Raw genomic sequence first — 57,671 nt, 5'->3', positions numbered from 1 at the left:
CGTCGGATGGCTCAACCCGGCAAGCCCAGCAATTCGCCGGTTCGACATACCGAATCGTTCATGCGCGTGCCGCCACACCTGGCCGCGCAGCGCTGATGTCGGGAACTGTGTCACACATTCGGCTGTGATTGCTTCATCAAGGGGGGTGTCATGGAGAACCGCTTTCCGCCGGCAGCCGTCCCAAAATCGCAGTATTACTGCCTGGCTGGCTCCTTCCCACAAGGCGGCGGTCAGCTCGATCGTCTCGTTGCTGACGCCGCCACCGCTGTTCGCTTGCTCGAGCAGGGCGCGTCGCTCCTCCTGATCCGGCAGCGGAAACTCAATGACACGATCGAAGCGTCGATCGATCGCCGCATCCAGCAGTTGCGGGTGGTTCGTCGCAGCAACCAGCAAACTCGTCTCCGGCCACCGATCGAGCTCGACGAGGATGACGTTGACGATGCGTTTCAACTCGCCGATGTCGCTGTCATCATCACGGCGTTTAGCGACGGCATCAAATTCATCGAGCAGGAGCACGCACGGCCCTGACTTGGCATAGTCGAGCACCGCTCGGATATTTCGGCCAGAGCTGCCAAGGTAGCTGGAGACCACGGAGGCGAGGTCCAGGCTTACTAAGGGCAAATTAAGCTGTTGCGCCAGCCAGCGACTCGCCAGCGTCTTCCCTACGCCAGGCGGACCGGAGAGTAGAACGGTACGGCTGAGCGGAATGGCCAGCCTGGCTAGCTCATCCGCGCGCTGCCGTTCGGCGACGAGCTCGTGCAATTCCGCAGTCACCCGCGTGTTGACGATAAGTCGATCTCCGTCGGGAAGCGCATCCACGTCGGCGAGCAGATGAAATCCCTCTGCGTCCGCGGGAATCGCTCCACTGTCGAACCGGAGACCGTGTGCGGGCTGTGCCGTCGACAACGCATCGTGCACTGCCGCCCGAAACGCTTCCGCATCGGACACGCCGGTGGGGACTGTGCGGACGAGTCGACCCGCAAGTTGCCGAACACCTGCGGCGTGCCCGCCGGCACCGACCCTGACTAAGTCGATCACCGACTGTTCGAGATCCTCTTGGTAAACCTGATCCCCACGGCGCCTCATATTTACCACCATAGCCTCACGGCAGTGAAACCAGCGCCACCTTGTAAGCTGAGAAAAGCTCCGATAATCAATATTATGTCAGTGTGTTTGTTAGCGGTCGATGGCGCGGAGGCTTGGCGTTGGACCGCCGCTTGCATGCAGGTTCCTGCTCGCAACACCGCCTCGTCCTCCGCTGTCGATGGAGCGCCCACTGAGCTGACCTTCGCGACCGGAGCAGCTTCGAAGGCGAGGTACTAGTTGCAGTACCTGGGGACAAGCTCTGCGATGGCGCTACCCAGTGCAACGTTGTTGGCTGTGCTGAAGTGGATGCCGTCGATTCCCTGTGTCGACATCGCTTCTCCTGCATCCATGAATCCGACTCCAGCGAAGGACGCGAGATCCTGGTATGCGTCGGCCAAGATTGCGGTCTTCTCATGCGCTCCGTCGAAGACGCGGGCGAACCATGCGTTCGGGATGGCTGCCAGTGGAGGCGGTGCGACCACGAGGGCGTTCGGCGCCGGGTAGCTGGCGCCGTTGGTGTCGGCTGCTGCAGCGATCTGCCCCAGGAGGACTGACATGCCTTCGGCTATGTCGAACACCGACCGGTTGAAGTGGGTCTTGGCGTCATTCGTGCCGAGCATGATGATGACCAGATCGAGCGGCTGATGGGATGCGAGAAGCCCGGGGAGCGCTCGCGCGCCGTTGAGGCGGTCATCGGTCGGGTCGTCGACGTTGGTGGTGCGGCCGCTCAGCCCTTCTTCAAGAACGCGGTAGTCGCTGCCGAGTGTGCGGGCCAGTACGCCGGTCCATCGTTCCTCAGGGGCGTATCGTGTGGTCGGCACGGCGTGCGGTTGCGGTACCCACCCCCAGGTGAGCGAGTCCCCAAAGCACAGGACATTGCGAACAGTCATGGGTTCTCCTCGAGCTAGTTCAAATGTGGGCTGGCCGGACGGCTGTCAGCCCGACATAAGACCCTCGAGGTCCCGAGGAGTCTTGCCCGCGAGGGTCGACCACAGCGTCCACTGGGGCGAGGTCGGCAATTCGAGGTCGTGCGGAACCCCGACGACCTTCGCTCCGGACGCGGCTCCGGCGGTGAGGCCGATAAGGGAGTCCTCGATGACTGCGCAGCGGATGATGTCGCAGCCCAGCAGAGCTGCGGCCAGAAGGTACGGCTCGGGGTCGGGCTTACCCCTGGTGACGTCGTCGCCAGTCACAGTGAGCCGGATCGTCGCGGCAGGGAGGGCGTCGACGACGACCCCTGTTACGGCTCGGGATGATGTCGTGACGATCGCCTGCGGTATCCCGACCGTGGCCAGGGCGCTCACGAGCTCGAAGGCACCTGGCCGCCATTCGAGAGATGTCGCCAGAGCATCGCGGACCGCGAGAGTCAATCTCGTCGCGATCTCGTCGCCCGTCAGGTCGGTGCCGGCGGCTTGCATTGCAGCCACGGTCTGCGGCATGTCCGATCCCACCAGCGCGAGAGCGTCCGCCCGGCTCCAGGTTCCACCGTGCTGACCGACGATCTGCGTCTGTGCTGCGAACCAGGCGGGCTCCGAGTCGATGAGAGTGCCGTCCATGTCCCAGAGGACGCTGTCGAGTCGCCCGCTCACGAGGTCGCTCCGAGGAGGTGCGCTGCGCCGATGGCCCCGCCCAGGTCGCCGAGGTCGCTGCTTCGGACGTCGGGGATTGTCGTGTCGGTGAGGGTGTGGAGGCGGACTTCGAGGCTCTTTCGGAACCAGCGCAGGTGAGTGCTGGCGGAGCCCCCCAGGACGACGAGGCCGGGTCGGTGCTGGGTGCACAGCTCGATCAGTCCGTCGCCCAGTCGCGTCCCGTAGTAGTTAAAGACTTCTTGCGCCGCCAGTTCGCCGAGTTCTGCGGAGCGGCTCAGTGCGGTGAGGTCTTCGCTGCCGATCGCCTTCTTTGCGGATGCTTGCAGTGCGGTCCGGGAACCTGCCTGTTCCAGGCAGGTCGCGCGACCGCAATAGCACACCGCCGGGGCTCCAGGGATGGTCAGGTGACCGCCCTCCGGATGGACTCCGTCCGCGCCCCGAAAGGGGCGCCCTTCACGGATGACTGCGACTCCGACCCCGGTGCCGAGTGTCACCATGAGCAGCCCCGACGAAACCACGGTCGGGGACGCCCGCCACTCCGCGAGTGCCGCGGTTACGGCGTCGTTGTCGATGACGCAGGTCGTGTCGAACGCATCGCTGAGTAGGGAAGCGAGGGGGATGTCCGAGAGCGCCGGGAGCGTCGCCGGATTGCGGATGATGCCCTCGGCGTCGACGGGACCGCTCGCTCCGATCCCGATCCCCCGCGCATCAGCCGTCTGCACTGCGGCGGTCCTGAGAGCTGCGCGGATGCCCTCGATGAGAGCGGTGACCCCGTCGGCGTGGTGGGGTGTGCTGATGGTGGTGGCGGCGAGGACGTGGTTGTCGCGCGTCACGACGATGCGGGTCGCCGTGCCTCCGATGTCGACGCCGATGATCGGTTCTGTGTTCACAGCGCCGTCGTGACCTTGCTGCCGAACGCGAACGCACCGGGGATGACGCCGTTCTCGCGAGCGAGACCGACGGCGAGGAGCTCGGCGACGACAGCTCCGGTGACGAGGCTTTCGAGCGCCGAGTTCGACGCGGCAGAGAGAGTGATTGCGCCGTCGATCTCGAGATCGCCGACGAGCACCACCTGCGAGCCGACGCCGACGAGGTCCTGAGCGAGCCGGGCGATCGACGGGTCGGAGTCCGTCGCTGTGGCGCCGTAGAGGAAGGCGGTGAGGCCCGGGCCGGCGAGTTCGAACGGGCCGTGGCGGAACTGACCGCCGATGTGACCTTCGATGGCGATCTTCGACGACTCCTTGGTGATCAGGCCGGCGAACAGGGCGGTCGCGGCGTCGTCGCGCCGGCCGACAGCGACGACCCGCGGGCGGTCCGCCGACAGGGTCGCGGAGGCGATCGAGCCGATGTTCGTGGAATCGATCAGCGCGGAGACGACGTCGGCGAGGCGCTCGGCTTCGGAGCGGATCGGGTCGGTCTCCTCGCCGGTGAGGATGGCGACGAGGAGGGCGTGTGCGACGAGGGTGTTGAGGTAGCTCTTGGTGCTGACGGTGGCCTCGTCGCCGCTGCGGAGCAGGAGCGTGGCATCGGCGGCGCGCGCGAGGGGGCTCTCGGGGTCGGCCGTGATGCCGATGACCGCACCGGGGGTGAAATTGGCGCCCCGGCGCTCAAGCAGCGCCGTGACCTCGCCGCTCGCTCCGGACTGCGAGGTGACGACGACGAGAGTGTCGGGGGTGACGAGATCCAGGGTGTCCAGGAGCTGTCCGGTGTCGACGGCCCAGGAGGCGCGGCCTGCGGCGGTGAGGGAGCGCCAGCTCGGGATCCCGGCGAAGTGGGAGCTGCCCATGCCGGTGTAGACGATGCGGGTCCAGCCGCGTCCGCTGAGCTCGAGGAGGGCGGGGTCGATATCGGCCGCAGCGATCGCGCGGAGTGCGGAGGGCTGATCGGCGATGTCGAGTTCGAACGGAGTGACGTCGGTGGTCGTGTTCATGTCGTGTTCCTTCAGCCCTGGCGGGCGGTTTCGGTGGCTGCCGCGTCGGGGGTGATCCCGAGCATCTGGGCGGCGATGTTGGCGCCGATCATGGCGGTGGGGAGGTTGATGTTGCCTCGGCTGATCGCCGGCATGATCGACGCGTCGGCGACGTAGAGGCCCTGGATACCGTGCACGGCGCCTGTCGAGTCGACGACCGAGGTGGAGTCGTCGGAGGGGCCCATCTTGCAGCTGCCGGAGGGGTGGCAGTAGTTGACGATGTCCTCCAGGGGAGCGTGGTGGCGTGGCACGGCCTCGCCGAGGACCTTCGCGAGTTCGGGTTGCGCGCTCATGGCGTTCAGGAGGTCGAGGGCCTCGGAGAGGACCTGGCGGTCGTGGCCTGCTTCGTCGGTGCCGTAGCGGTGATCGACGACGGGTCGTGTGACGTCGAGGTCTGCGTTGAGCGTGACGGTTCCCTCCGATACGGCGCGCATGGCTCCGCCGTAGAGGGAGATCGGGGGAAGTCCGGGGTGGCCGCTGTTGCTGCCGGCGACCATGAAGACGTGGATGTCGTAGGGCCCGTCGTCGCAGAGGGAGGACTTCGCGCGACCGAGGCTCTGCTCGTCCGGGAACCAGGACCGCTTCTCGAGATCCGCAACGAGACCCTCTCGGCCGGCGAAATCGAGGGCGATGCACGGGTGGTCCAGAAGGTGCTTGCCGACACCGGGTAGATCGGCGGCGACGGGGATGCCGAGTGCGTCGAGCTCGGAGGATTCGCCGACGCCGGAACGCAGAAGGATCGCCGGCGAGTGGTATGCGCCGGCAGCAACGACCACCCGGTCCGCGGTGACGTACTGCGTGCCGTCGGCGGTGGTGAGCCACGCTCCGACCGCTCGTCCGTCGCGGATGTCGATGCGTTCGACCGGGGTGAGTCCGGCGATCGTCAGATTCGGGCGGTCGCGGACGGCGTCGAGGAACGCGAACGCGGCGTTCCACCTGATTCCATCGACGATGTTGACGGGCATGGGGCCGATGCCGATACCGGCGGCGATGTCGTCGAGGTCGTCGGCGAAGGGAAGGCCCGTCGCGAGACCGGCGTTGACGAACGCCTGCTGGGGTTCGGTCAGTTCGGCGGTGGTGTAGCGCCGCACCTGGAACCGGTCGCGCGCCCATTCGAGCAGCGGCAGGACCGTGGCACCCTCCCAGCCGGGATTGCCGGCTGAAGCCCAGCCGTCGTAGTCCTCGATCGATCCGATGGAGGCGGTGCATCCGTTGTGGGACGAGCATCCGCCGAGGACGCGAGCGCGGGGTAAGTCGAGGACCGTGTCGCCGGCGGTGGAGGTGGTGGTGATGTCGTAGTCGTGGGAAAGCGGGATCGCCCGCGCATCGAGCACGTCCGCCGGCCAGTTCCCCTCAACCGCCGGCCCGTAGTCGGGGCCGGCTTCGACGAGGAGGATCTGCTCGTCGCTGTGCGCGGCGAGCACCGCGGCGAAGGCAGCGCCCCCGGTACCGCCGCCGACGACGAGGACGTCGACGTGAGAGGGCAGGTCCGGAACGGGCAGCGGAGTGGCCTCAGGGCTGGGGGTGAGGGCGGTCATGCGTCGTGTCCTTTCGAGGTGGTCGGCGCGTCGGAGAATGCGGGCGCGAGCGGTGCGTCGATGTCAGGCAGCTCGCCGGCGTGCGTCATCCACTCCCGTCGCCCGGGCCGGAGGTTGCGGCCGATGAGGACGGCGACGCCGCTGAGGATGTAGGCCGCTGCCACGAATGGGGCGAGGAGGACCGGGAAGGCGGGGAGGGGGACGATGCTGTTGTAGCCGATGACGATCAGCGCAATGGTGGAGATCGCGGGGGCGATGCCGTGGGCCCAGAGGCTGAACTCTGAGGGGACGCGGGTGCGGAAGAAGCGGAATGCCGCGATGTTCATCAGGATGAAGATCGGGATGTAAGCGAAGGTTCCGGTGGTTCCGAGCAGGTTGAAGAGGTTGATCGGGCCGAGCGCGAGACCCGCTCCCAGGCAGACGGTGATTGCCACGGTCGACTGCAGGAGGACCGCTCCGATCGGGGTGCGGTACTTCGCGGTGGTGGTGGTGAGGAACGCGGGGAGGGCGTCGGTGCGGGCGATGCCGTAGAGCGTCCGGGTGGCGCTGGTGGTGCAGGCGATGCAGACTCCGAGGCCCGAGTTGACGAGAGCGATCAGGACGATGATCGAGCCGCCGTTCCAGAGACGGTCGGCGAGGACGAACGCCGGTGCGGTGGGTGATGTCGCCATGGAGGCGACGTCGTCGGTACCCCAGCCGATCTGAAGCCCCCACGCGGTCACGACATAGAAGACGCCGATGAGCACGAGCGAGCCGATGATCGCCTTCGGGACGATCCGCTTGGGGTCTCGCGACTCCTCCCCCACCGCGGCTGCACTCTCGAAGCCGGTGAAGGCGAAGATCGACAGCACGACAGCGAGGAAGAATCCGCTGGAGTCGGGGATGTTCACCGGATTGAAGCCGGAGACGTTGACCCCGCCCGCGCCGGGGTTGAACAGTCCCGTGACGGCGAGGCCGAGCCCGACCGCGATCTCGAAGCAGGTCATCACGACCAGAAAGCGGATCGAGAGCGCGATCCCCCGGTAGGCGCAGGCGAAGCAGATGAGCAGGATGACCACCGCGTACACCCACCACGGGAGCGCGATGCCGTACTTCACGGTCAGCTCGTCCTCGAGGATCGAGCCGGTGAAAGCGGCCAGAGCCGCCGGGACCACTGACACCGTCACTGCGTACAGCCACCCGGTGAGGAAGCCCGACCTTGGGCCGAGGCCTGCGGAGACGTAGGTGTAAAGACCTCCCGCTGAGGGGAGGTGGCGGGCGAGGCCCAGCATCGGCGCCGCGAGGGTCAAGCAGATCGCGAATGCTGCCAGGTAGGTCAAGGGAGCCGTGATCCCCGCCTGCGAGGAGGTGAAGGCGATCGTGTAGAAGATGCCGAGCGTGGGGGAGATCTGTGCGATCGCCTGCATCAGGACGCCACCCAGTCCGAGGGTCCCCGTGCTCAGTTGGGTGCCCATCGTGACGGGCGGCTGTGATTCGGAAGCGGTTCTCGACGTCATGATGTTCGTCTCCAAGGATGGGCAACGGTGCCAGGTTGGAGCGAAAGTAGCACACAAAGCGTGTGCGAACGAACATCATTTGTGTCCGATGTGTTAACTCAACCTCGACCGACTTCGGTAAGAGAGGGAATCGCCTGACGCAGAGCGTCCTGTTCGGTGCCGTCCGCGAGGCCAGCGACCAGTACGGTGGTCGGCTCGTCGAGATCGCAGATCGTCGCGAACGCGGTGCGTCCCCACTTGCTTCTATCCACGGCAGCTGTCGTGCGCCTCGCGCCGGCGAGGGCGGCGCGCTTGACTGCAGCGTCGTCCGAGTTCCACTCGGTGAACCCTGCCTGCACCGAGAAGCCACTCGCGGTCATCACGAAGTGGTCGAAGTGGTGCCGCCCCAGGTAGTCGATGGTGTCGGGCCCGCTCAGGCTCAGTTCGCCGGCGCGCGCCACTCCGGGCGGCATCCGGAGGGTCACCGTGTTCGACTGTTCGAACTCCCATGCCACCCGAAGCGAGAGCGGGCACACCGTGAGACGTCGCCCCGCTAGAGCCCGCGCGATGGCGATTCCCGTCGTTCCGCCGTCGAGGACGAGCGCGTCGCCGTCGGCGATCACCTCAGAGATCGCGCGGGCGAGCGCTCGCTTCTCCTCCGCGTGAATGCGCTCCCTGAGCATCAGCGGAGGCTCGTAGCTGCTGCTAGCGAGTAGCCGGGCCCCGCCATGAAAGCGCTCGAGCACACCATCCCGCTCGAGCACCTCGAGATCTCGACGGATTGTCATCTCTGTCACTGCGAGCACTGAAGCGAGGTCGGACACGCTTGCCTGCTCATCACGTTGCAGAATCTCGACGAGCCCCTGCATTCGCTCTTCTTTACTCTGCGCCATACGTTTCAGAGTAGGCGGGAGCTTCGCCGATCGTCCGTCGTGCTCTATCGGGCGAGGTCGTGAGGGTGCGTGCCTCGTGTGATGCCGATGAAAGCGAGGGCATCGGCGTCGGGACTGCCGGCGGCGGCGGAGTACACGAGGATCTTGAGGTCAGAGCCGGGGACGGTCATCACATCGCAGTCAAGGGTGATCGTCCCGACGTCGGGGTGGGAGATGGTCTTCCGGTCAGTGGCGTGGTGCCCGATCGATGCGCGCTCCCAGTGACGGGCGAAGGTGCGGCTGGTGGTCCGCACGGTCTGGCTCTCCTCCTCCGCCTCCGGCTACGTCAACGGCCAGGTCGTCTTCATCGACGGCGGCATGAGCGTCGTCGTCTGATGCGCCCCGCGCCCTCCTCCTCCCCCTCGCCCTCAGGCCCCTCCGACGAAGGAATCGCGCCGTGACCACCACCGAGACGTCGATCACCGCGGTCCTCGCCCACGCCGCCGGCGACCTCCGAGTCGCGCGGCTGCCCGCCCCCGGACCGGCTGCGCACGAGGCCCTGGTCGAGATCGTCTACGGCGGGATCTGCGGCTCCGACCTCAGTTACTGGCGGCACGGCGCCGTCGGCGAGTCGATCCTCCGCGAGCCGATCGTGCTCGGACACGAGGTCTCCGGCGTCGTCCTCGCCGCCGACGGCACCGGCCCTGCGGTCGGCGCCGCCGTCGTCGTCCATCCGGCTCGGCGGGAGAGCGTCGCCGAGCGCTTCCCCGCGGACCGGCCCAACCTGTCCCCCGGGGTCCGCTACCTCGGTTCCGCCGCCCGCTTCCCGCATACCGCGGGAGCGTTTCAGCGACATCTTGCTGTGCCCGCGAACATGCTGCGGGTCGTGCCGCCGTCGGTCCCGCTGCAGACCGCGGCGCTGGCCGAGCCGGCAAGTCGCCTGGCACGCCGTGCAGCGGGCGGGAGACGTCCGAGGGCGCTCGATCCTCGTCGTGGGCTCGGGTCCCATCGGCTTGCTCGTCATCGGCGTGCTGCGCCGGGCGGGTGCCGCGCACATCATCGCCGTCGACGTGCTCGCGATCGCGCGGCTCGTCGGCGCCGACCGCACCGTCCTCGCCGGTGACAGCACCGCCATCGCCGGCACGGATGCCGACATCGCGATTGAGTCGTCCGGCAACCCGCGCGGACTGGCGAGTGCCCTGTCCGGGACGACCCGCGGCGGCCGAGTCGTCATGGTCGGGCTGCCCCGACGGGCGACCAGCCCGTGCCGCTCTCCCTCGCCATCTCCCGCGAGATCGACCTGATCGGATCATTCCGCTTCCTCGACCCGATGGAGGAGGTGCTCGCCGCCTTCGCGGACCAATCTCTGCGGGTCGAGCCCGTCATCACCCACGTCTTTCCCGCCGAGCAGAGCGAGGAAGCCTTCCGCATCGCTGGCGACGCCTCGGTCTCGGGCAAGGTCCTCCTCGACTTCGGCGCACCCAGCACGACTCCCCCGGGGGCAGCACGATGAAGATCCTCGTTCCCGACACCATCCCCCTCGAGCTCGACGCGACCCGGGACGAGCTCGTCCGCTACGACGTCACCGTCCCGATCCCGCCCGCACTGCGGGACGCGGAGGTCCTCGTCGTCTGGCGCAACACCGACAAGAACCTGCGCGACGCGGCAACGCTCCCCGGCCTGCGACTCGTGCAGACCCTCGCGACAGGGCCCGATCAGATCCTCGCGGCCGGGTTCTCGCCGGAGACCGTCCTGGCGTCCGGCCGCTCGCTGCACGACGGCCCCGTCGCGGAGTGCCTGAGCCGTCGCGTCCCCCGGTCGTCGTCATGGGCGTGTCCGGATGCGGCAAAAGCACCGTCGCCGCTCGTCTCACGGCAAGTACCGGCCGCTCGCACTTCGACGCGGACGATTTGCATCCCGCCATGAACGTGGCTCGGATGAGCGCAGGCATTCCTCTCACCGACGAAGACCGGTGGCCCTGGCTCGACCTTGTTGGACGCCGAGCGGCCGAGAGTGACGGCAGCGTCGTCGCCTGCTCCGCGCTCAAGAGGATCTACCGCGATCGTTTGCGCCTCGCAGCACCCGCCACCGTCTTCATCCACCTTTCGGGTGCGCCCGCACTCATCCGGCGCCGCATGACGACGCGTGAAGGGCATTTCATGCCGCAGTCGCTCCTCTCAAGCCAGTTGAACGCTCTCGAACCACTGGAGGAAGACGAACTAGGTTCCGCTGTCGACATCACCGATCCCGTCGACGCCATCGTCGCCCGTGCTCGGGTCGTCGTTCTGCAATTCAGTAGAGAAATCTCCCGACCACCCGCACGGCAAGGCCGAGATGCTCGATCGTGAACGCGGGCACTGTCTTGAGCATCACGGCCCGGTTGCCGGAGAAGAGCATGATCGCGCGGCCGCGGGGGAGGTCAGCGAGTTCCTGCACTTCCAGGATCTTCTCTCGCTTCAACGAGGAGTTGGTGGAGCGGACACCCTTGTTCATGCTGACGGACGTCGTTTTGCGGTCCAAGGTGCCGATGAGGTCGGAGAGCATGCCGAGGAATTCGGGGTCGGAGACGCCGCCTGCGTACAGTTGTGAGTTCGCGGCGGACCACAGATTCTTCATCCCCTCCTGCCCGTACAAGGCCACGCCCTGCGACCAGGACTGGTAGACGGACATGATTGGGATTCCTCGAGAACCGAAGTGGCTGTAGTGGTCGGGCAGGTCTGATAAGCGGCACACGTTCGCCGCCTCATCCACTATCCCCAGCATCGGCGTCTTCAATTGGCCGCTCGGTGACGCGGTTGCCAGCTCCTCCGCTGCCTCGATCGTTGCGGCCGTCAGCGCCGTCACGAGTGCGGACCACGCCGTCGCTGTTGATGGTCGGCGTCATCCGGCTGACGACGGCGCTGCCGCGACGATCAGGGCGACGCTGCCAGTTTTGTGGCGGAGGTGAGCGTGTTGCGCTCGGCGAGCACGCCGAAGGCGTGAGCGAGCTCGGGCGGTCCTACGACCTGGATGTCGGTGTCGAACTGGTTCAAGGATGCGGCGAGGCCGACCCAGGACCACGCGCCGGATTCGAGAGTGCAGCACCCATTGCCCAAGTCCTCGACCACGCCGCCACCCGCAAAGGCGCGGACGTACGATGCCGGTCGACTGAGAATCACCTTTCCCGTGCAGGGCCACTTGTCGCCATTCTTGGAGCCCTTGAATCGGCCGGCGACGTAGTCGGCGGGCTCACCGTTTCCGGGTAAGTGTCGGGGTGAGAATCGCGGGCCGGTGGGTGTCCGCGGGGTAATGCGGTCGGCGCGGAAGATACGCCAGTCGTCGTGCTCCAGATCCCACGCGACGAGGTACCACCGCCCGTTCGAGGTGACGAGGTGGTGTGGTTCGACCCGTCGCGGGGGCCGCGGATCCGCTCCCGCGTCCTGCCTACTGGTGGCGTAGTCGAAGCGGATGATCTCGGTGGCCCGGGCGGCTGCCGAGAGGGCGAGGAGCACGTCCGGCGAGACCGCATCGGCCGGCCTGCCCGGCAGCGCGGTGAACTGCAGTGCGCTGAGGCGGTGACGAAGACGTGAGGGCATGACCTGGCGCACAGTGGTCAGGGCGCGCATCGCCGCCTCTGCGATACCGACGCCGGTGACGCTGGCCGTTTGGAGCGCGACGGCGAGGGCGATGACCTGGTCATCATCGAACAGCAGGGGTGGCAGCTCGCTGCCTGCCTCGAGGCGGTAGCCGCCGTCGGGGCCCATCGTCGCTTGAATGCTGTAGCCCATCTCGCGCAAGCGGTCGACGTCGCGGCGGACGGTGCGAGGGCTGACGGAGAGGCGCTGGGCGAGGGTCGAGCCCGGCCAGTCGCGGCGGGTCTGCAACAGGGAGAGCAGGGTCAGCAGCCGCGATGTCGTGGTGGTCATAGTCCGAGGATATTTCCCGTATAGGACCGGAACTGACCTATACGGCCGGGAGAGTGGTGAAAGCCGGGACGAGCCCGGCGACGAGCCCATCAGGAGCAGCTTTGAGCCTCGCAGCCACCACCCACCTCAACTTCCGCGGCGACGCCCGAGCGGCGCTGGAGTTCTACCACTCGGTCTTCGGCGGGCAGACGATGATCCGCACCTACGGCGACTTCGGGATGCCCGCCGACGCCCCCGGAGCGTCGAACGTGGTGTTCGGCCAGGTGGTCGGCGCCGATGGCTTCCGAGTGCTCGCCTACGACATTCCCGGGCAGTCGGGCGGTTCGGCCGGCGCCGCGGGGTCAACGCGTCGCGAGAACGGCGTCACGCTCACTGATCAGCCATTCTTCGTCTCCGTCGAGGGCGGCACCCTCGCCGAGGTGCAGGGCTACTGGGAAAAGCTCTCGGTCGACGCGACGGTCGTCGAGCCGCTCGCGGCCTCCGCGTTCAGCGCTGGGTTCGGGATGCTCACCGACGCCTTCGGAGTGACCTGGATCCTCGGCGTCGCCGCCTCCCCCGCCGAGTAGCAGCTCCGGTGCGGCGCGAGTGACCTGCTCGCGCCGCACCGATCGCATCTCGCCATCACTTCGCCACCGTCAGGAGCGCCTCTTCATGTTCAACGTCCTTCCCGAGATCAACTGGCTCGCCGTCATCGTCTCGACCCTCGTGTTCGCCGTCCTCGGCTACGTCTACTTCGTCATCCTCGTCCCCAAGCCCTACAAGATCGCGCTCGGCAACGAGAACCGCGAGCTGCCCGCTCCGGGACTACTCCTCACCGCCGGCCCGCTCATCCCGAGTCTCGCGATCGTCATCACCACCGCCGTCCTCCTGCGCGCCCTGGCCGTGGAGACGTTCGGCGACGCCCTCGCGTTCGGCCTCATCATCGGAGTCGGCTACCTCGTCGCCCAGACGCTGACCATCGCCCTAAATCCGAACTTCCCCCGCCCACTGCTCTACACACTCCTCAACGCGCCCTACTTCGTGATTTGCACCGTCGCTGCGAGCATCATCCTCACCCTCTGGCGCTGACGAGCGGCAGATCAGCCGACCGCGTTCACCCAGTCGACAGGCCGGGCTCCCGAGACGGTGACGTTGTAGAAGGTCGGCCGAAGGAGGTCGTGTTGCTCGCCGATCTCTTTGACGCCGCGTCGGGACGGCGTGCGGAGAGCTAAATGCGGGCGTCACGCGCGCCAGGTGCAACGACAGCAACCCCCGATGCCCCGCTAGATGAGAAGTCCCCCGCGAAGCGCCGATCACTCGCGCTCGACGTTGTCTTCTAAGCTGACGAAGTCTCGGATAAGCGGAAGTGTGTCGGTCTCGTGACAGCTTTGCTTTGGTCGAGGCGGGAGTCGCGCTCGGCGGCTTGGACGCCCGCAGTTTCGTGCTTGAGGAAGCTGCCGACGGAGGAAGGCGTCCCTGCCTGTCACGCGTTCTGCTCAAACGACATTCGGGGTACTCGACCTGCTCGGTGCAAGGGCTGAGGAACGATCGCTTTGGGTGGCCGCTCGTTGCCACTTCGACGGTTGACCTGATCGGTCGAGCGAGGAGTCAGTGCCTGAAGTGGCGACACTCTTCCCGGCCTAAGCGGATTCGCCTCGAACTAGGGTGAAGTGCGTCCGGCTGCTGGGCATCTCGAGTTCGGTCTCACCGAGCAGGATGCGGAGCTCGACTGCAATTGCGTCCACCATGCCAACGAGGTCGGTGTCGATTGTGGTCAGCCTCGGCGACCACATCTGTCCTACGGGCGAGTTGTCAACGCCAGCGACAGCGATGGTTCCTGGTACGTCAATGCCGAGCTCTCGTGCGGCCGCCAGAAGGGTCAAGGCAACGTCGTCGTTGTAACAGGCAATTCCTGCCGTGGAGCTGGTCGCCAACACGGCCCGGAGAGCGGAGATGCCACTCTCCACAGTGAGATCAAGCGATAGGAGTTCTGTACGAGGCAATCCGGCATCTGCCGCTACGCGCTGCAGCGCCTCGTATCGACTTGGGATGTAGGGATCCCGATCAAGGTTCGCAGGTGCCGCGAACCACAGGCCCTTGGGCTGATGTTCGAGTAGGGCCGACGCTTGAAGACTGGAGATTCCGCCGTCTCGGCTGGTGCCGGTCTGGTCTCGCGCGATCGACGGCACGATGAGTGTTCCGCGATCTTCAAGCCAGGCACGTTCACCTGAACTGAGTACGCCGAAGTCGACGACAGCGAGCGGACGGAGGCCGGCGATAGCTTCCGATGTCGCACGGGGACTTTCTCCGGCGACGCGAATGACGACATTGCCGCCGATTTGTCGAGTGTTCCTCGTTACTCGTTCCACGGCGTTCTGAAAGTGCGCAGCGAACACCGCATTGGCGACGAGCACGACGATTGTGTCGCTTCGACCGCTGACGAGAGACCGACCGGCGAACGAGGGCTGGTAGTCCAGTGCCCGAGCGGAGTCGAGGACCTTCTGGCGCGTGCGTTCCGGAAATCGAGAGACGTTGCCGTTCAGGATGTTGCTCACTGTCGAGCGAGACACGCCTGCATGCCGCGCGACGTCCGCGCTGGTCGCGGGGCGCCCGGAGTGCTCGGTAGTGGTCACGGACCACATCCTCGCACGGGGTTTCTCCTCGACCGAGTGATCAGACCGTTACTACTCACGGAGTCGTAGCTCTAGACCAGGTAACACGTGTGCCCTAGCATCGGTCCAGCGCTGGGTCTCACGTGACACCAGCGCTCGACTTCACCGGGACGAGCCGGTGTGAGTTCACAGCACTGACAAGGGAGTCATGATGATGTCGAGTTCAAAGCGCCTGCGGGCCCTGGGTTTTGCGGTCGCGGCGGTGACAGCACTTGCGCTCTCCGCTTGCTCGGGCGGGGGCGGCGGTGATGACGCTTCCAGTGGGTCTGGGTCTACGGAGGAACGCACGTTGCGCCTCGCGCTGAACGCGCCGCCTTCGAACTTCTCGATCGGCGCGTGGTCGGGTGGAGACGCCACGCCCTTCCTCTCCGTCTACGACACGGTCCTCCACAGGATGGTCGACGGCACTCTCGAAGGCGGAATCGCCGAAGAGTGGGAGTACGACGAGAGCTTGACCGCTCTCACGCTCAGCATCCGCGAGGGCCTCGAGTTCACGAACGGCGAGGTCCTCGACGCCCAGGCGGTTGTCGATTCGCTGAATGCGGCGCGGGAAGGTTCTTCGACCTCGGCCAACCTGGCATCTGTCGAGTCGGTCGAAGCTCCCGATGAGTCCACCGTCGTGGTGAAACTTTCGCGGCCCGATGCGTCGATCGTGCCCCAGATGGCGAGTGTCTCTGGTGCAGTTGGAGCGCCGTCCGTGCTGGCGGAGGAGAGCTCGCAGCTGACGCCTGTCGGCTCTGGCCCGTACACCTTGAGTGACGAGACCACGCCCGGCTCCAAGTACGTCTACGAGAAGAACGACAGCTACTACGAAGCTGAGGCCTTCCCCTTCTCGAAGCTCGAGCTCCAGGTCATCGCCGATCCCACTGCGAGCCAGAACGCGCTGAAGGCTGGCCAGCTCGATGTGACCGGTCTGAGCAGCAAGGACCAGATTGCCCAGTTCCCCACCTCGCAGTTCACCACGGGAAACAACCCTCCCGGCACGATCGGCGCCCTCTGGCTCGTCGACAGGGAGGGCTCCGTCGTCCCGGCCCTCGCAGACCCGCGAGTTCGTCAGGCCATCAACCTCGCGTTCGACCGCGAGGCGATCACCAGCGGATTGGGGGACGGATTCCTGAACCCCACCGAGCAGGTCTTCAGTCCTTCAGGAGCCGCCTATGACGAGGATCTCAACGAGACCTACGAGCAGAACATCGAGGACGCCAAGGCCTTGCTCGCCGAGGCGGGTTACGCCGACGGATTCGCAGTCACCATGCCGAGCACGGTCGTGAGCACCCAGTTCGAGCCGGCCATCGGGCAGGCCCTCGCGGACATCGGAATCACGGTGACGTGGGAGTCCGTTCCGTTCCAGGACTTCTACGCCAAGGTCTTCGGCGGTAACTACGGCATGTTCTTCATGTTCAACGGGCTCTCCGGATCCGACGCTGTTGACAGCAACGCCGTCCTGTCCGGTGTCTTTAACCCGTTCAACTCGACCACTCCGGAGCTGGAGGCGATCCTCGCCGACGCGAACGCCTCTCAGGAGGAGGACGCGTTCCGCGCCGTCAACCAGTACCTCGTTGACGAGGCGTGGTTCGCGCCGATCTTCTACGTCACCTCGCTCTACGCGGTGTCGAACGACATCACCTACACCCCGCCCGTCGTCGGCAACCAGAACGTCCGGCCGTTCGCTCCCGCCGAATAAACCCGCTACACGGTGCGGGGGCCAGCGCCCCCGCACCGTTGAGGAGTCACTGTGCTTTCCTTCGTGCTCAGGCGGCTGGGGTCGGGACTTGTCCTGATCTTCATCGTGACCGCCATCACCTTCTTCCTTACCTTCGGCGCGGGCATCCCCGTCGCACTGAATCTGCTCGGACCCACCGCCTCGCCCGAAGCCGTCGCGGTGCTCAACGCTGACCTGGGTCTGGATCGCCCGATCTTCGAGCAGTACTTCGCGTGGCTGTCCGGAGTCTTCCGAGGCGACCTGGGCACGTCCTACTTCACTAGCGAGCCCGTCGCCGAAGCGCTCGTGAATCGCCTACCCGTGACTCTCTCCATCGTGGCCGTGGCCTGCATCATCACGGTCGCCGGAAGTGTGCTCTTAGGAGTCGCCTCGGCAGCGCGGGGTGGGTGGCTCGACGGGGTGCTGCAGAGCATCGCGACGTTCTCCTACGTCTTCCCGGCCATCGTCTTGGGCATCGTCCTCGTCTACTTCTTCGCTATCGTTCTCCAATGGGTCCCAGCCATCGGATTCGTCACCCTCGAGGAGTCCTTCGGCGGATGGTTCGCCTCGGTCATCTTGCCTGCAGTGGTGCTGTCGATCGGCGGCATCGCGTCGCTGGCCGCTCAGATTCGCGGTTCGATGATCGACGAGCTCAATCGTGAATACGTCCGTTCCCTTCGCAGCCGCGGCGTTTCTGAAGCGTCGATCCTCCTCAAGCACACCCTGCGTAACGCTGCTGGACCGGGCCTGACGACCTTCTCGCTCATGTTCATCTCGATGTTCGGAGCGTCGCTCTTCGTGGAAAAAATCTTCGCGCTACCTGGCTTCGGGACCTACGGGTACCTCGCCACTATTCAAGGGGATCTTCCGGCCATGCTCGGCGTCTCGCTGTTCAGCGTCGGCCTGGTCGTCGTCGTCAACCTCATCGTCGACCTGGCGAACGGCTGGCTCAACCCGAAGGTGAGAGTCTCATGACCGTCTACGACCCCTCTGATTCCCTGGTCGTCAACGAACTGGGCGACCTCACCGCGAAGAAGAGAGCGGGTGCGTTCCGGCGTTTACTGCGCAAGCCGCTCGGTCTTGCGAGTCTCCTCGTCCTACTTGGCATCCTGATGCTCGGCCTGCTTGAACCCGTCCTGAGCACTCACGACCCGCTGTTCGCCTCCCTCGATCACATCAACGCCCCGCTTGGGACACCCGGCTGGCCTCTGGGCGGCGACCAGTTCGGACGCGACATCTGGGCGCGGGTCTTGACCTCCATCAACGTCTCCCTCGTCTCGGCCCTCATCGGCGCAGGTGTGGGAATCGTGGTCGGCTCCGTTTTCGGCCTCATCGCCGGCTACGTCGGCAAGAAGACGGACGCTGTCGCCTCGTGGGTCTTCAACCTTCTGATGACATTCCCCGCGCTGATCCTTGTGATGGTGCTGTATCCGGTGATGGGAAGCAGCTACCAGGGGATGATGCTGATCTTCGGTGTCTTTCTCGCTCCCGGCATCTTCCGCCTGGTCCGCAACCTCGTCGAGGGCGTACGGAACGAGCTGTACGTCGACGCTGCCCGAGTGTCGGGACTGTCCAATCGACGAATCCTCTCGCGTCACGTCTTCTACGTCGTTCGAGGTCCGGTGATCATCTCGGCGTCCTTCCTCGCTAGCGCTGCCATCGGTGTCCAGGCAGGCCTGGCTTTCCTCGGATTCGGCTCGACCCAGACACCGAGCTTCGGGTCCATGACGGCCGACGCTTTCACCAACATCTACACGCAGCCGGTTCAGCTCGTATGGCCGGCTCTGTTCCTCGCGTTGCTCAACGGCGGGCTCATCCTGATCGGGAACGCCTACCGCGATGTGCTCGCAGGACCGCAATCGACAGCGAAGAAGAAGCGCAGCCTGGAGGAGGCGATCGTCGAGCCGGCCGCCGGCGCGTCTAGGCAGAACGCTGATCGTGGCGGATTGCTCAGCGTCCGCAATCTTCGTGTGCGCTACCCGATGCCCGACGGCAGCTACCGCGCGGTGGTGCGCGGCGTGTCGATCGACGTGAACCCCGGCGAGATCGTCGGTCTGGTCGGTGAATCAGGGTCCGGCAAGACGCAGACGGCATTCTCCGTTCTGGGCCTGCTTCCTAAGGAGGCAGTCATCACAGCGGACGTGCTGACGCTCGCCGGCGACTCGCTTCTGGGTAAGTCCACCGGCGAGTTGCGGCGGCTTCGAGGTGGAGTCATCTCCTACGTTCCGCAGGAGCCGATGGCTAACCTCGACCCGAGCTTCACCATCGGCAGTCAGCTGATGGAGGGGCTGACCAAGAGCATGTCGCGCAAGGAGGCGAAGCAATCGATTCTCACGCTCCTCGCCCGGGTCGGGATCCAGGACCCAGAGCGAACCTTTCGCTCGTATCCGCATCAAATTTCGGGCGGAATGGCTCAACGCGTGCTCATCGCGGGGGCGGTCGTCTCGCGCCCCAAACTGCTGATCGCAGATGAGCCGACCACGGCGCTTGATGTCACTGTGCAAGCAGAGATTCTGGATCTGCTTCGCGAGCTCCAAGGAGAGCTCGGGATGGGAATGCTGCTCGTCACTCACAACTTCGGAGTCATCGCCGATCTCGCGGACCGCGTCGTCGTGATGCGTGATGGCGAGGTGGTCGAAGAGGGGTCGGTCCGGGATATCTTCCACGCGCCGACGCAGCCCTACACCCAAGAACTCATCAGCTCCATCCTCGACGAGGACACGGTCCGCGAGGACCCGCCCACGACTGTGAGAGCCGCGGGCGGAGAGGAAACAAAATGACCGCACTACTCGAGATCCGCGACCTCACGCTCAGCTACCCGGGCCGAGGATTCCGGCGGCGCTCCCCCGAGATCTTGAAAGGAATCTCTCTCGACATCGCTCCCGGTGAGACGCTCGGTCTCGTAGGCGAATCAGGATCGGGCAAGACAACGCTCGGCCGGGCTGTCCTCGGCCTGGCGACTCCCACGGGGGGAAGCATCGTTCTTGATGGACGGGACATCACACATCTGACGGCGAAGGAACGTCGCGGGCTCGCCCGTGACGTGCAAGTCGTCTTCCAGGACCCCTACACGAGCCTGAACCCCGCTCTACAGATCGCCGACATCCTGGCGGAACCGCTGATCGCGCAAGGCGTCGAAGCCAAGGAAGCTCGTCGAAGCGTCATGGCGCTGCTTGATCGAGTGGGGATGCCCTCGAACTCCGCCGAAAGGTATCCAAGAGAGTTCAGCGGTGGTCAACGGCAACGCGTCGCGATCGCAAGAGCTCTCGCACTGAAGCCACGTCTGATCGTGTGCGACGAGCCCGTCTCGGCGCTCGACCTCACGACTCAAGCGAAGGTCATGGATCTCTTCATCGAACTGCAGCGAGAGACCGGGGTGGCGTATCTTTTCATCACTCATGATCTCTCCGTTGTCCGGCACATCAGTCACCGCGTTGCGGTGATGTATAGAGGAGAGCTGGTCGAGACCGGTCGAACGGCCCAGGTGACGACCACACCGTCCGCGGAATACACCCGCGCCCTGTTGCTGGCGGCACCCACGTCTGACCCTGACAAGCAGCGCGCAAGGCGCGAGGCGCGTCGGGCGCTCAAGACGGCGACGCTTTGAGCGCGCCTAGGGAGCGGCACGGTGACTTCCTCTGTGATGCGCGACTGGGTCACCGTCGCAGCCGAGTCGGTTGCGATCCGCGCAGCGTTGTAGCGATCTTGTGTGCCACTCACCACACGGGTCAGGATGTTCAACGCTAGCAATGTATCGCGCCAAATTGAGAGCATGTCAGTTCTGACGTGCGGCCGCTCCCACCCTTTCGTAGCCATGCGGCCTGAGCACCGGGCACAGGTGGAGGGTCTCAGCCCTACGCCGTGGCGACGGTGGCCGTTCCGATGTCGAAGCCTGCTCCGCCGGGCACCGAGTCGAGCAGGCGGCGGGTGTAGTCGGAGCGCGGACGGAAGTAGACCTGCTCGACCGTCCCGTACTCGACGACGCGTCCATGGAAAAGGACCATCACCGTGTCGCTCACGCGCTGCACGACTTCGAGGTTGTGGGAGATGAAGAGCATCGTCATGTTCAGTTCGTGGCGAAGTTGATCCAGCAGGGTCAGGATCTCGGCCTGGACGGAGACGTCGAGGGCCGACGTGATCTCGTCGGCGATGATCAGCTCGGGCTCGATTGCCAGCGCGCGGGCGATCGCGATGCGTTGGCGCTGTCCGCCGGAGAACTCGTGCGGGTACCGATCGGCGACCTCCGGGTCTAGCCGTACGGTCTCGAGCCAGCGGGTGATGGCGTCGGCGTGCTGTGCGACCCGTCCGCCCCGGGGATCGATCGCCTCGGCGATGGCCTGACCGATCGTGCGGCGGGGATTCAGTGACGAGTACGGATCCTGCGGGATCAGCTGGATCCGGCGGCGTAGCGCCCGACGTTCGGCGGGTCGTGAGGTCGAGATCTCCTGCCCGTCGACGAGCAGCCGGCCGCGCGCCGAGGGAATCTGTCCGACGATCGCCTTGGCCAGCGTGGACTTGCCGGAGCCGGACTCGCCGACGATTCCGAGGGTAGTCCCGCGGGGAACGGTCATGTCGATGTCGTCTAGCGCGGCGACGCTCGCGCGGCCGCTGCCGTAGTCGACTCCGAAGTCGCGCAGCTCGAGCAGGGGCGGGGCGGGTGCGGTCGATGCGGTCATGCCTTTGCTCCCAAGCTGTCGTGTGCCGGATCGTCCTGACTGAGGGAGACCTCGGCCGCCGGTTCCTCCTGCGTCAGTTGCGGTGTCGCGGCCAGGAGGAGCTTGGTGTACGGATGCTCGACGGCTCCGCTCTCGATCTGGTCGGCGGTGATCCGCTCGACGATCCGGCCGTCCTTCATGACGAGCACGTTGTCGCAGAGGGCGCGGACGACGCCGAGGTCGTGTGAGATGAACAGCAGCGCGGTGCCGCGGTCGCGATTGATCGCGCGGAAGAGCCGAAGCACGTCGGCCTGCACGGTGACGTCGAGGGCCGTGGTCGGCTCATCGGCGATGATCAGTCGCGGATCCGTGGCGAGCGTCGAGGCGATCATCGAGCGTTGCAGCATGCCGCCGGAGAGTTCGTGCGGGTGTTGGCCGAGGCGCTTGTGGGCCTCGGTGATGCGCATTGACTCAAGCGCCGCGACGATCCGCTCGTCGGCTTCCGTGCGCCCCCAGTCGAGGTGGACGCGACCGGTCTCGGTGAGCTGGGCACGCATCCGTAGTGCCGGGTTGAAGGTCGATCCAGGGTCCTGGTAGACCAGGCCGACCTGGGTCGCGAGCGCGGTGCGGTCGACGGTGCCGAGGAGGTCGAGGTCGCCGATCCGCATCGTCTCGGCGCGGACGGTCAGCTCGCTCGGCAAGAGGTCGGCGAGGGCCATGGCGGTCATGGACTTGCCGGAGCCGCTCTCACCGACGAGGCCGAGGATCTCGCCCGGCGCGATGGTGAAGCTGATGTCGTCGACCAGCGTGCGCCCATTCGGAGCGAGGACGGTCAGACCATCGACCTGCACGAGTGCACTCGTGCGGGCGGCGGGCACGGCGCCGCGGAGCAAGGTGCGCACGCCGCGGGCGAAGCGCCGGCCGCTGCGCGGGTCGGTCGCGGCGGCGATGCCGTCGCCCACGAGGATCGCGGCGAGCCCGGTCGCGGTGATCATCACGGCGGGGACGATCACCTGTAGCGGCTGCGAGTAGAGGTTGATCAGCGCCTCGTTGAGCAGCCGCCCGTAGTCGTAGCTCGGGTTCTGCACGCCGAGGCCGACGAACGAAAGGCTGGAGAGCTCTATGAGGACGATCGAGAACATTGAGGCGGTCATCACGAGGAGGGGCTCGGCCATGTTCGGGAGAAGGTGGCGGGAGAAAATGCGGTGGACAGGGACATCCATCAGGCGTGCCGTCGAGACATAGTTGCGCTGGCTGACGGAGGCGGCGAGGTTCGCGGTGACGCGGGCGAAGCCGGGAACGTTGGCGATGGCGATCGCGAGGACCGCCGACCAGGTGCCGGCACCGAGGACCGCCGCGATGATCAGGGCGAAGACGATAGTGGGGTACGCCACGGCGGCGTCGATCAGTCGGAGGCCGAGCTCGCGGACGCGGCGAGGTGCGAGCCAGACGAAGCAGCCGAGCAGCGCTCCGGCGGCGACGGCGAGGAAGGTGCCGGCGGTGGTCATCACCAGTGTGAGCCGGGTGGCCACGAGGGTGCGCGCCAGGATGTCGCGGCCGAAGTCGTCGGTGCCCAGCAGGTGCGCGGCGCTGGGTCCCTGGGACGCCTCCGAGGTGAGCGTCTCGGCCTGCTCGGTGAGGAAGAAGGGGCTGACGATTCCGATCACTACGATGATGCCGAGCAGGACGAGTCCGGCGATCAAGCCTGGGGTGAGGCGGGTGCTGCGGGCGCGTGCTGCCGTGGATCCGGACATCGCTACTTCCCTCCGAGGGTGCGCGGGTCGACTATCCCGAGGATCACGTCGACCGCGATGTTGATGAGGATGGCGAGGAGGCCGATCACGAGGATGACGCCCTGGATGACGGGGTAGTCCTTGTTCACGATCGCCGTAATGATCTCGCGGCCGAGGCCGGGCCAGGCGAAGACTGTCTCGATGGTGATCGCTCCGCCGAGCATGCCGGCGAGGATGGTTCCCGCCAGGGTGAGCGCCGTGGTGAGGAGGTTCGGCAGAGCGTGCCGGGTGTAGAGCCGTGCGCCGCTCAGTCGGCGGCCGCGGGCGGTGCGCATGAAGTCCTGCTCCAGCACGGTCGCGGTCTCGCGGCGTACCACCCGAGCGATCCCGCAGACGCCGCCGATCGAGATGCCGATGACCGGCAGTATGAGGGCGGCGGGAGTCGCGGCTCCCGCGGCGGGCAGGATGCGCGCTCCGATCGCGAAGACGATGATGAGGACGGTCGCGACCACGTAGGGCGGGATCGCCTGGAGGAATCCGGTGCCGGTGCCGAACGCGACGTCGAGCCAGCGCCGGCGGCCGCCTCGGGTGAGCACGCCGACGGTGACTCCCAGCGGAATCGCCACGAGCAGCACGACGAGGATGCCGAGCCCTGCGAGGGAGGCGGTGTAGGGGAGCTTGGTGGCGATGATCGTCGCGACGGATGTCCCGTAGGCGAAGGAATTTCCGAGATCGCCGACGAAGAGTCCGCCGACATAGTCGATGAATCGGAGCCAGAGCGGATCGTCGAGCTTGAGGTCCGCGCGAATCGCATCGATCTGCTCGGACGTCGCATCGGCACCCGCCACGGCTACGGCCGGGTCGCCGGGGATCAGCGGGACGATCAGGAAGGTGACGACGACGAGCAGGCTGAGCGAGAGCAGCAGGCCCAGGCCGCGTCGCACGGCGTAGGCACCCCAGCCGGAGAGTCCGGTCGATCGTGTGCGCATCACGATCGCCTTGGTCGCGGTGTTCTCAGCGGCCGCCTCGGTGATGGTCTGACTCATCGTCGTCACCTTCCCTGATTCGGTGGTTGTCTCGGCGGACTACTTGGTGATCCGGAGGGTGGACCAGTCGAGGATGTCCGACGGGGTCGAGATCGAGAATCCTGCGCGCTGGATGACGAACTGGGTTCCGCCGGTGAGGGGCACGATGACGTTGTCCTGCAGGATCAGCTCCTGCACCTTCTGGTACGCGGCTCCCTTCGCCTCGTCGTCGGTCGCAGCTTGCGCCTCGGCGATCGCCGCGACGATCTCGGGGTTCTCGCCGCCGCCGATGTTGCGTCCGCCCAGCTCGGTGGGCGTGCCGGAGACGCGGGTGGCCGAGGCGGCGACGGTTCCGACGAAGTTCGCATCGCCCTGGACGGTGATGTCCCAGGTGTCGGGCTGCTGCTGGGTCATGGTCGCCCAGGCGCCGTTGTCGACGTTCTGCAGCTCGACCGTGGCGCCGACGGCGCGCAGGGCCTCCTGCACGTAGGTGTTGCCGGCGCCGTTGACCCCGATGGCGGTGGTGCCGACCATCTTGAAGGTCTTCCCCTCGAGGACCTCGCGGGCCTCGTCGAGGTTCTTCTTGGTGAGGTACTCGTCGTCCGTCAGGGCGAAGGGGATGTTCGGGGCGACGATGGAGAACATCTCGAAGCCTTTGCCGCCGTAGGCCGCGGCGTCGAAGGCCTGCGGATCGATCGCCTGGGCAACCGCCTTGCGCAGGGCCGGGTCCGTGAACGGGTGCCCCTCGCGCTCGTTGAACAGCAGCCAGGTGCCATTGGCGGGAACGGTGGCCGTGCCGAAGGCAGCTTCATCGCTGAACCGCTCGGAGTCGGCGGGGGCGACCGTCGCCACGTCGAGCTCCCCGGTGGAGAGCTGATTCGCCGCGGTCGCGGGGGCGACGCCCGCGGCAAAGACGAGCTTCGCGGCGGGCACGCCAGGAACCTCCTTCGCGAAGGTGGGCCACGCGTCGTAGTCCTCGCGCAGGCTCATCTCGTAGCTGACGCCGTGCGTCGCCGAGGCCACCGTGTAGGGGCCCGAAAAGGCGCCCTCGACGGTCCCGGCGGCGAGGCCTTCCTTGTCGGCCAGGCCGGCGGGGCAGATGATCCCCGACTGTGGGAGGGTCAGTCCGCGAAGGGTCTCCGACCACGGCTGGGCCAGGGCGATCGAGACGGTGCCGGCCGCGTCGTCCGCAGTGATCGTCGGTGTGCCGGGCCCGAAGACGAGCTTGGCGAAGTTGTTCTTCGTCTCCGGGTCGGCGAAGTAGGTCAGGGAGTCCGCGACGACCGTCGGGGTGATCTCCGTTCCGTCGGCGCAGGTGGCGCCGTCGCGGATGGTCAGGGTGGCCTCGGTCGGGGTGGCGTCCCACTCGGAGGCGAGCCCGCCGACGAGTGCGCCGTCGTCGTCGCGGCGGAGGACCGAGTCGAAGAGCAGGCGGGCGACCACGTAGTCGTCCTGTGCGTTGGCCTTCGCCGCATCGAAGCTGGTGGGATCGGAGCCGAAGGTTCCGCGGATGGTGTCGGTCGAGTAGCTGCCGGGGGTAGAGGCGGCCTCCGGGGTGGCGGAGCACGACGAGAGCAGCAACGCTGCTGCTGCTGCCGTTGCGACGGTGGCGACGCGGATAAGTGTGGGCACGGGTTCTCCTGTTGACAAGTGGGGGCAGGGAGATCAGGTACCGAAGACGAGGGTCATCGGCTGGTGCAAGAATGAGAATTGATTCTCGAATAGGAGAACAGTCGCATATCTTGGGGACCGTCGGAAGACCCAGAACCACCTGATTTCGCGAATTTACGTCGAGGGCGTCGCGTTGAAACATCATCGAAATGAACGCGCCGCCCGCCGTCGTGCTCCCGGCGTCGCCGGCGGTTTAAGCAGTCACGCTGGCGGAGGAGTCGCAGGAAGGAATCCCGAAGCCGATGATCGTCAGCTCCAGCGCCTGGGGCTTAGAGCCCCGGAGACCGGCGTGGGCGGCGAGGGTACTCCGGGATGCTCAATGGGGCGCTCATGCGCGGGGTCCTCCCACTCCGTACCGAGTCCGCGAGGGTCAGGCGGTGAGCTCGGCGGGGACCGGCTGCCGGCGGGCTTCAGCCCAGCCGCGCATGGCGCCGGTGAAGGTGTTCACGAGCCGGGCGCCGATCTCGGGTCCCGAGAGTCCGACGGTCTCGAGGAGGTCGAAGATCTCGCGCGGATCGAAGAGGACGTTCCAAAGGAAGAGTCCCTCGTCGCCGATATCGGGGATGTCGAGTTCGGCGGCGGCCTCGGCGACCGGGCGTCCGACAGCCTCCGCCTGCGCGGAGAGGTAGGCCGTTCCGGCGCGCAGTCGCTTGAGATAGCCCTCGTCGGAGCGGCTGTGGATCATCGCGGCGCCGTTCTTGACGACGAGCCGCACCCACTCCTGCGAGACCGCCTCGAGTAGCGCGACTCCGGTGGCGTCGCAGGTGCGGCTATAGGCCAGCAGCTGGCGGCCGACGTCGTCTCGGAACTCAGCCAGCACCTCGCCGACCGAGGCGAAGTGGCGGTAGGCCGTCGCGGTCGAGACGTCCGCGCGCTCCGCGATGTCAGCCATCCGGACAGCCATGCCCTTGCGTGCCACGAGGAAGACCGCTGCCTTCACGATCCTGCGGCGGTTGCGTTCTTGGTCGCTACGCATGCTAACCCTCAGTCGATCGATGTGCGGAAGCCCTCGAAAGCGGCCTTCAGCCGCTCGGTGCCGGTGCGGATGGCATCCTCACTGGCAGCGTAGGACAGGCGGAGGTGGTTCTCCCCATTGGCTCCAAACTCGAACCCGGGACGGACGGCGACGCCGGCGTCGCGCAGACGCGCGACGAGCTCGACCGAACCGATCGAGAGGTCGTAGCGAGGGAAGAAGTAGAACGCGCCCTCCGGTTCGCTGATGGTCAGTCCGGGGACCGACTCGAGTCCGGCCCGCATGAGCTCCCGACGGGACGCGTAGGCCTCCCGCATCGTGTCGACATCGGGACCGGCCGATTCGAGAGCGACCAGTGCCGCGTCCTGCACGGCGGTGTTCACTGAGCCGTTGAAGGTGTTGTGCACCCGGGAGGCGGCGCGGATGAGCTCGCTCGGGCCGGCAAGGTAGCCGACCCGCCAGCCGGTCATCGCGTAGCTCTTCGAGAAGGTCTGGCAGTAGACGGTCCGGGCGGGCAGGCCGGCGACGGAGAGGGCCGACGTGAACGGCCGGCCGGTGAAGTCGAGCGCGTCGTACGCCTCGTCGGAAATGACGATGGTGTCGGTACCGTCGAGGAATCCGGCGAGGGCCTCGAGCTCCTCGCGGGTGTGCACGATGCCGGTCGGGTTGCCGGGATTGCAAAACACGAACAGGCGGGCGCCGACGAGCGCGTCCCGGAGGTGGTCGAGGTCCCAGTGGAGATCCGCTGCGATCGGGACGTGGACCGCTACTCCCCCGGCCATGCTGACGAGGTCGCTGTAGAGCGAGTAGGTGGGGTCGGGGATGACGACGCGGTCCCCCGGCCCGACGAGCCCCAGGATCGCGGCGGCCAGGCCGCCGGTGCCGCCGTGGGTGATCAGGATGTCGGCGGCGGAGACGTCCTCGCCGGAGAGTGAGGAGAGCCGGGGGGCGAGGGCTTCGCGCAGCGCCGGCTCTCCGGCGAGGGGCGAGTAGTGCGTGCGGCCGGCCGCGAGGGCTCGCTCGGCCGCATCGCGGATCACGAGGGGCGTGTCGAAGTTCGGCTCGCCCATGGCGAGGGAGACGAGGCTCGCGCTCGACTGGGGCTGCTGAACGCGGCGCGAGGTGCTCTCGATGCGGTCGACGGCCGGGGAGGCGCCGAAGGAGTGGTGAGCGGTCAGGAGTGTCATGAGTGGTGGGTTCCTAGCTGGCGGCGGAAGTCTGGCGGGTCGTGCCCTCGGGCGCGCCGACCCAGCGGCTCACCTCGAGATCCTGGGAGACGTCGCGTTGACGGGTGGGCGCGACGACGATCTCCTGCAGCACGACCCTCTGGGGAAGGGCGACTGCGAGGCGGATCGCCTCGGCGACGTCGATGGGCTGGAGCATGTTCAGGCGCTCCTCCGGGCGAGGGGGCCGAGCGCGGTTGTCGAGGATCGGGGTGTCCGCCTCGCCCGGCAGGATCGTGATCGCCCGGAGGCCCTCGTTGCGGAACGTGGTGTGCAGGAAGGTCATGAAGTTGCGGACGGCGGCCTTCGCAGCGCCGTAGGCGGCGCCGCCCAGCAGATTGGGTGTCACGGCGGCGAGGGAGGAGACGGTGACGACCGTGCCCCGGGGGCTTGCCAGCAGATCGGGGAGGACCGCCTGGGTGAGCTCGAACACGGCGGTCAGGTTCACATCTACGACGCCCCGCCACTCTTCGGTCGGCGTGTACTGCGGGTTTAGGACGGTGGAGGCGCTGCCCGCGTTGTTGACGAGGACGTCGATGCGGCCGAGCGAGGCGCGCAGGGAGGCGACCGTCGCCCGCATCTCGTCGCCGTTCGAGATGTCGCAGACGGCGACGGTCGAGCTGCCCCCGATCGCGTCGATCCGGGAGGCGACGGCCTGGAGTCGCTCTTCGTTACGGCCGACGAGGACGACATGCGCGCCGTCCGCGGCGAGCAGGACGGCGGTCTCTGCGCCCATGCCGCTGCCGGCTCCGGTGACGAGAGCGTTCAGGGAGGAGAGGGATTCGGTCACGGGGTGATCCTTCCGGGAGAGTACTCGTCAGCGAACTTCATGCGAACATGTTCTCATTCTAGAATACGGTCGCATTTATGTCGTCGTCGATCTGCGCCTCGAGGACATCGGGGAGGACGTTCATCGGGCGGGTGCCGATCGCGCGACCGAGGCCGGCCGCGGTGAAGGCGCTCGAGACGGCGTCCTCGAGCACCTCGATGCGCGCTTGGGCCTCGACGAGCCGTCGATGAGCCCGGGTCCGGTCGACCCAACGGAAGGCCAGGCGGCGGCCCGGCGCGACCTGCCCGAGCAGGGATTGCGCCTCGCGAGTGGCGAAGCCGACGATGGGGTATCCGGCGGTGAGGGTCCGGTAACGCCCAAGGAGGATCAGCTCGTCACCGTGCGGGATCTCCACGGCACCGATGGGGACGCCGTGGGACACGATCTCCTGGTCGCCCTCCGGGTGCAGCACCGGGCCGTCGAGTCGAAGCCCGACATGGTTGGAACGGTCGGTGACGGTGTACAGCGAGGATGCGATCAGGTCGCGGAAGCCTGCGATCCGGTCGGTGAGAGAGCCGGCGACCAGATCGATGGACCAGACCGGGTCATGGTACGCGGGGATCTCGATCGGCAGCCGGAAGAGCGACTGCTCGAAGAAGGTCCGGTGGAAGCCCTGGAAGGCGGTGGTCAGCTCGAGCGTCCGGCCCGCGGTGATGCTCTGGCTGAACCCCATCCGGGCATCGGGAGCGGCGCTCCCGAGGAAGAGATCGGCGTGCAGGGTCCCGTGCAGCGCGAGGTAGGAGCGAGCCCCGGCGTGTGCACCGGAGATCGAGAGCCGGTGGCCGGCCGGGACCACGACGGGGGCCCACTGGTCGACCGGCGTGTCGTCGACCGTCACGACGGCGGGCGTGCCGGTAACGGCGATGAGGACGTCGTCCTTCGGGATCAGAGCGAGCTCTCCTCCCATGCTCTCGAGCAGCGTGGCGCCTCGGGCATTGCCGACGAGGACGTTCGCGATCGTCGCGGCGTTCTGGTCGGCGGCTCCCCCGGTCGGGACGCCGAGGCGTTCCGCGTCGTGCCGCCCGAGGTCCTGCAGCGTGGTCAGCCAGCCGGTCGACACCACCCTCACGGTCGTCGTGATCGTCATCGCTCGTCCTCCGTCCGCGACTCCAGGAATCGGCCGCGCAGGCCCTGCGCCTCCGCGGCGTCGATGAGTCGGAAGCGGATCAGGTCACCCGGTGCGTAGGAGACCGGTGCGCTCCTGGTGATGTCGACGATCTCCAGCGGCGTGCGCCCGACGACGCGCCAGCCGGTCGGTCCGGAGAAGGGCTGGATGATCGCGTTCTCGCCGGCGATCATGATCGAGCCGGCGGGCACATCCGTCCGCGGTTGCGCGCGACGGCGGACCGGAGCGGGGACGTCGAGGCCCGACAGCATCGGGGCCATCGCCGCGGCGAGCAGGGTGACGCTGAAGGAGGATCGCTCGATCCGGGCGAGGACCTCCTGTGGCGGGATCCCGAGCTCGGCGGCGACCTCCTCGAGGTCCGGGGCAGTGTCTGCGTCGGCGGCGAAGGGGACGTCGAGGACGACCGGTGGTCGGCCGGACGCGCTCCCCGTCTCGATCTCGGCGAGGAGGTGCAGTCCGTACTCGAGGCTCTCCGCCGAGGTCTCCAGAGCATCGAACTCGATCAGCAGCGACTCCAGACCGGCGACGACATCGAGCACGGCGTAGGGCCGCCGAGCGAGCACGCGCTCCCGGAACGCGACGATCAGCCGACGCCGGACGTCGGCGTCGTGCGCTTCGATCGTCACCATCACCGCGCTGTCACCGTAGGTCTCGATCGCGATCGGCAGAGGCGCGGTCGTGCTCGGCACCGGCATCAGCCCTGCGCGAGGACGCGCGCCTTCTCCGCGAGGACCTCCTGCAGGCCGACGGCGCGGATCCCCTCGACCTCGAGTGCGGCGCGGAGCACGGTACCGTTCTCGAGCACGTTCGGATGGTCGCCGTGCAGCAGCACGACGTCGCAGTCGTGACCCAGGGGCACTGTGTCTCCGTCGACGGTGACCACGGTGCCGTCGCGCACGACCTGCGCGACCCGTGCTCCGATGGCCGCGGGGTCGTAGATCAGCCCACCCGGGTGCGAGCGGGGAACGGGCATGCCGTCGGCGCCGTACCCTCGGTCGGCGAGGAAGACGTAGCCGACCTGGAGGTTCCGCTTCCGGGCCTCGTCGGCGAGTAGGCCGTTCTGGCAGATGACGATGTAGTCGGGGTTGTACGCGGCGACGGCGTCGGTGATGGCGCGGGCGTGCTTCGCGTCGGTCTGCGCGATGCTGCCCATCCTGCCGTGTGGGGCGACGTGGCTGATGGTGCCGCCGTGCACCCGGGCGAAGGCGTCCAGTGCACCGATCTGGTAGAGGACGTCGGTGCGGATCTCCTCCTCGGAGGCCTCGATCAGGCGCCGGCCGAAGCCGACGAGGTCGGGGTATCCGGGGTGCGCGCCGAGCTCGATTCCGCGGGCGACGCACTCGGCGACGGTCTGATCCATCACGCGGGGATCGCTGGCGTGGAAGCCGCAGGCGATGTTGGAGGCGGTGACCAGTCCGAGGAGGGCCTCGTCGTTGCCGATCGTGTAGTTGCCGAAGCTCTCGCCGAGGTCGGCGACGACGGCGACGGATGAGATGCCCATGGGGTCCTCCTGGAGTGGTGGTGGGGGTGGTGCGAGTGGGGGCGGCGCGAACGGCGCGCCGCCCCCGGTTCTGTCAGTGCGTGCGCAGCGGGAGTCCCTTGGTCTCCTTGAGGAAGAGGACAGAGACGAGCGTGATCGCGGCGGTGATCACCGCGGCGTAGGCGGGGATCAGGCTGGATCCCGTGCTCTGTACGAGGGCGGTCATCACGAGCGGAGCGCTGCCGCCGAAGATGATCGTCGAGAGGCTGAAGCCGATGCTGTACGCGCTGTACCGCACCGTCGTGGGGAACATCTCCGTCAGGACGGTGTGCACGACGGCGGCGTGACCGGAGAAGGCGATCGCCATCACGACGGTCGCGATGCAGGCTGGGACGAATTGGCCGGTGGTGATCATCGAGAACATCGGGATCGCGACGATGCCGACGAGGACGGAGGAGAGGATCAGTACGGGCTTGCGGCCGATGCGGTCGGAGAGGCGCGCCATCAGCGGGATCGAGATGATGATCGCGACCAGCGAGAACGCGGTGACGACGAGCGCCTGCACCATCGTGAAGTTGTTCTCCTCGCCCAGCTGGGTCTTGAGGTAGGTCGGCATGTAGGCGAAGAGGAGGTAGTAGCCGGGGCCGTTCAGCGCCGGCAGGAAGATCGTCAGAGCGATGGCCTTCAGGTGAGTCTTGTTCGTGAAGGCCTCCCGCAGCGGGTTGCGGGCGACGACGTTCCGCTCGCGCAGTGCTTCGAAGTGCGGGGTCTCCTCCATCTTGCGGCGGATGTAGAAGCCGACGTAGCCCAGCGGAGCCGCGAAGAGGAACGGGATGCGCCAGCCCCACTCGGTCATCGTCGTGTCACCGAGGGTGGTGATCAGGATCGCCGAGAAGGCGCTGCCGAACATCAGGGCGAAGAACGAGCCGACGGCGATGAAGCTCATCGAGAAGTTGCGGTGTCGGTCACGGGCGTACTCCCCCACGAACGACATGGCGCCGGCGACCTCGCCGCCGGCGGAAAAGCCTTGCAGCACCCGTAGGGCGATCAGGAGGATCGGTGCGGCGACGCCGATGACGGTCGTCGAGGGAATCAGGCCGATGGCCGCCGTCGCAGCGGAGATCAGGAGCAGGAGCGTGGCGAGCAGCGTCTTCCTGCCCAGCTTGTCGCCGAGGTAGCCGGAGATCACTGCGCCGAAGGGGCGTGCGATGAAGCTGACGAGGAAGCCAACGTTGGTGAGGAAGAGCCCGCCCGCCTCCGCCCCGCCCATGATGTTGATCGCCAGGTAGGTGGTCAGCAGGCCGTAGATGCCGTAGTCGTACCACTCCACGAAGGAGCCGACCGCGCCGGCGATCGTGGCCTTGCGGACGACCTTCCCGTCCGCGGTGACGACGTCGACCATGGCGGTGTCGAGCCGATTCGTTGTGGTCATCGTTGTTCTCTTTCCGAGACACGGAGCCCTCGGGGGCTCCTACCAATCGTGATCTGCCGAGGACCGGCAGCGGAAGACCTAGGGGTGCTTCCTTGAGGCGAAGAGGGGCCGGGCCGGTACGGGACGATCGAGCGTCGTGCTCTATTGAGACTTGAATCACGAATGAGAATAGAGTCGCACTTCGAGACAGTCAAGGCAACCGTAATTCGGTGGTGTAACGAGTTCGTGTCTGGCGGATTTCCGGCTTGATCACCGGTCAGACATGCATGCCAGCGAGCGAGAAGGGGCGCTCGCCCTCTTGCTTCCTCGGCGGTGAGCCTACAGACTTCGGATAATCAAACGCGAACAAATTCGCATTTCTGACACTGGGAGGTTCCATGCAGACCCTCATCGATCAGTCCGTCCGTCCGACCGTCCCCCCGCACCCGCTCGACGAGGCTCGTGCTCAACTCCGCACCGCCGTCGATGCCCTCGGCTACGACGACGGGACCTATGCGCTGCTCGCGACACCGCGCCGCGAGATGACGGTCGGCATCCCGCTCCGGCGCGACGACGGCAGCGTCGAGGTACTGCACGGCTACCGCGTGCAGCACAACTTCTCCCGGGGACCGGCCAAGGGGGGACTGCGGTTCAGCCCGACCGTCGCTCTCGACGACGTCCGGGCTCTAGCGATGTGGATGACCTGGAAGTGCGCCCTCCTGGACCTGCCCTACGGCGGAGCCAAGGGAGGCGTCACCATCGACCCGGCCACCCACTCCCTCGGCGAGCTCGAGCGAGTGACCCGGCGCTACACGAGCGAGATCGCTCCCATCATCGGTCCGGAGCACGACATCCCCGCGCCGGACATCGGCACCGACGAGCGCACGATGGCCTGGATGATGGACACCTACTCCGTGGGCCGCGGCTACACCGTGCCTGGAGTGGTCACCGGCAAGCCGCTCAGCCTGGGCGGCTCGCTCGGCCGCGCAACGGCGACATCCCGCGGGGTGGAGCACGTCTCCCTCGCCGCGCTCGAGCGTCTCGGCATCCCTCAGCAGACGGCGACCGCCGCCGTGCAGGGCTTCGGCAAGGTCGGCCGCTCCGCGGCGCTCTTCCTCGCCGAAGCGGGAGTGCGCGTCGTCGCCGTGAGCGACCAGTTCGGCGCCGTGCACCGTGCGTCCGGCCTCGACCTGCGCGCCCTCACCGACCACGTGGCCCTGACGGGTCGGGTGTCCGGCTTCTCCGAAGCGGACGGCATCGACGGCGCCGAGCTCCTGGAGCTCGACGTCGACCTGCTCGTGCCGGCCGCCGTCGAGGGAGTCCTGCACGAGGGGAACGCGGGGCGGGTCCGCGCCCGTGCGGTCATCGAGGGAGCCAACGGGCCCACGACAGCGGCCGCCGACCGCGTTCTCGCGGACGCCGGCATCCTCGTCGTCCCCGACATCCTCGCGAACGCCGGCGGCGTAATCACCTCGTACTTCGAGTGGGCCCAGGCGAACCAGACCTACCGCTGGCCGCTCGAGGTCGTCGAGCAGCGGCTCCGCGAGCGGATGATCGCGGCGTGGAACGACGTCTCCGCCACGGCCGTCCGCCACGACTGCAGCCTGCGGGAGGCAGCGATGCTCATCGCCGTCGAGCGCGTGACCGAGAGCCACCGCAGCCGCGGCCTCTACCCCTGACCGATCTCTCCCCTGGAAGGACTTCCCATGAGCTCCGACAACGTCACGACCGTCTCCTCCTGGCAGCGCCCCGACGCCGACCTGGTCGCCGCCTTCGCCCGCTACCCGGTCGCGAACATCGGTGATGCCGCCGAGCGCCTCAACATCGTCGACGGCGGCATCCACCCGATCTGGAACGGAGCTCGAGCCGTCGGCACCGCGCTCCCCGTGATGACCGTCGCCGGCGACAACCGTGCGGTGATCGACGCGCTCGAGTACATCCGCCCGGGTGACCTGCTGATGATCAACGCCTTCGGGTTCCATGGCAGGGCGATCATCGGCGACAACCTCGCGCAGCGCTTCGAGTTCTTCGGCGCTTCCGGAGCCGTCGTGGACGGCTACGTCCGCGACCGGGACATCATCGAGTCGCTCGGCTTCCCCGTCTTCGCCCGCGGTCTCACCCCTGCGGGGCCCTTCAAGAACGGCCCTGGAACCATCGGCGAGCCCGTCGCGATCGGCGGGGTCGTCGTCAACGCGGGAGACATCGTGGTCGCCGACAGCGACGGCGTCATCGTGATCCGCCCCGATCGCGCCCGCGAGATCCTCCGCGCCGTCGAGGAGATCGCGGTGATCGAAGCCGAGAAGGACGCCGAGGTCGCCGCCATGCGCGCTCTGCGCGCTTCGCACACCGACATGGTGCCCGAGGCCGTGAGCGCACGATGACGGATCCTTTCGATCTCACCGGCCGCTGGGCGCTCGTCACCGGCTCCAGCCGCGGCATCGGCTTCGCGATCGCCGACGGACTCGCCTCCGCCGGTGCCGGCATCATCGTGAACGGCGTCGATGCCGGCCGCCTGGCCGACGCCCAGCTCTCGCTGGCCGCGAAGCACGGGAGCGACCGGATCCGTGCGGTCCGCTTCGACATCACGGACGAGGCCGCCGTCGAGGCAGGCATCGCCGAGATCGAGCAGAACGCCGGGCCGCTTGAGATCCTCGTCAACAACGCGGGCATCCAGCACCGGCTGCCGATGCTCGAGCTCGACCTCGCCGACTGGAAGAGGGTCATCGAGGTCGACCTCACCTCGGCCTTCATCGTCGGACGCGCCGCCGCCCGGCGGATGGTAGAGCGGGGCCACGGGAAGATCATCAACGTCTGCTCGGTCCAGACCGATCTCGCCAGGCCCACCATCGCCCCCTACACCGCGGCGAAGGGCGGGCTGCGCAACCTCACCCGCGCCATGACCGCCGAGTGGGCCGGCAGCGGCCTGCAGATCAACGGCATCGCCCCCGGCTACATCCACACCGAAATGACCCAGAACCTCGTCGACGATGAGGCCTTCAACAGCTGGATCCTCGGCCGCACCCCCGCCGGACGCTGGGGCCGGATCGATGACCTCACCGGTCCCACGGTCTGGCTCGCCTCCTCCGCCTCCGACTACGTCAACGGCCAGGTCGTCTTCATCGACGGCGGCATGAGCGTCGTCGTCTGATGCTCGCCTCCTCCTCACGCCCCTCCGACGAAGGAATCGCCCCGTGACCCTCACCGAGACGTCGACCACCACCGCGGTCCTCGCCCACGCCGCCGGCGACCTCCGCGTCGCGCAACTGCCCGCACCGAGACCGGACGCTCACGAGGCACTCGTGGAGATCGTCTACGGCGGCATCTGCGGGTCCGACCTCAGCTACTGGCGCCACGGCGCCGTCGGCGAGTCGATCCTCCGCGAGCCGATGGTGCTCGGACACGAGGTCTCCGGAGTGGTCCTCGCCGCCGCCGCTGACGGCAGCGGGCCCGCGGCGGGCACCGGAGTGGTGGTGCACCCCGCTCGCATCGAGGACGTTCCCGAGCGCTTCCCGGCCGACCGCCCCAACCTCTCCCCCGGCGTCCGGTACCTCGGCTCGGCCGCCCGCTTCCCGCACACGGCCGGCGCGTTCCAGCGCCGGATCGCCGTCCCCGCCGCCATGCTCCGGGTCGTCCCGCCGTCGGTCTCGCTGCAGACCGCGGCGCTGGCCGAGCCCGCGAGCGTCGCCTGGCACGCCGTCGAGCGCGCAGGAGACGTCCGCGGACGCTCGGTGCTCGTCGTCGGATCGGGACCGATCGGCGCCCTCATCGTCGGCGTGCTGCGACGCGCGGGAGCAGCGCACATCACCGTCGTCGACGTGCTCGAGAACCCGCTGGCCATCGCGCAGCTCGTCGGCGCCGATCGCACCCTGCTCGCCGGCGAGAGCGCCGCCATCGCCGCGACCGACGCCGACATCGCGATCGAGTCCTCCGGCAACCCGCGCGGACTCGCGAGCGCCCTCTCCGGCACAACCCGCGGGGGCCGCGTCGTCATGGTCGGCCTGCCGCCCACCGGCGATCAGCCCGTCCCGCTCTCTCTCGCTATCACCCGCGAGATCGATCTGGTCGGATCCTTCCGCTTTCTCGATCCCATCGATGAGGTGCTCGCGGCCTTCGCGGACAGCAGCCTCGGGATCGATCCCGTCATCACCCACGTCTTCCCCGTCGAGCAGAGCGAGGAGGCCTTCCGCATCGCCGGCGACGCGTCCGTCTCCGGCAAAGTCCTCCTCGACTTCGGCGCACCCACCACGACTCCCTTGGAGGTCACGCGATGAAGATCCTCGTTCCCGACACGATCCCCCTCGAGCTGGACACCTCCCGCGACGAGCTCGTCCACTACGACGTCACGGCTCCGATCCCGCCGGCGGCGAGAGACGCCGACGTCCTGGTCGTCTGGCGGAACGCGGACGAGAACCTGCGCGACGCGGCGGCGCTCCCCGGCCTGCGGCTCGTGCAGACGCTCGCGGCCGGTCCCGACCAGATCCTCGCCGCCGGGTTCGGCCCCGAGACCGTGCTGGCCTCCGGACGCTCCCTGCACGACGGCCCGGTCGCCGAGCACGCTCTCGCCCTCGTCCTCGCCGCCGTCCGCCGACTCGACCTGCTCGGCACGGCGCAGCGCGACTCGCGGTGGGACAGCGACTTCCTCGACGCGCAGCGCGCTCCGGAGACCGAGGCGCTCTACACGCTCTCGGGATCCCGCGTCACGATCTGGGGCTTCGGCTCGATCGCCGCCCGACTCGCCCCGATGCTCGCCGCGCTTGGCGCCTCCGTGACCGGGGTCGCCGGATCGGCCGGCATACGGAGCGGATTCCCGGTCGTGGCCGCCGCGGAGCTCCCCGCGCTCCTCGAGCAGACCGACGTGCTGATCTCACTGCTTCCCGCCTCCCCGGAGACCGACAAGGCCCTCGGCGCGGACCTCCTCGAGCGTCTCCCTCGGCATGCCGTCTTCGTGAACGTCGGTCGAGGAGCGACCGTCGACGAGGAAGCACTGGTCGCCGCACTGCGCGCAGGTCGCCTCCGCGTGGCGGCCCTCGACGTGACCCGCGCCGAACCGCTCCCCGTCGACTCCGAGCTGTGGTCCGCTCCGAACCTGCTGCTCACCCCTCACGCAGCGGGCAACCGACCCCAGAACGCGACGGCCCTCGTCCAGGAAAGCATCGACGCCGCCCGCGAGGGTCGGACCGTCCGCAACGCTCTGGAGCGGACCCGTGTCTGAGCCATCCCGTCCACCGGTGGTCGTCATGGGCGTGTCCGGATGCGGCAAGAGCACCGTCGCCGCCCGACTCGCGGCCAGCACCGGCCGCTCTTACTTCGACGCGGATGACCTGCACCCCGCCATAAACGTGGCCCGGATGAGCGCAGGCATCCCGCTCACCGACGACGACCGCTGGCCCTGGCTAGACCTCGTCGGGCGCCGAGCAGCCGAGAGCGACGGCGGCGTCGTCGCCTGCTCCGCGCTAAAAAAAATCTACCGTGACCGGCTGCGCCTCGCCGCACCCGACACCGTCTTCATCCACCTCGCGGGCGCACCGGCACTCCTCCGACGCCGCATGACGACGCGCGACGGCCACTTCATGCCGCAATCGCTCCTCGCCAGTCAACTGGACGTTCTCGAACCGCTGGAGGAGGACGAACTCGGTGCCACCGTCGACATTACGGATCCCGTTGACGCCATCGTCGCCCGCGCTCGAGTCATTGTCCTGCGGTTCGGCTAGGAGGTCTCTTAGCTTTTCCAGGGGTGGATCTGATCCGTGCCGAGCTCACATGAAGGGGGTCCTGCGGTGCAAAGACCGCAGGACCCCCACCTTTCGTACTCAGTAGGACGAGTAGGCCGTCACTTCGTCAATGCTCCACCAGTTGGTGGCAGCTCCGGTCTGGGTGATGCGGATGAACCTGGCCGTCGTCGGCGGAATCGAGATGGGGCGTTTGTAGCCGTAGCCCACGCCACTCGCCGCCGTTCTCCAATTCGTCCCGTCGGTCGACACCTCGATGGTGAAGTTTCGCGGGTAGTCCTCGGGTGACGCTGAGGCGGTTTCGAGGGTCACCATGGCGAGCCTCTTGGAGGACCCCATGTCTATGCGGTACCACTCCCCTCCGCTCTGCGAGCGGCCGCTGTACCAGGCCGAGCCGTTCAGGCCGTCGATGCCGGCCGAGGGCGGCGTCCCGTTCGCTGATGTCGACGCTGTCGCCGTCCAGCCGCTGTGGCTGATGGTGATCGGCGAGAAGGTCGACAAGCCGCCGGCGTATTTCTTCACCGTTTGGACGAAGCCGGTGTTCTTCGTGAAGCGGTCGGTCGTGAACTGCTTGAGCTTCGCGATGAACGTTGCGGGATTGTCGCTGTTGATGACTGGGACCGGAGCCTGGTTGTCGTAGTACATCCCCCAGTAGCCGAAGGCGTCTTTCGCGGCTCCCCGGACCTTATAGGTCCAGTTCGACCAGGAAATGTTCGACGCGTTCATGCCGGCCATCCATTTCGCCCAGAGGTCATCGTTGTAGTAGAGGGAGTATTCTCCGTTGAGCAGCGGGACTCCTGGATCGGCGAGGCGTGAGGGTGCGGCTGCAAGCTCGTTTTCGACCAGGCGGTTCTGCGCATTCCAGTCCCTCGGGCTGGACATGTCGTAGGGGTGGAGCTGGTACATGACGTTCGTCCAGCCGTAGGTTCCCGGGTCGGCGATGGAGTCCATGCCGAGGAAGGCTGCGAGCACGATCAGGTGGTCGGGGTCGACGGCGCGGACGGCGTCGTAGAGGCGGTCGAAGTAGTCGTTCTTCTTCTTGAGGTCGTCGGCGTCTTCGTAGCCGTCGATCAGGGGCTCGTTGATGAGGTCGTAGCCAGCGACGGCAGGGTTGCCGCGGTAGCGGTTCGCGATGGCGGTCCAGATGTCCTCGACCCAGTCCTGGTAGGTAGCGTTGCCCCAGAAGCCGTTGGGCGCGGGACCGATGCGGCCGCAGCTTCCCCATGGGCAACCGCCGCCGGGAACGGTGTGCAGATCGAGGAGGACGTACATTCCCCTCTCGGAGGCTTCCTGGGTGATCCAGTCCACCTTCTTCCAAGGGTCGGCCTTCCAGGTGCCGTCGAGGTTGAGGAAGGTGTTCCAGCCCATGGGGACGCGGATGAAGTTCAGCCCGGTCGCGGCGATCGCGTCGAGGTCGCTCTCGGTAATCCAGGCGTCCTGGTGGGCGTCGATCACCTTTTGTGCGCCGGCGGTGCCGAAGCGGGAGGTGAGGGTGTTGTTGAGGGAGTAGTCATCGCTGTACAGGCCTGCAGTCAGCTCGCCGATCGACCACCACTGCAGAGCCGAACCGGTCTGAGTGAGGCGGAGGTATCGGGTGGCCTGGGCAGGGAAGCCGATGGTCGTGACCTTCACGTCGCCGGCTCCGGTTGCGACGCTCTTCCAGTTCGAACCGTCTCGTGAAAGGTCCAGTCGGTACCCACGCGCCCAGTCACCCTCGTCGGTGGTGTTCTTCGCCGTATCGATCGAGAGGTTGTTCAGGGTCTGCAGCGACCCGAGGTCGATCTGAATTGACTGACCAGGCTTCTGGGCGACCCCTGTGCTCCATCTCGTGGCCGGATTTCCGTCGACCGTGTTCTTGATGTCATTGCCGGCGGAGGCTGTCACCGACCATCCGTTGCGGTCGAGGTTGCTGCCGGCCGCGATCGACAGATCAGCGATGGTCCACCACTGGGCGGCGGTCCCGTTCGAGGTGATCTTGAGATAGCGGCCGTACTTCCACGCCTTGAAGTCGGCCTCCACGATGCGGTTGGTGCCGTATCCGCTGGCGATCGGGGTGAAGTTCACGTTGTCGTCGGAGGTGGCCATCTCCCATTGGCGTGGGTAGTCATTCGCGGCTGCGGCGCCCGAGTCGAGGAAGACCCGGTCCATTTCTACCGTGCGGCCGAAATCGACGGTGAAGCTCTGCCCCGGTGATTGAGGCGTTCCGCTCTGCCATGTTGTGGACAGATCTCCATCGACGCCTCGTGGCGCAGAGGAACTTGCAGAGCTGGCCGTCGCCGTGAACGGGCGGTTCGCGAGAACCGCATCGAAGAAGAGGTTCAGCTCACCGACGGACCACACCGCTCCATCGGAGGCAGTCTGCGTCAGTCGGAGATACCTCGCGTCCTGTTGAACGAATTTGACGGTGGTGCGCCCGCTCGTACCGGGCTGCTCGGCGACATTGCGCCAAGTGGTCGCGTCCGAGGACGTCTCGACCCTGAGTGCGTGGGGGTACTGGCTTGCTGAGCTTGAGTCGAGGGTCAGCCGGTTGAAGCGGGTGGGGGCACCCAGATCGAGAAGAAGCCAATCCGGATTGCGCTTGCCAGAGGCCGTGGTCCATTCGGAGGACCCCGAGCCATCGATCGCCTCGAAACCGCTGCCCGTGGAGGCACTCACCGACCAACCGGTGCGATCAGTCGCGAACTCCCCGAGGGGGGACATCCAGTCCTCCTGGGTGAGCCATCCGCCGACGTTGGTGCCCCGAAGGTTGACAGTGCCTCCAGACCCGGAGCCGGTCTTCAGCACGTTCCCACTGGCTTTGATGAAGTCCGCCGAAGTGAGCGAGGCGGCGGCCGCCGGTGACACTGCCGCCACCGAGCCCGCAACCAACGCAAGTGCAGCGAGCGTGGCAGGGAGTAGATACTTCCTCATGATCCTCCTCGATCGAATGAGCACGTCGGAGGTTCTGTCTCGACATCGGTCGACCGGCACCCCCGGCCGAACAGGCCCCACTCTTCTCGCCACCGATGTAAACGTCAACCAGTTCACACTTTAAATGTGAATCAGTTGACGAGGCGATGCTCAGGTCCGTACGGTATGGCCTGCTACCCCCATTCGAGCGCCGAAAACCCCGACGGCCTGCTCGCCCTCTCCCCTGTCGCCAACCCGCGACATCCCTCGCTGCGCCCTCTCCACTGAGGCGTCAGCGATCAGCATCACTCTTCACTGCGCCCGCTTCCCAGCGGCGTCACTGATTTCGGTGGTCATTACAAGGAGGTAATACCCATGTTCCGTGCTCCCCAAAAGTCGGCGTTCGTCGCCGACTCCCCACCGGCCTCGAGGCGGTCTCGCTCGCCTCGAGCAACCGCACGTCGTTCCGCATTCACCCGTAGTGCCGCCGTTCTGGCGACCGCGGTGGTGCTGCTCTCTGGTCAGTCGCTCTTCGCGGCTCCGGCACAGGGAGCGACGCCCGTCACGGTCGACCCGAACTGTCCGTGGACGGATCCGACTCGTTCTCCCGAGGATCGCGCCAACCTGCTGTTGGACGCGTCGACGATCCAGCAGCAGTACCGGTGGCTCAACGAGGCTTCGGCCAACGACGTGGGTTTCACGGAGTTCAATACCGCCGGCGGTCTCGGTCAGCCGCCAGGACCCCCGGTCACCTACCCCGAGCACCCTGACTGCGTGCAGTTCAACGCCGACATCGATGGGCCCTGGGGTATCGCCTACGGCACTGGAACGACGGCGTTCCCCGTCCCCGTCTCGCAGGCCGCGAGCTGGGATCTCGGTCTCACTGCCGACAAGGGCGCCGTGATGGCCGACGAGGCCTGGAAGCAGCAGTACAACACTGTCTTCGCGCCCGGCATCGACATCGTGCGCACCCCCTGGGGAGGCCGCAACGCCGAGTACCTGGGCGAGGACCCTCTGCTCGCCGGCTCCCTCGCCGCCGAATGGGTCACCTCGCTTCGCGAGAGCAACCCTGGCCAGCCCGTCGCCTCCGTGCTCAAGCACTTTGTCGGCAACCAGCAGGAGCTCGACCGGGCAACCAGCTCGTCGAACATCGATGAGCGCACCCTGCACCAGCTCTACCTGCAGCCCTACGAGATCGCTTTCGATGCCGATCCTGCGGGTGTCATGTGCTCCTTCAACCAGCTCAACGGCGTCTACGCCTGCGAGGACCCGGAGCTGCTGACCACGACGCTGCGCGACCAGCTCGACTTCAAGGGCTTCGCCGTCACCGACAACGGCGCTCAGAAGTCAACCGTCGCCTCCCTCGACGCGGGCCTGGATCAGGAGCTCAGCCTGCCGAAGTACTTCGCACCCCCCGCTCTCGACGCCGCCCTCGCCTCGGGTGAGATCACGGCGGAGCAGATCCGCACTGCGGCCTTCCGTGTGGTGCGCGCGAAGTTCGCCAGCGGAATCCAGGACTACCAGCTTCCCGACTCCGGTCGATACAGCGACGTCCGGACTGCCCGATCCAGCGAGGTTGCTCTCGAGATGGCGGAGAAGGGTTCCGTTCTCCTCAAGAACGACGATGAGCTCCTCCCGCTGAGCAATGAGCCGCAGACCATCGCCGTCATCGGCCCGACAGCCTCGAACGAGATCACTGCGGATCCGGCCTACGCGCAGGGAGGGGTGAGTGCCCGCACGACGTGCACGTCGCCTCTCTACGGGAACACGTTTGCGTCCACCGTCATCGACTGCCACCAGGTCGCTCCGCTCGACGCCATCAAGGCCCGCGCGGCGCAGAACGGCAGCACCGTCGTCTACAACAACGGCAGCGACCTCGCGGCCGCGGCGGCCGTAGCAGCGGACGCCGACGTCGTCATCGTCTTCGGCTTCAACGTCGCGGGCGAGTTCTTCGACCTCGACTCGCTGAACCTGTTCAAGGACGGCGACGCGCTCATCGAAGCGGTCTCCGCTGCGAACCCGAACACCGCCGTCGTGCTGCAGACCGCCGGACCGGTCCTCATGCCGTGGCTGGACAGCGTGCCGTCGGTCCTGGAGACCTGGTGGTCAGGAGACCGTGGCGGCGACGCCATCGCCGGTCTGCTCTTCGGCGACGTGAACCCCTCCGGCAAGCTGCCCGTGACCTTCCCGAAGGCGCTCACGGATCTGCCCACCGGCACCGGTGACAACGCGCAGTACCCGGGAGTCTTCGCGGACGGCTCGACCACCCGCGCAGAAGGCTCGGACGAGATCCGTCAGGTCGACTACACCGAGGGTCTCGAAGTCGGCTACAAGTGGTACGACGAGCAGGGCATCGACCCGCTGTTCGAGTTCGGTCACGGCCTCTCCTACACGGACTTCGCCTATTCGAACCTGAGCGCGAAGGCGGAGGTCGACAAGACCGCCGGCACCGCTCGCGCCACCGTCAGCTTCACCGTGAAGAACACGGGCGACGTCGCCGGCGCGGAGATCCCGCAGGTCTACCTCACCTTCCCCGAGGCAGCCGCCGAGCCCGGCAAGCGCCTGATCGGATTCGACCGTCTCGAGCTCGCCCCCGGTGAGCAACGCACGGTGGAAGTGGTCGTGGACTCCGAAGCGAGCAACCACCCGCTCTCGATCTGGGACGTGGACACCGACTCGTGGAAGACCGTCGACGGGGAGTACACCCTCTCCGTCGGATCGTCCTCCCGTGACCTGCCGCTGCAGAAGTCGATGAGCTTCACGGTCACGCCGCAGACCGCTCCGGTCGCCACCACGGCGCCCTCGATCTCCGGCGACCCCCAGGTCGGGAAGACCCTCACCGCGAACCCCGGCGAGTGGAACCAGAGCGGTCTGAGCTACTCCTACCAGTGGCTGCGAGACGGCAAGGCGATCCCCGAAGCGACCAAGTCCACCTACCGTGTGCTCCTGGCCGATCAGGGCAAGTCCCTCACCGTCACCGTGACGGCGACCCCCGCTTCAGGACCCGCCGGCACAGCAACGAGCGCGGCAGTGTTCGTCAAGTCGGCCGCCCTGATCATCGGCGTGCCGAACAAGCTCACAGGCACGACCTCGACGTCGTTCACGCTCGCCGTCAGGGTCCAGCCGCTCGCGAAGAACGTCACCGCGGAAGGAACCGTCACCGTCAAGGTCGACGGCAAGACCTTCACCGGGACGCTCTCCAATGGAAAGGTCTCCATCCCGATCGGAAAGTTCAGCCCAGGCACGAAGAAGATCACCCTCTCCTACGGAGGAAGTGACACCGTCGCATCAGCGAAGGGCGTCTCGGTCATCGTCGTTCGACGCTAACCGGACGACGTAAGACCCGAAGGGGGTGGCGAGCCAGTGCTCACCACCCCCTTCACCCATCCCCCCGCCAATCCGCCGAAACGGCCGGGGCAGAACTCCAACCCCTTCGACCCTGCTCGAGAGCGCGCGGCAGCGCTGGAAGCCGATCAGGAAGAGGCGACGCGCGAGGATGTCCGAATCCGCAGTTCCGGTTCGAGCTGGAAGTGGCGCGCTTCACTGCGGCCGCCCTGAATCCGCTCGAGCAGCATCGTCATCGCCGCCCGACCTGCCTCGACGCCGAACTGATCCACCGTCGTCAGGGAGAAGAAGGGATGACTGGCGAGGTCGATATCGTCGTAGCCGACGACGGAGATCGCTCGACGAGCTCCCGAAGCCTCCGCCACAGCGCGCAGCGCCCCGACCGCCAGAGTGTCGTTCCCAGCGACGATCGCGGTCGGAGGATCGGGCTTCTCGATGAGGGTCTTCGCCGCTCGGTAGGCGTCCATCTCGAAGGCGTCGCAGTAGACGACCTCAGGCGACAGGCCATCCTCGTGCATCCGATCCAGATAGGTCGTCAAGCGGATCGCGTGCGGCGCTCGAGCGCCCTCCTGATCGATCGCCGGCCGAACGGTCAAATGGGCGATTCTGGTGTGGGTGAGGGCGCGGAGGTGGTCCATCACCAGGCCGACTCCAGCAGCGTCGTTGTTCGTCACGGTGTCGTACGCGGCAGAGGCGTCGTGGCGTCCGATCAGAACGAGGGGAATGGTGCGGGCGAGGTTCTCCAGCCACTCGGGCGTCACCTCCGGCGAGATCGCGAGGATCCCGTCCACCTGTCGGTCCGCCAGGGCGTCGAGCACCGGTGCACCCCTGAGCTCGCCGATCCCCGGCGCCATGATCAGCTGGTACTGCGAGCCGGCGAGCGTATCGCCGACGCCCTGCATTACCTGGTTGAAGAAGTCGTTGCCCAGCTGCGGAAGCTCGAAGCCGATCGTGAAGCTCGGACCGCGCATCGATCGAGCCGCGATCCGGGGACGGTATCCCAGACGGGCGATCGCCTCCTCGACCCGCTCACGCATCGCAGGGGACACTCCGTAGGCGTTGCGAATCACCTTCGACACCGCACCCTTGGAGACGCCTGCTTCCGCCGCAACGTCATCCATCGAGGGTCGGCGGAAGGAGCTTGCGCGCTCCTGCTGGTCGAGAGTCATCACCCACTCCTTCTCCGCCGACGTCGATGCCGGCGGACCAAGAGTACCGAGGACGTGAACTGGTTAACAGGGTCCCCGCCGCCCGATCACAGTTTTCGTAAACCAGTTGACACACCGTCTGGGCGGCAGCTACTTTGAGTTCCGCCGCTGAGGTTCGCCCTGAACGTCAACCGGTTTACACAGCACACTTCAGTGTCTTTACGAGGAGGTAAAGAATGCCCAGCAAGCGCACCACGAGCATCCGAATCAGCGCCGCCGTCGCTCTCGGCGTCGCATCTGCTCTCGCCCTGACCGGCTGCTCCGGTTCCAGCGAAACGTCCGGCGGTTCGACCGAGATCACCTGGCTGATCGAGGGCGGCGACCAGCCCCAGTCGATGGCCGACGCGACCATCGCTGCGTTCCAGAAGGAGAACCCGGACATCACCGTGAAGGTCGACACGCGACCTGGCGGTACCGAGGGCGACAACCTGATCAAGACCCGCCTCTCCACCGGCGACATCCCCGACCTGTTCAGCTACAACACCGGCTCGCTGTTGCAGGCCCTGAACCCCGACCAGACCCTCACCGACCTGTCGGACGAGGCCTGGGTGGGCGACCTGACCGACGGCTTCAAGACCGTCGCCTCCGGCGAGAACGGCCTCTACGGGGCGCCGATCGGTACCGGCAACGCGGGCGGCATCGCCTACAGCAAGAAGATCTACGAGGAGCTGGGCCTTTCGGTCCCGACCTCGTGGGACGAGTTCGTCAGCAACAGCGAGGCCATCAAGGCCGCCGGCACTGCCGCCCCTGTCATCCAGAGCTACGGCGACACCTGGACCAGCCAGCTGATGATCCTCGCGGACTTCGCCAACGTGACCGCCGTGGACTCCGACTGGGCCCAGAAGTACACCGACAACGAGGCGAAGTACGCCGACGAGCCCGCCTTCGCCAGCTGGCAGCACCTGCAGGACGTCGCCGACGCCGGTCTCTTCAACGAGGACTTCGCCTCCGCCACGTTCGATGACGCCGCCGCGATGCTCTCCGACGGATCGGGTGCCCAGTACCCGACCCTGTCCTTCATCGTCGCGAACCTGACGGCGCTCAACCCGGACACCGTGAACGACATCGGCTTCTTCGCGATCCCCGCCGACAACGCCGCCGACACCACCCTGACCCTCTTCGAGCCGGCCGCCGTCTACGTCCCCAAGGGCGTCGAGGGTGCAGAGCTCGAGGCGACCAAGAAGTTCGTCGCGTTCATCAACTCCCCCGAGGGCTGCACCCTCCAGGGCGAGAACCTCGGCATCAACGGGCCGTTCTCGACCAGCGCCTGCGCGCTGCCGGAAGACGTTCCCACGATCGTCTCCGACATCCAGACCTACGTCGACGCCGAGAACACCGGAACCGCGCTCGAGTTCCTCTCGCCCATCAAGGGACCCAACCTCGAGAACATCGCGGTCGAGGTCGGCTCCGGCATCAGCGACGCCGCCAAGGGCGCCGCGACGTACGACGACGACGTGAAGAAGCAGGCCGAGCAGCTCGGCCTCGAAGGCTGGTGACCCGGCCGGTGAGCTGAGCGGACGACCCGCTCGGCTCATCACCTCCCCTCCCCTCGAACCCCGGAGGCGGGCGCTCCATCGCCCGCCTCCGGCCTCTTTGGAGAACCATGACCACGACAACGACGCCGCTGGTGCCCTTCGAGGCCACTGCGAAGCAAGGAAAGCGCAACCGCCCGCCCCGCAAGATGAAAAGCATCTACCCGTCCTGGTTCTACATCCCGGCCGCGGCGCTGTTCATCGTCTTCTTCGCAGTGCCGACGTTCGCGTCGCTGTACTTCTCCCTCACCCGCTGGACCCTGTTCGACATCGAGTTCATCGGTTTCGGCAACTTCGTCCAGTTCTTCCAGGAGCCCCAGCTCGTCCAGGGCTTCATCAACACCTTCGTCTACGGCTTCCTCACCTCCGCCGCGAAGGTCGTCATCGGCCTCGCGCTGGCCGTGCTGCTCACCTCGAAGCTCATCGGCCGCGGCTACCTGCGTGCCGTGGTGTTCTTCCCCGTGCTCGTCTCGACCATCGGCGTCGGGCTCACCTTCAAGGCACTGCTGGATCCCTTCGACGGACTCGTCAACGGCGCTCTCGGCGTCTTCGGCATCGAGGGCCCCGGCTGGCTGACCGACCCGTCGCTCGCGCTGCTCTCAGTCGCCGCGGTCGACGTCTGGAAGGGCGTCGGCATCGCGACGCTCATCTTCATCGCCGGCATCGTCGCGATCCCGGGCGAGTACTACGAAGCCGCGGAGATGGACGGAGCCTCCTCCTGGAAGCGATTCCGCAACATCACCCTGCCACTCGCCGCGCCGGCGACCGGCACCGTGATCATCCTGTCCCTCATCGGCGGGCTGCGGTCCTTCGACCTGATCTGGGCGATGACCAAGGGCGGGCCCGGCTTCACCAGCGACGTCATCGCCTCCGTCATCTACAAGCAGTACCAGGCCGGTTTCTACGGCCTGTCCACCGCAGGCAACGTGATCCTCTTCGTCGTCGTCACGGCGATCATGATCCCGATCTCTCGCCTGCTCAACCGCAGCGAGGCGAACCAGTGAAACGCGCCACCCTCCAGCGCTGGACCGTCGGCGGCATCGCCATCGTCGTCTCCTTCGCCGTCTTCATCGTCCCCTTCATCTTCATCGTCCTTACCTCGTCGAAGACCTCCACCGACGCGTCGGCGCTTCAGTTCTCCTGGCCCGAGGAATGGGTCTTCTTCGACAACCTCATCGCGGTGCTCACCACCCGCGACGGCCTGATCGTCCGCGCGTTCCTCAACAGCACCGTGCTCACCGTGACCAGCGTCCTGGTGATGGTCGTCCTCGCGGCGATGGTCGGATACGTGCTTCAGCGACGTCCGTCCAAGCTGAACTCGGTCATCAACTTCTTTGTCCTCGCCGGCCTCATCGTCCCGCCCGCCGTCGTTCCCACGATCTGGGTCCTGCAGGGCATGGAGCTCTTCGGCACCCTGCCCGGTCTGATCTTGATCGAGGCGACCTTCGGGCTCTCCTTCTGCGTCCTGCTGTTCCGCGCCTTCGTCGCCACCATTCCGAAAGAACTCGACGAGGCGGCGATCATCGACGGAGCCGGCCCGCTGCGGCTGTTCTTCACCGTCGTCCTGCCGCTGCTCAAGCCCGTCGTCGTCACCGTCATCGTCGTGCAATCCGTCGCCGTCTTCAACGACTTCACCAACCCGCTCTACTTCCTGCCGGGAGATGAGAACGCGACCGTGCAGCTCACCCTCTACAACTTCCAGAGCCAAACCCAGAGCGCATTCAACCTGCTGTTCATGGACATCCTCCTGATCACCATCCCTCCGCTGGTCATGTACGTGTTCTTCAACCGCCAGATCACCGAGGGAATGACCTCGGGCGCCGTCAAGGGCTGACTCGCCGCTCACCGCACAGCGACGCCGCCGTCGCTCGTCCTCCCCGAGGAGAACCATGTCCGCAACCACCGCCCGCATCGACACCGTCCGCATCGACCGCCGCACCGACGGCGCCTACGCCGACTCCCCTCTCCCGCAGGTGAGCTGGACCGTGGCCGATGCTCCGAACTGGTGGCAGGCCTCGGCCAGGATCCGGCTCGACGGAGAAGACGTCGCGGAGATCGAGAGCGACGAGTCCTCCTTCCTCGACTGGCCCTTCGCGAAGCTTCTCCCGCACACCGTCCACATCCTCGAAGTGCAGGCGACCAGCACGACCGGCGAGACGACACCGTGGAGCGAACCCCTCACCTTCCGCACGACGTTCCTCGCGAACTGGGAATGGATCGCCGAGCGGATCACCCTGACCGACCCGTCGGCCCCGGCGACGCCCGCACTGCTGCGGGCCGAGTTCGACGCAGAGCCGGACATCACCGCGGCCTACCTCTCGTCGACCGCCGAAGGCGTCTTCCAGATCGAGCTCAACGGAGCCGACGTCGATGACTCCGTGCTCAAACCAGGCTGGTCGTCGTACCAGTACCGGACAGTGCACGACAGCGTGGACGTCAGCGCGCTCCTCACCCCTGGACGCAACGCCATCGGCATCCGCCTGGCCGGCGGCTGGTGGACCGAGGAGTACGGCTTCGCGGGTGAGGGCCGACGCGTCTACGGCGAGCAGCCCTCCGTCGCGGCGCAGCTGCTGCTTGTACACGCCGACGGCTCGACCAGTGTCGTCACCACCGGAACTCATTGGCGCGCGACCGCTGACGGGCCGATCGTCTCGAGCGGGATCTACGCGGGCGAGCACTACGACGCCCGCCGCCGAATCGACGGCTGGAGCACCGCGGGGTTCGACGACTCCGCGTGGACCGAGGTAGCCAGCTCCGGCGTCGGCCGGGCTCCGGAAGCGATGCTCGCGGAGCCCGTCCGCCGCACCGGAGAGGTCTCTGTGAAGAAGGTGCTCACCTCCCCCACCGGCCGCCTGATCCTCGACTTCGGTCAGAACCTCGTCGGCCGTCTCCGGATCGCTGTGTCCGGAGCGGAAGGACACGTGATCACCCTCCGTCACGCTGAAGTCCTCGAGAACGACGAGCTCGGTGTCCGGCCGCTGCGCTTCGCGGCCGCCACTGACCGCTACGTCCTCGCCGGCGACGCCGTGGAGACGTGGGAGCCGGAGTTCACCTTCCACGGCTTCCGCTACGCCCAGATCGACGACTGGCCGGGCGACTTCGATCCCACTGACGTCACCGCGGTCGTCATCGGCAGCGACATGCGCCGCACCGGCTGGTTCGACTCCTCCAACCCGCTCGTGAACCGGCTGCACGAGAACATCGTCTGGGGCATGCGAGGCAACTTCCTCGCCATCCCCACCGACTGCCCCCAGCGCGACGAGCGCCTGGGCTGGACCGGGGACGTCCAGGTGTTCAGCCCCACTGCTTCCTTCCTCTACGACAGCGACGCCTTCCTCGCCTCCTGGCTGCGCGACGTCGCTGCGGAGCAAACCGCCCATGACGGCGTCTGCCCCGTCGTCGTCCCCTGGGTCCTCCCCGGAGACCCCTACCCCGCCGCCGCCTGGGGAGACGCCGCCGTCGTCGTCCCGAGCGTGCTCCACGAGCGTTTCGGCGACCGACGCGCCTTGGCCGAGCAGTACGAGTCGATGCGAGCCTGGGCCGACGCGCTGCTGCGAGTCGCCGGAGACCGGATGCTGTGGGAAGGCATGTTCCAGTTCGGTGACTGGCTCGACCCGGCCGCGCCTCCCGAGCACCCCGAGGACGTCCGCGCCGACCCCGACCTCGTCGCCTCCGCCGCTCTCATCCGTGCGCTCGACCTGGTCGCGTCCGCCGCCGACATCCTCGGACACCTCGACGACTCCGACCGCTACTGCGCCCTCGCCCAGCGCGCCCGTGACGCGTTCTGCGCCGAATACCTCACCCCCTCCGGTCGCATGATGTCCGACGCGCCCACCGCCTACGCCGTCGCACTGCGCTACGACATCGTCCGCGACCCCTCGACCAGGGCCGCACTGGGTCGACGCCTCGCCGAGCTGCTGCGCCGTGAGGGCTATCGCATGGCGACCGGCTTCGTCGGCACCCCCCTCGTCCAGGACGCCCTCGTCGACAGCGGCCGCGCCGACGTCGCCGAGCGGCTGCTCCTGCAGACCGAGAACCCGTCCTGGCTGTACGCCGTGACCATGGGAGCGACGACGGTGTGGGAGCGCTGGGACTCGCTCCTCGAAGACGGCAGCGTGAACCCGGGCGAGATGACCTCGTTCAACCACTACGCCTTCGGCGCCGTCGCCGATTGGCTGCACCGCCGCCTCGCCGGCCTCGCCCCCGCAGCGCCCGGATACCGGTGCTTGCGCATCGCCCCGGTCCTGCTCGCGAGCTTCGACCACGCCGCGGCCGTCCACGACACCCCCTACGGTCGCGCCGAGGTCTCGTGGCGCCGTGACGGCGGCGACGTCATCCTGGAGGTGAGCGTCCCGGCGAACTGCGTCGCTGAGATCGACGTTCCCGGCCTGGAGTCGGAAGAGGTCGGTTCCGGATTCCACGCCTGGCGCATCGCCGCAGGACAGACCCCACCGGCACCGTCCGTCTCCCCCGACAGCGCCCTCTCCGACGTGATCGACCGCCCGGGCGCCTACGACGTCCTCGTCGAAGAACTGACCACCCACGCGCCGGAGTCAGCACACCGGATCCGCCACCGCACCCGCTGGGTTCCTCAGCGCACCCTCCGCACCGAGCTCGACGGCGTTCCCGCCGGCGTACTCGACGGTATTGCCGACCGGCTCAGCGCCCTCTGACACCCCGAACGGAATAGACATGAGCGCCCCCTATCTCGACCCTGCACTGCCCGTCAGCGAGCGCGTCGACGACCTTCTCGCGCAGATGACGCTCGCAGAGAAGGTCGGACAGATGCTGCAGCTCGACGCGAGAGGCGACCTCGCCGACCTCGTCACCGGCAAACTCGGCGGGTCGCTGCTGCACGCCTCTCCCGAGCGGATGCTGCAGGCCCGTGGCCTCGTCGCGACCACGCGACTGCGCATCCCGCTGCTGATGGCCGATGACGCCATCCACGGCCATTCGTTCTGGCCCGGCGCGACGATCTTCCCCACCCAGCTCGGCATGGCCTGCACCTGGGATCCGGGATTGCTCGAACGAGGTGCCCGCGCTGCAGCGATCGAGATCGCCGCCACGGGCCTGCACTGGACCTTCTCCCCTGTTCTCTGCATTACCCGGGACCTGCGGTGGGGACGAGTCGATGAGACGTTCGGAGAAGACCCGCACCTCATCGGTGAGTTGGGAGCAGCGATGATCCGCGGCTACCAAGGTGACGGGCTGACGGACCGCACCGCGGTGCTCGCGACGGCGAAGCACTTCGCCGGCTACTCCGAAACCCAGGGCGGCCGCGATGCCTCCGAGGCGGATCTCAGCCGTCGCAAGCTGCGCTCCTGGTTCCTCCCCCCGTTCGAGAAGGCCGCCCGCGAGGGCGTCGCGACCTTCATGCTCGGCTACCAGGCCATCGACGGTGTCCCCATCACCACGAACCGGTGGCTACTCAACGAGGTCCTCAAGGGCGAATGGGGCTTCACCGGCACCCTCGTCACCGACTGGGACAACGTCGGCCGCATGGTCTGGGAGCAGAAAGTCGCCGCCGACGACATCGAGGCGGCGACCGTCGCCGTCGGCGCCGGTAACGACCTGATCATGAACACGCCGCAGTTCTTCGCAGCGGCACAGGAGGCCGTCACGCGCGGAGATCTTGACGAAGCGCTGGTCGACGACGCGGTCCGCCGCATTCTCGCGCTCAAGTTCGAGCTCGGACTCTTCGAAGATCCCCGCTCTCCGGACACCGCACGCCAAGCCGCCTTCATCGGCTCCGACGAGCACACTGCGATCAACCTTGAGACCGCCCGGCGCTCCCTCGTCCTCCTCCGCAACGACGGCACCCTGCCCCTCAACCCGACCAGGCCGACCCGTATCGCCGTCGTGGGTCCGAACGCCGACGACGTCCACGCACAGCTCGGCGACTGGGCCGGCCTCTCTGGCCAAGTGAACTGGATGGGTGATGGTCACCCCCGCGAGATGACCCGCACTGTCCTCGACGGACTTCGCGACATCGCACCCGAGAGCTGGACCATCACGCACACACGCGGTGCAGACATCGGCAACCTCATTCCCGATCCCGCAGGGACGACGTATCCGGACGGGCAACCCCGACCTCCGCTGTTTCATGCCGCAGCGCCCGACCCGGATCTGATTGCCGAGGCCGTCTCCGCCGCGAAGAACGCTGACTACGTGGTCGCCGTTGTCGGCGACACTGTCGCGCTCACGGGAGAGGGGAAGTCGACCGCGACTCTCGAGCTGCAGGGCAGTCAGATCGCCCTCGTCGATGCGCTTGTTACCTCCGGCACGCCAGTGATCGTCGTCCTCATCCAGGGCAAGCCATCGACCCTGCCGAACTCGATCCTCGAGTCCGCGGCGATCATCGAAGCCTTCAACCCCGGCATGCAGGGAGGGACCGCCATCGCAGAGCTCCTCCTCGGCCTCATCGAACCCTCCGGCCGGCTTCCGATCACCTTCGCCCGCCACGTCGGACAGCTGCCCGTCTACTACAACCAGATCCGCGGACAGCACGGCGACCGCTACGCCGACCTCACCCAAGACCCCCTTTTTGCCTTCGGAGAAGGCCTCAGCTATAGCACTGTCGAGTACTCGGATCTTCGGCTCGAGAGCGACTCCGTGCCGATCGACGGCATGATCCGCGCTTTCGTCACGCTGACGAACACGGGCGGTCGGCCGAGCCTTGAGACGGTCCAGGTTTACATCGCCGACCGTGTTACGAGCGTTACCTGGGCCGAGCGCGAGCTGAAAGCGTTCACGCAGGTGACTGTCGCGCCCGGCGAAGCGGTTAAGGTCGCCATTGAGGTGCATGCTGCCGAATGCTCTCTCGTCGACGCCGACGGCGTGCGTGGCGTTGAACTCGGAACCTTTGATCTCCTTATTGGCCGGAGTTCGCGCGATGGGGACCTCTTGGCGGTGTCGTTCCAGATCGGATGAGGTTCCGGCGCGGTCGTGTAGCGTGAGCGGGCCGTCGGCGGCGTCCGTCGGCCGGCATGGCCGAAGGGTACCGATGAGTGAGACGAGCCCGTCCGCAGAACGCCGGAAGCGCGTCACTATCCGCGACGTGGCTGCACATGCAGGCGTGTCGGTCCCCGCAGTGTCGAAGGTCATCCGGGGCGCGAACGGCGTCAGCTCGTCGATGCGGAGTCGTGTGGAGGCGGCGATCTCTGCTCTGGACTATCGACCGCACGCGTCCGCGCGAGGAATGCGCGGTAAGACTTTCACCATCGGAGTCATGCTGTCCGATCTCGCCAATCCGTTCTTTGCCGTGCTTGTCGAGAACATGACCCGTGTGCTCAAGACCGCTGGCTACGAATTGATGATCGCGCCGGCGGGGGACTCCAGCGAGACCCAGGCGCACTCGATCGAAGCGTTGATAGATCGTCAGATGGACGGACTGATCCTCGTCAGTCCACTCGGGGCGGAGGAGTACCTCTCCTCGGTCGGCAGTCGGGTCCCCGCTGTGGTCGTCGGACGTCACGGCCCGGCCAAGCACTACGACACCGCCTCCGGGGACGACGTGTCGGGAGCGGGCCTTGTCGTCGAGCACTTCCTCGCCCTCGGTCACCGCAGCATCGCCTTCCTCGCCCACCCGGAAGAGGACGCATCGGATCCTCGACTGCCCCAGAACGCGAGGCTTGAGGGCTATAGGCGAGCGATGGAGGCTGCAGGCCTCGGCGACGAGATCGATATTGTCGCCACGGGGTGGAGCCAGGAAGGCGGTCGGGCTGCGGCGATGGAGCTGATTGAGCGACGAGTGCTGCCGACTGCCTTCTTCGCCGGACCCGACGTCTCGGCATTCGCTGCGCTCGACGAGTTCTGGGCCGCGGATCTGGCAGTTCCCAGTGACATCTCGGTCTGCGGGTACGACGACACGGACCTTTCCCGTTTCGCGGCTGTCGGACTGACGACCGTCGATCAACGGGGTGCCGACATGGGAGCCCACTCCGCCGCACTGCTTCTTGAGCGCATGAACGGCCGGATGGAGTCCCGCCACGTCCTCACCCGTCCTGTGCTGGTACCTCGGCGCACGACTGCTGCTCCCCGGTAGAGCACGACCACTTTTCCTCCTAGAGCAGCAGGGCGTAGAACGTTATACTTGGATGGTGGGCGGCAGAACGTCCTCAGCACGAAGGAGTGAGCCATGTTGCATGAAGCCCCCCGCGTCGCCCCCTTCGACGAGAGCGGAACCGCAACGCTTGCCGCCCTGTTCTCGACGTTCGTCCCGGAGGACGATTCACCCGATGGGTGGGCCGGTGGCGGCAGGCGCCTGCTGACTGAACATCTCGAGGGCTTTCTCCATGCGTCGATTCCCCACCTCCGGCAGGCGATCGACGCGGTGGAGATTACGATCCGCGCGACGTATGGCGACGTGCCCTTTTCCGCTCTCCCTCTCCACGATCGGACGCTCGTGGTCGATACTGCACGGGCGCAAGCGGACCGCCCTGATTGGCGTGCTGCGATCGACGCTTCTATCGAACTTGCTCATCTCGCGTACTACGGAGGCACGTCGCGGCCAGCGGGATGGGCCGATACGGGATTTCACCCCCTCCCCGACGACTCGATGGCGGTCGACCCTGAGCCACTCTCAGGGATACCCGTCTCTCGTCTTGCCGCGGAGTACGAGGTCGTCATCGTCGGAGCCGGCGCCGGAGGCGGCGTGGCGGCCTTCGAGCTCGCCCGTCGCGGCCGGAAGGTCCTGCTCGTGGAGCGCTCGCGGCCTTTCAGGAACTCGGAGCTGCGTGGAAACCACCTTCAGGGCAAGCGACTGGAGCGTTTCGACGTCACGGCCGGCCCCGGTGCAGGAAGTCCCCGCGTCCTGGAGCGCGCCGACGGCTCGACAGAGCTGCTGCGCGGAGATGGATCTGGTACGGATTACGGCCTGGTGGCCATGGCGCTCGGCGGCGGCACACGAGTCTGGCAGGGAATGTCATGGCGCTTCGTCGCCGAAGACTTCGCCATGGCATCGATCTACGGGGTCCCAGAGGACAGCACCCTTGTCGACTGGCCGTTCGGATACGACGAGCTGGAACCGTACTACCAGCAGGTCGAGTGGGATCTGGGGGTCTCAGGAGACTCCCGGGCGTCCGCGGCGACCCGCGCACCGCGCAGGACACCGCTTCCCATGCCCGCCTTGCGAGACAACGGCCTTCGAGCCCCGTACCGAGCAGCCGCGGCCACGCTCGGCTGGGAGACGTCCCCGATCCCCACCGCTATCAACAGCATTCCCCGCGATGGGCGTCCGGCGTGCGTGGGCTGCGCGCAGTGCGTCGGTCACGCCTGCCCGGTCGATGCTAAGAACGGCACGCACAACACCGTTATTCCGCGCGCGATCGCAACTGGGTACTGCGATCTGCTGATGAGCGCCCAGGTGGTCGCCATCGAGCACGACGAGCGCGGATCGGCCTCCGGTGTCCGGCTCGTCGTCATCGACGAGGGAACCGTGAGTGAGCACGTGGTGCGTGCCGCTCAGGTCGTCGTCTCGGCTGGAGCGATTGAGACGCCGCGCCTCCTGCTCGCGTCGGGGCTCGGTAACGACTGGGTGGGACGCAACCATCACTCCCACGCCGGAGCCGCTGCGATGACCACTGTCGCGCCGATCCGCAAGCCTCATATCGGACCGAATCACACGATCTCGACACTGGAGTTTGTGCATCGCCGCGCCGCGCCCTGGGGCGGCGGCGTTATCTTCGATCTGCCGCCGACGCTCCCTGCAGGCAAGGCCGCCTTCGGACGACGTGTCCACCCTTTCGGCGCCGCCCACAAGCAGTGGATGCGGGACACGGCGAATCCGCTCGGAACGATGGCGATGCTTCAGGAGATCCCCCACGCCCGCTCTCGAGTATCGGTCGACCGTTCGGTGCGGGACCGTTTCGGGATGCCGGTGGCGAGGCTGCGCGGTGAGGCACATCCCGCCTCGGCGGAAGCTGCCGAGTTCATGAGGCAGCGCTGCGTGGACTGGCTGGTGGCGCTGGGCGGCGAGCAGATCGAGTCGAACGCCTTCGCCGGCGGTTCGCGCGGATCCGAGCACTCCGCGGGGACGGCCCGGATGGGCGACGACC

General features: G+C 67.0%; 47 protein-coding genes and 1 pseudogene (2 of these 48 only partly in view). 23 read left to right on the top strand and 25 right to left on the bottom strand.

Going from position 1 to position 57,671, the window contains the following annotated elements; all coding sequences use genetic code 11:
• From IOC53_RS02305 to IOC53_RS02265, 9 genes are all read right to left on the bottom strand, one after another.
• A protein-coding gene (locus IOC53_RS02305; RefSeq protein WP_207402770.1) for an AAA family ATPase crosses the window boundary here: on the bottom strand, positions 1–948 show its 5' portion. 39 nt of this gene lie to the left of the window's left edge; only the first 948 of its 987 coding nucleotides appear in the window; its start codon is at positions 946–948; its stop codon lies off the left edge, out of view.
• Between the two features lie 371 nt (positions 949–1,319).
• The gene (locus tag IOC53_RS02300) at positions 1,320–1,976 is read right to left on the bottom strand and encodes an SGNH/GDSL hydrolase family protein (protein ID WP_207402769.1); all 657 of its coding nucleotides are present in this window, start codon (positions 1,974–1,976) and stop codon (positions 1,320–1,322) included.
• Positions 1,977–2,021: 45 nt separating this feature from the next.
• Positions 2,022–2,675, bottom strand: coding sequence for an HAD family phosphatase (locus IOC53_RS02295; RefSeq protein ID WP_207402768.1), 654 nt, complete (start codon positions 2,673–2,675; stop codon positions 2,022–2,024).
• A complete protein-coding gene (locus IOC53_RS02290; RefSeq protein ID WP_307786040.1) occupies positions 2,672–3,565 on the bottom strand; it encodes an ROK family protein in 894 nt (297 codons plus the stop codon). The genes IOC53_RS02295 and IOC53_RS02290 overlap by 4 nt, the downstream gene beginning before the upstream one ends.
• Entirely contained in the window at positions 3,562–4,605 is a 1,044-nt protein-coding gene (locus tag IOC53_RS02285; RefSeq protein ID WP_207402766.1) for an SIS domain-containing protein, read from the bottom strand. Before IOC53_RS02285 ends, IOC53_RS02290 begins: the two co-directional genes overlap by 4 nt.
• Before the next feature lie 11 nt (positions 4,606–4,616).
• On the bottom strand, positions 4,617–6,182 hold the full coding sequence (locus IOC53_RS02280) for a GMC family oxidoreductase (RefSeq protein WP_207402765.1): 1,566 nt from the start codon (positions 6,180–6,182) through the stop codon (positions 4,617–4,619).
• Positions 6,179–7,588, bottom strand: coding sequence for an APC family permease (locus tag IOC53_RS02275; RefSeq protein ID WP_207402764.1), 1,410 nt, complete (start codon positions 7,586–7,588; stop codon positions 6,179–6,181). The genes IOC53_RS02280 and IOC53_RS02275 overlap by 4 nt, the downstream gene beginning before the upstream one ends.
• A gap of 188 nt (positions 7,589–7,776) precedes the next feature.
• Positions 7,777–8,526, bottom strand: coding sequence for a DeoR/GlpR family DNA-binding transcription regulator (locus IOC53_RS02270; protein WP_207402763.1), 750 nt, complete (start codon positions 8,524–8,526; stop codon positions 7,777–7,779).
• A gap of 68 nt (positions 8,527–8,594) precedes the next feature.
• Positions 8,595–8,843 carry a hypothetical protein gene (locus tag IOC53_RS02265; protein ID WP_207402762.1) on the bottom strand — a complete coding sequence of 83 codons (249 nt, stop codon included), beginning with the start codon at positions 8,841–8,843 and terminating at the stop codon, positions 8,595–8,597.
• A 143-nt stretch (positions 8,844–8,986) separates the two neighbouring features.
• On the opposite strand from IOC53_RS02265, the pseudogene IOC53_RS02255 reads away from it, so the two are divergent.
• The 3 genes and pseudogenes from IOC53_RS02255 to IOC53_RS02245 all read left to right on the top strand — a co-directional run bounded on the left by IOC53_RS02255 (position 8,987) and on the right by IOC53_RS02245 (position 10,877).
• Positions 8,987–10,042 (top strand): annotated as a pseudogene (locus IOC53_RS02255) (L-idonate 5-dehydrogenase).
• Entirely contained in the window at positions 10,039–10,455 is a 417-nt protein-coding gene (locus tag IOC53_RS02250; RefSeq protein WP_207402761.1) for a hypothetical protein, read from the top strand. Before IOC53_RS02255 ends, IOC53_RS02250 begins: the two are co-directional and overlap by 4 nt.
• Positions 10,356–10,877, top strand: coding sequence for a gluconokinase (locus IOC53_RS02245; RefSeq protein WP_207402760.1), 522 nt, complete (start codon positions 10,356–10,358; stop codon positions 10,875–10,877). The genes IOC53_RS02250 and IOC53_RS02245 overlap by 100 nt, the downstream gene beginning before the upstream one ends.
• On the opposite strand, the gene IOC53_RS02240 is transcribed toward IOC53_RS02245, so the two are convergent.
• Together IOC53_RS02240 and IOC53_RS02235 are read right to left on the bottom strand one after the other, a co-directional pair.
• Complete coding sequence (locus IOC53_RS02240; protein ID WP_207402759.1) at positions 10,822–11,373, bottom strand: type IV secretory system conjugative DNA transfer family protein; 552 nt, start codon at positions 11,371–11,373, stop codon at positions 10,822–10,824. The genes IOC53_RS02245 and IOC53_RS02240 overlap by 56 nt on opposite strands.
• A gap of 68 nt (positions 11,374–11,441) precedes the next feature.
• Complete coding sequence (locus IOC53_RS02235) at positions 11,442–12,434, bottom strand: YafY family protein (RefSeq protein WP_207402758.1); 993 nt, start codon at positions 12,432–12,434, stop codon at positions 11,442–11,444.
• A gap of 101 nt (positions 12,435–12,535) precedes the next feature.
• Here IOC53_RS02235 and IOC53_RS02230 point away from each other — a divergent pair, with 101 nt between their 5' ends.
• Both IOC53_RS02230 and IOC53_RS02225 read left to right on the top strand, forming a co-directional pair.
• A complete protein-coding gene (locus IOC53_RS02230) occupies positions 12,536–13,000 on the top strand; it encodes a VOC family protein (protein ID WP_207402757.1) in 465 nt (154 codons plus the stop codon).
• Between the two features lie 85 nt (positions 13,001–13,085).
• The gene (locus tag IOC53_RS02225) at positions 13,086–13,502 is read left to right on the top strand and encodes a DUF1761 domain-containing protein (RefSeq protein WP_207402756.1); all 417 of its coding nucleotides are present in this window, start codon (positions 13,086–13,088) and stop codon (positions 13,500–13,502) included.
• Positions 13,503–14,053: 551 nt separating this feature from the next.
• Here IOC53_RS02225 and IOC53_RS02220 read toward each other — a convergent pair.
• Complete coding sequence (locus IOC53_RS02220; protein WP_207402755.1) at positions 14,054–15,046, bottom strand: LacI family DNA-binding transcriptional regulator; 993 nt, start codon at positions 15,044–15,046, stop codon at positions 14,054–14,056.
• A gap of 187 nt (positions 15,047–15,233) precedes the next feature.
• Here IOC53_RS02220 and IOC53_RS02215 point away from each other — a divergent pair, with 187 nt between their 5' ends.
• The 4 genes from IOC53_RS02215 to IOC53_RS02200 are packed head-to-tail and all read left to right on the top strand — an operon-like array spanning position 15,234 to position 20,394.
• Positions 15,234–16,769 (top strand): ABC transporter substrate-binding protein, encoded by a 1,536-nt coding sequence (locus tag IOC53_RS02215; protein ID WP_207402754.1) that lies wholly within the window; start codon positions 15,234–15,236, stop codon positions 16,767–16,769.
• 51 nt (positions 16,770–16,820) lie between these two features.
• Positions 16,821–17,762 (top strand): ABC transporter permease, encoded by a 942-nt coding sequence (locus IOC53_RS02210; RefSeq protein WP_207402753.1) that lies wholly within the window; start codon positions 16,821–16,823, stop codon positions 17,760–17,762.
• On the top strand, positions 17,759–19,567 hold the full coding sequence (locus tag IOC53_RS02205) for a dipeptide/oligopeptide/nickel ABC transporter permease/ATP-binding protein (RefSeq protein ID WP_207402752.1): 1,809 nt from the start codon (positions 17,759–17,761) through the stop codon (positions 19,565–19,567). The genes IOC53_RS02210 and IOC53_RS02205 overlap by 4 nt, the downstream gene beginning before the upstream one ends.
• Positions 19,564–20,394, top strand: a complete 831-nt coding sequence (locus tag IOC53_RS02200; RefSeq protein ID WP_207402751.1) for a dipeptide/oligopeptide/nickel ABC transporter ATP-binding protein — start codon at positions 19,564–19,566, stop codon at positions 20,392–20,394. Before IOC53_RS02205 ends, IOC53_RS02200 begins: the two co-directional genes overlap by 4 nt.
• A 247-nt stretch (positions 20,395–20,641) precedes the next feature.
• Here IOC53_RS02200 and IOC53_RS02195 read toward each other — a convergent pair whose 3' ends face one another.
• The 11 genes from IOC53_RS02195 to IOC53_RS02145 form a co-directional block, all read right to left on the bottom strand.
• On the bottom strand, positions 20,642–21,463 hold the full coding sequence (locus IOC53_RS02195) for an ABC transporter ATP-binding protein (protein WP_207402750.1): 822 nt from the start codon (positions 21,461–21,463) through the stop codon (positions 20,642–20,644).
• Positions 21,460–23,196, bottom strand: coding sequence for a dipeptide/oligopeptide/nickel ABC transporter permease/ATP-binding protein (locus tag IOC53_RS02190; protein WP_207402749.1), 1,737 nt, complete (start codon positions 23,194–23,196; stop codon positions 21,460–21,462). Before IOC53_RS02190 ends, IOC53_RS02195 begins: the two co-directional genes overlap by 4 nt.
• A 2-nt stretch (positions 23,197–23,198) precedes the next feature.
• Entirely contained in the window at positions 23,199–24,221 is a 1,023-nt protein-coding gene (locus IOC53_RS02185; RefSeq protein WP_207402748.1) for an ABC transporter permease, read from the bottom strand.
• A gap of 39 nt (positions 24,222–24,260) precedes the next feature.
• Positions 24,261–25,832, bottom strand: coding sequence for an ABC transporter substrate-binding protein (locus tag IOC53_RS02180; protein ID WP_207402747.1), 1,572 nt, complete (start codon positions 25,830–25,832; stop codon positions 24,261–24,263).
• Positions 25,833–26,241: 409 nt separating this feature from the next.
• Complete coding sequence (locus IOC53_RS02175; protein ID WP_242682796.1) at positions 26,242–26,763, bottom strand: TetR family transcriptional regulator; 522 nt, start codon at positions 26,761–26,763, stop codon at positions 26,242–26,244.
• Positions 26,764–26,855: 92 nt separating this feature from the next.
• The gene (locus IOC53_RS02170) at positions 26,856–28,031 is read right to left on the bottom strand and encodes a pyridoxal phosphate-dependent aminotransferase (protein WP_207402745.1); all 1,176 of its coding nucleotides are present in this window, start codon (positions 28,029–28,031) and stop codon (positions 26,856–26,858) included.
• Between the two features lie 13 nt (positions 28,032–28,044).
• Positions 28,045–28,857, bottom strand: coding sequence for an SDR family NAD(P)-dependent oxidoreductase (locus IOC53_RS02165; RefSeq protein ID WP_307786038.1), 813 nt, complete (start codon positions 28,855–28,857; stop codon positions 28,045–28,047).
• 58 nt (positions 28,858–28,915) lie between these two features.
• Entirely contained in the window at positions 28,916–29,983 is a 1,068-nt protein-coding gene (locus tag IOC53_RS02160; protein WP_207402744.1) for a biotin-dependent carboxyltransferase family protein, read from the bottom strand.
• Positions 29,980–30,711 (bottom strand): allophanate hydrolase subunit 1, encoded by a 732-nt coding sequence (locus tag IOC53_RS02155; RefSeq protein ID WP_207402743.1) that lies wholly within the window; start codon positions 30,709–30,711, stop codon positions 29,980–29,982. The genes IOC53_RS02160 and IOC53_RS02155 overlap by 4 nt, the downstream gene beginning before the upstream one ends.
• A 5-nt stretch (positions 30,712–30,716) precedes the next feature.
• A complete protein-coding gene (locus IOC53_RS02150) occupies positions 30,717–31,523 on the bottom strand; it encodes a LamB/YcsF family protein (RefSeq protein ID WP_207402742.1) in 807 nt (268 codons plus the stop codon).
• Between the two features lie 73 nt (positions 31,524–31,596).
• Positions 31,597–32,934, bottom strand: a complete 1,338-nt coding sequence (locus tag IOC53_RS02145) for an MFS transporter (RefSeq protein ID WP_207402741.1) — start codon at positions 32,932–32,934, stop codon at positions 31,597–31,599.
• A gap of 377 nt (positions 32,935–33,311) precedes the next feature.
• Between IOC53_RS02145 and IOC53_RS02140 the strand changes: the two genes are divergently transcribed.
• From IOC53_RS02140 to IOC53_RS02115, 6 genes are read left to right on the top strand one after another with little or no spacing between them, the layout of a single operon-like run.
• A complete protein-coding gene (locus IOC53_RS02140; RefSeq protein ID WP_207402740.1) occupies positions 33,312–34,592 on the top strand; it encodes a Glu/Leu/Phe/Val dehydrogenase in 1,281 nt (426 codons plus the stop codon).
• Between the two features lie 27 nt (positions 34,593–34,619).
• Positions 34,620–35,294 (top strand): RraA family protein, encoded by a 675-nt coding sequence (locus IOC53_RS02135; RefSeq protein WP_207402739.1) that lies wholly within the window; start codon positions 34,620–34,622, stop codon positions 35,292–35,294.
• Complete coding sequence (locus IOC53_RS02130; RefSeq protein ID WP_207402738.1) at positions 35,291–36,061, top strand: SDR family oxidoreductase; 771 nt, start codon at positions 35,291–35,293, stop codon at positions 36,059–36,061. The genes IOC53_RS02135 and IOC53_RS02130 overlap by 4 nt, the downstream gene beginning before the upstream one ends.
• Before the next feature lie 43 nt (positions 36,062–36,104).
• Positions 36,105–37,184: an L-idonate 5-dehydrogenase gene (locus tag IOC53_RS02125; RefSeq protein ID WP_207402737.1), complete on the top strand. Its 1,080-nt coding sequence runs from the start codon at positions 36,105–36,107 to the stop codon at positions 37,182–37,184.
• Positions 37,181–38,125 carry an NAD(P)-dependent oxidoreductase gene (locus tag IOC53_RS02120; protein WP_207402736.1) on the top strand — a complete coding sequence of 315 codons (945 nt, stop codon included), beginning with the start codon at positions 37,181–37,183 and terminating at the stop codon, positions 38,123–38,125. Before IOC53_RS02125 ends, IOC53_RS02120 begins: the two co-directional genes overlap by 4 nt.
• Positions 38,118–38,624: a gluconokinase gene (locus tag IOC53_RS02115; RefSeq protein ID WP_307786037.1), complete on the top strand. Its 507-nt coding sequence runs from the start codon at positions 38,118–38,120 to the stop codon at positions 38,622–38,624. Before IOC53_RS02120 ends, IOC53_RS02115 begins: the two co-directional genes overlap by 8 nt.
• Positions 38,625–38,723: 99 nt before the next feature.
• On the opposite strand, the gene IOC53_RS02110 is transcribed toward IOC53_RS02115, so the two are convergent.
• Positions 38,724–41,552, bottom strand: coding sequence for a discoidin domain-containing protein (locus tag IOC53_RS02110; RefSeq protein WP_207402735.1), 2,829 nt, complete (start codon positions 41,550–41,552; stop codon positions 38,724–38,726).
• Positions 41,553–42,161: 609 nt separating this feature from the next.
• Here IOC53_RS02110 and IOC53_RS02105 point away from each other — a divergent pair.
• Positions 42,162–44,858: a glycoside hydrolase family 3 C-terminal domain-containing protein gene (locus tag IOC53_RS02105; protein ID WP_207402734.1), complete on the top strand. Its 2,697-nt coding sequence runs from the start codon at positions 42,162–42,164 to the stop codon at positions 44,856–44,858.
• A gap of 146 nt (positions 44,859–45,004) precedes the next feature.
• Here the strand turns inward: IOC53_RS02105 and IOC53_RS02100 are convergent, their stop codons facing one another.
• Positions 45,005–46,045 carry a LacI family DNA-binding transcriptional regulator gene (locus IOC53_RS02100; protein ID WP_207402733.1) on the bottom strand — a complete coding sequence of 347 codons (1,041 nt, stop codon included), beginning with the start codon at positions 46,043–46,045 and terminating at the stop codon, positions 45,005–45,007.
• Positions 46,046–46,260: 215 nt separating this feature from the next.
• Between IOC53_RS02100 and IOC53_RS02095 the strand changes: the two genes are divergently transcribed.
• The 7 genes from IOC53_RS02095 to IOC53_RS02065 all read left to right on the top strand — a co-directional run.
• Entirely contained in the window at positions 46,261–47,580 is a 1,320-nt protein-coding gene (locus IOC53_RS02095; RefSeq protein ID WP_207402732.1) for an ABC transporter substrate-binding protein, read from the top strand.
• Between the two features lie 107 nt (positions 47,581–47,687).
• Positions 47,688–48,620, top strand: a complete 933-nt coding sequence (locus tag IOC53_RS02090) for a carbohydrate ABC transporter permease (RefSeq protein WP_374070148.1) — start codon at positions 47,688–47,690, stop codon at positions 48,618–48,620.
• On the top strand, positions 48,617–49,450 hold the full coding sequence (locus IOC53_RS02085; RefSeq protein ID WP_123734171.1) for a carbohydrate ABC transporter permease: 834 nt from the start codon (positions 48,617–48,619) through the stop codon (positions 49,448–49,450). Before IOC53_RS02090 ends, IOC53_RS02085 begins: the two co-directional genes overlap by 4 nt.
• Before the next feature lie 55 nt (positions 49,451–49,505).
• Positions 49,506–52,289, top strand: a complete 2,784-nt coding sequence (locus IOC53_RS02080; RefSeq protein WP_207402731.1) for an alpha-L-rhamnosidase — start codon at positions 49,506–49,508, stop codon at positions 52,287–52,289.
• A 19-nt stretch (positions 52,290–52,308) separates the two neighbouring features.
• A complete protein-coding gene (locus tag IOC53_RS02075; RefSeq protein WP_207402730.1) occupies positions 52,309–54,546 on the top strand; it encodes a glycoside hydrolase family 3 N-terminal domain-containing protein in 2,238 nt (745 codons plus the stop codon).
• A gap of 73 nt (positions 54,547–54,619) precedes the next feature.
• Positions 54,620–55,660, top strand: a complete 1,041-nt coding sequence (locus tag IOC53_RS02070) for a LacI family DNA-binding transcriptional regulator (RefSeq protein ID WP_207402729.1) — start codon at positions 54,620–54,622, stop codon at positions 55,658–55,660.
• Positions 55,661–55,753: 93 nt separating this feature from the next.
• Positions 55,754–57,671: the 5' portion of a GMC family oxidoreductase N-terminal domain-containing protein gene (locus IOC53_RS02065; protein WP_207402728.1), read on the top strand. 152 nt of this gene lie beyond the right edge of the window; only the first 1,918 of its 2,070 coding nucleotides appear in the window; it begins with the start codon at positions 55,754–55,756; its stop codon lies beyond the right edge, outside the window.

Origin of the sequence: Rathayibacter sp. SD072 (genome assembly GCF_017355185.1) — a bacterium.
GTDB lineage: Bacteria > Actinomycetota > Actinomycetes > Actinomycetales > Microbacteriaceae > Rathayibacter.
Note: the sequence above shows the minus strand (reverse complement) of the source record. Positions and strands in the feature narration are given on the sequence as shown.

What these genes read in the sequence shown, in the direction of transcription:
- IOC53_RS02300 (WP_207402769.1), bottom strand. Translation starts at nt 1,976, where the DNA reads ATGACTGTTCGCAATGTCCTGTGCTTTGGGGACTCGCTCACCTGGGGG.
- IOC53_RS02285 (WP_207402766.1), bottom strand. Translation starts at nt 4,605, where the DNA reads ATGAACACGACCACCGACGTCACTCCGTTCGAACTCGACATCGCCGAT.
- IOC53_RS02280 (WP_207402765.1), bottom strand. Translation starts at nt 6,182, where the DNA reads ATGACCGCCCTCACCCCCAGCCCTGAGGCCACTCCGCTGCCCGTTCCG.
- IOC53_RS02275 (WP_207402764.1), bottom strand. Translation starts at nt 7,588, where the DNA reads ATGCAGGCGATCGCACAGATCTCCCCCACGCTCGGCATCTTCTACACG.
- IOC53_RS02270 (WP_207402763.1), bottom strand. Translation starts at nt 8,526, where the DNA reads ATGCAGGGGCTCGTCGAGATTCTGCAACGTGATGAGCAGGCAAGCGTG.
- IOC53_RS02250 (WP_207402761.1), top strand. Translation starts at nt 10,039, where the DNA reads ATGAAGATCCTCGTTCCCGACACCATCCCCCTCGAGCTCGACGCGACC.
- IOC53_RS02245 (WP_207402760.1), top strand. Translation starts at nt 10,356, where the DNA reads ATGGGCGTGTCCGGATGCGGCAAAAGCACCGTCGCCGCTCGTCTCACG.
- IOC53_RS02235 (WP_207402758.1), bottom strand. Translation starts at nt 12,434, where the DNA reads ATGACCACCACGACATCGCGGCTGCTGACCCTGCTCTCCCTGTTGCAG.
- IOC53_RS02225 (WP_207402756.1), top strand. Translation starts at nt 13,086, where the DNA reads ATGTTCAACGTCCTTCCCGAGATCAACTGGCTCGCCGTCATCGTCTCG.
- IOC53_RS02215 (WP_207402754.1), top strand. Translation starts at nt 15,234, where the DNA reads ATGATGATGTCGAGTTCAAAGCGCCTGCGGGCCCTGGGTTTTGCGGTC.
- IOC53_RS02205 (WP_207402752.1), top strand. Translation starts at nt 17,759, where the DNA reads ATGACCGTCTACGACCCCTCTGATTCCCTGGTCGTCAACGAACTGGGC.
- IOC53_RS02200 (WP_207402751.1), top strand. Translation starts at nt 19,564, where the DNA reads ATGACCGCACTACTCGAGATCCGCGACCTCACGCTCAGCTACCCGGGC.
- IOC53_RS02195 (WP_207402750.1), bottom strand. Translation starts at nt 21,463, where the DNA reads ATGACCGCATCGACCGCACCCGCCCCGCCCCTGCTCGAGCTGCGCGAC.
- IOC53_RS02190 (WP_207402749.1), bottom strand. Translation starts at nt 23,196, where the DNA reads ATGTCCGGATCCACGGCAGCACGCGCCCGCAGCACCCGCCTCACCCCA.
- IOC53_RS02185 (WP_207402748.1), bottom strand. Translation starts at nt 24,221, where the DNA reads ATGAGTCAGACCATCACCGAGGCGGCCGCTGAGAACACCGCGACCAAG.
- IOC53_RS02175 (WP_242682796.1), bottom strand. Translation starts at nt 26,763, where the DNA reads ATGGCTGACATCGCGGAGCGCGCGGACGTCTCGACCGCGACGGCCTAC.
- IOC53_RS02170 (WP_207402745.1), bottom strand. Translation starts at nt 28,031, where the DNA reads ATGACACTCCTGACCGCTCACCACTCCTTCGGCGCCTCCCCGGCCGTC.
- IOC53_RS02160 (WP_207402744.1), bottom strand. Translation starts at nt 29,983, where the DNA reads ATGACGATCACGACGACCGTGAGGGTGGTGTCGACCGGCTGGCTGACC.
- IOC53_RS02150 (WP_207402742.1), bottom strand. Translation starts at nt 31,523, where the DNA reads ATGGGCATCTCATCCGTCGCCGTCGTCGCCGACCTCGGCGAGAGCTTC.
- IOC53_RS02145 (WP_207402741.1), bottom strand. Translation starts at nt 32,934, where the DNA reads ATGACCACAACGAATCGGCTCGACACCGCCATGGTCGACGTCGTCACC.
- IOC53_RS02140 (WP_207402740.1), top strand. Translation starts at nt 33,312, where the DNA reads ATGCAGACCCTCATCGATCAGTCCGTCCGTCCGACCGTCCCCCCGCAC.
- IOC53_RS02135 (WP_207402739.1), top strand. Translation starts at nt 34,620, where the DNA reads ATGAGCTCCGACAACGTCACGACCGTCTCCTCCTGGCAGCGCCCCGAC.
- IOC53_RS02130 (WP_207402738.1), top strand. Translation starts at nt 35,291, where the DNA reads ATGACGGATCCTTTCGATCTCACCGGCCGCTGGGCGCTCGTCACCGGC.
- IOC53_RS02120 (WP_207402736.1), top strand. Translation starts at nt 37,181, where the DNA reads ATGAAGATCCTCGTTCCCGACACGATCCCCCTCGAGCTGGACACCTCC.
- IOC53_RS02110 (WP_207402735.1), bottom strand. Translation starts at nt 41,552, where the DNA reads ATGAGGAAGTATCTACTCCCTGCCACGCTCGCTGCACTTGCGTTGGTT.
- IOC53_RS02100 (WP_207402733.1), bottom strand. Translation starts at nt 46,045, where the DNA reads ATGACTCTCGACCAGCAGGAGCGCGCAAGCTCCTTCCGCCGACCCTCG.
- IOC53_RS02095 (WP_207402732.1), top strand. Translation starts at nt 46,261, where the DNA reads ATGCCCAGCAAGCGCACCACGAGCATCCGAATCAGCGCCGCCGTCGCT.
- IOC53_RS02090 (WP_374070148.1), top strand. Translation starts at nt 47,688, where the DNA reads ATGACCACGACAACGACGCCGCTGGTGCCCTTCGAGGCCACTGCGAAG.
- IOC53_RS02080 (WP_207402731.1), top strand. Translation starts at nt 49,506, where the DNA reads ATGTCCGCAACCACCGCCCGCATCGACACCGTCCGCATCGACCGCCGC.
- IOC53_RS02075 (WP_207402730.1), top strand. Translation starts at nt 52,309, where the DNA reads ATGAGCGCCCCCTATCTCGACCCTGCACTGCCCGTCAGCGAGCGCGTC.
- IOC53_RS02070 (WP_207402729.1), top strand. Translation starts at nt 54,620, where the DNA reads ATGAGTGAGACGAGCCCGTCCGCAGAACGCCGGAAGCGCGTCACTATC.